Here is a 56,586-nt window from a genome sequence, read left to right as displayed (position 1 = left end):
CACTGCTGGGGCGGAAGGCGCCGCGGCGGGAGGGGACTGCGTCGGAGCAGCAGCACGCTTCACCGGCGCGGGGGCCGACTTCGCGGGAGCCGGCGCGGAGGTCGCGGGCGCAGCGGAGGGGGTCGCGGGCGCAGGGGCGGCTGGTCCAGGCGCGGCCGGCGTGGATGCGGCGGGCGCGGCCGCAGCCGGCGTGGACGCGACGGGCGTGGGCGCCGCGCCGTCGAGCCGCTGCTCGATCCGCTCGACGCGCGCGATCGTGCCGACCTCGGGGTCGCCCGACTCGGGCACGAGCAGCCGCGCCGCCATGAGCTCGAGGTGGAGCCTGGGGCTCGTGGCGCCCGCCATGTCGGTGAGCGACTTCGCGACGATGTCGGCCGCGCGCGAGAGCTCCGCTCCGCCGAAGCCGCGCGCTTGCGCGACGAGCGTCTCGAGCTCCTCGGCGGGCACGCCGTGCAGGATCGCCGCCGGGTCCTTCGCGGCGCGCGCGACGATGAGGTCGCGGAGCCGCTCGAGGAGGTCCTCGACGAAGCGGCGCGGGTCCTGGCCCGACTGCACGACGCGATCGATCGACGCGAACAGGCTCGCCGCATCCGTCGCCGAGAGCGCCGCGACGATCTCGTCGAGCAGCTCGCCGTGCGTGAAGCCCAGCAGGGCGACCGCGTGCGCGTAGGTGACCGGCCCGTCGGAGCCCGCGATGAGCTGGTCGAGCAGGCTCAGGGTGTCGCGCGCGGATCCGCCGCCGGCGCGCACCACGAGGGGCAGCACGCCGGGGTCGGCGTCGACGCCCTCCTCGGCGCACAGCTGCTGCACGTACTCGAGCATCGGCGCGGGCGCGATGAGGCGGAACGGATAGTGGTGCGTGCGCGAGCGGATCGTGCCGATGACCTTCTCGGGCTCGGTCGTCGCGAAGATGAACTTGATGTGCTCGGGCGGCTCCTCGACGATCTTCAGCAGCGCGTTGAAGCCGCCGGAGGTCACCATGTGAGCCTCGTCGATGATGAAGACCTTGAAGCGGTCGCGGCTGGGCGCGAAGGTCGCGCGCTCGCGCAGATCGCGGGCGTCGTCGACGCCGCCGTGGCTCGCCGCGTCGATCTCGACGACGTCGAGCGAGCCGCCGCCGTCGCGGCCGAGCTCGACGCACGAGTCGCACTTCCCGCACGGCTCGGGGGTCGGCCCCTCGGCGCAGTTGAGGCAGCGCGCGAGGATGCGCGCGCTCGTCGTCTTGCCGCAGCCGCGCGGGCCGGAGAAGAGGTAGGCGTGGTTGACGCGGTCGGCGCGCAGCGCGGTGCGCAGCGGATCGGTCACGTGCGCCTGCCCGATGAGCTCGGAGAACGACTCCGGCCGATAGCGGCGGTAGAGGGCGGCGACCATGGGATCCAGGCTACTTCCCGCCGGTGACTCGCCGAGCCGAGGCGGTCGGCATCCGTGCCCGGACACGAAGGACTCCCCGCGCACCCGCCAGAGCCCGGTTGCCCTTGCTTCGTCTCCGACCTGGGGGAGTTGGCCTGGATGGCGCCACGCGGGGAGCCGCATCCATCGTAGCGCGATCGACCGGCGGCGCTTCGACACGCTCTGCCGCCTGCGGCGACGGAGCGGTTCAGCGAGCGGGGCGGCTGTAGCGTGTGCCGCATGCATCCGCTCGCCGCATCGGACAGCCCCTTCGACCTGTTCGCCGGCCTGCCGCTGCATCCGCTCGCGGTGCACGTGCCCGTCGTGCTGCTGCCGCTCGGCGCGCTGGGCCTGCTCGTGCTCATCGTCGTCCCGCGCTGGCGCGCCTCGCTCGCCTGGCCGGTCGTCGGCATCCTCGGCGTCGCGGCGGTCGGCGCGCTCGTCGCGAAGCTCTCGGGCGAGGCCCTCGCCGAGCGCGTCGGCTCCCCCGGCCAGCACGAGCAGCTGGGCAACTGGCTGCTCGCGACCTCGGCTGTGCTCTTCGTCGCCGCCCTCGCGTGGTGGCTGTGGCAGCGCCGCAGCGCTCGCACCCGCCGCTCGACGGGCGTCATGGGCGTGCTCGCCGGCATGCTGCTCGGCACGCTCGCGCTCGGCGCGGTCATCATCGCGGTGCTCACCGGGCACTCCGGCGCGACCTCCGTGTGGGGCGACCGCGTCGCCGCTACCCCGGCTCAGTCGCCATCCTCGCCCTCCCCGGACGCATCCGACGACGAGGGCGAGGGCGACGACATCTCGATCGCCGAGGTCGCGAGCCACGACGACTCCGCGTCGTGCTGGGTCGCGATCGAGGGCACCGTCTACGACGTCACCTCGTGGGTGGCGCGGCATCCGGGCGGGCCCGACCGTATCCTCGCCATCTGCGGCACGGATGCGTCGGAGGACTTCGGCGAGCAGCACGGCGGGCAGGCGCTCCCGACCGAGCAGCTGAGCCAGTTCGCGATCGGGGAGCTCGCGGAGCGCTGAGCCGAGCGCTCGCGCATCTGCGCGCGGAGTGCCGGCACTCTGCGATCTTCGCGCTCCAGGACCGCGGAGTGCCGACACTCTGCGCTCGGGCGGCGCGGGCGCGGGGGCGGCGGGCGGCGGGCCGCGGCTACTCGACTGGCGTTCGGGGGTCGACGAGCGCGGCGACCTGCCGCGCGATCTCGAGCTCCTCGTTCGTCGGCACGACCCACACCTCGATCGGCGAGCCGTCGGCCGAGATGCGGCGCTCGCCGCGGCCGGCGTTCCGCTCGGGGTCGAGCACGATGCCGAGGCCCTCGAGCCCCGCGAGCGCGACCTCGCGCACCCTCGTGGCGTTCTCGCCGATGCCCGCGGTGAACGCGATCGCGTCGGTGTGGCCGAGGTGCGCGAGGTAGGCGCCGACGGTGCCGCGCAACCGGTGGCCGACGATCTCGAGCGCCTCGACCGCGCGCGGGATGCCGGCGTCGGCCGCCTGCAGCACGTCGCGCATGTCGCCGGTGCCGGTGAGGCCGAGCAGGCCGGAGCGCTTGTTGAGCAGGGTGTCGATCTCGTCCACCGAGAGCCCGGCGACCCGGTGCAGGTGGAAGATGACGCCGGGATCGATGTCGCCGGAGCGCGTGCCCATCACGAGCCCGGCGAGCGGCGTCATGCCCATCGACGTCTCGACGCTGCGCCCGCCCCGCACCGCGGTCGCCGACGCGCCGTTGCCGAGGTGCAGCACGATCGTGTTGACCTCGTCGAGCGGGCGCTCGAGCAGCTCGGCCATGCGGCGCGCGACGAACTGGTGGCTCGTGCCGTGGAAGCCGTACTTCCGCACGCGGTGCTCGGCGGCGATGCGCTGCTCGATCGCGTAGCGGTGCGCTGCCGGCGGGATCGTGAGGTGGAAGGCGGTGTCGAAGACCGCCACGTGCGGGTAGCCCGCGAACGTCGCCCGCGCCGAGCGGATGCCCTGCAGGTTGGCCGGGTTGTGGAGCGGCGCGAGCGGGGCGAGGTCGTCGATCTGCTGCGCGACGTCGTCGTCGATGCGCACCGCGCGGTCGAAGCGCGCGCCGCCCTGCACGACGCGGTGCCCGATGCCGAGCAGCCGCGCGGCATCGAGGTCGGGCCCGTGCACCGTGAACTGGTGCAGCACCCATCCGAACGCCTTCTCGTGATCGGGGATCATGCGCCGCTCGACGACGGCATCGCGGCCCGGCACCTCGTGCTTCGCGTCGCTCGACGTCTCGCCGATGCGCTCGATGAGCCCGCTCGCGAGCGCCGCCCCGGAGTCGACGTCGACGAGCTGGTACTTGAGGCTCGACGAGCCGGCGTTGATGACGAACACCGAGCGGGTCATGCGCTCGCCTCCGGGGCCGCGCCCTGCGCATCCGCACCCTGTGCATCAGCACCCTGCGCATCAGCACCCTGCGCCTCCGCCCCTTGGGCCTGGATCGCGGTGATCGCGATGGTGTTGACGATGTCGCTCACGAGCGCGCCGCGGGAGAGGTCGTTCACGGGCTTGTTGAGGCCCTGCAGCACCGGTCCGATCGCGAGCGCGCCCGCGGAGCGCTGCACCGCCTTGTAGGTGTTGTTGCCGGTGTTGAGGTCGGGGAAGACGAACACCGTCGCCCGCCCGGCCACCGCGCTGCCGGGCATCTTCTTGCTCGCGACCGCCGCATCCGCCGCCGCGTCGTACTGGATCGGTCCCTCGACCGGCAGCTCCGGCGCGCGCTCGCGCACGAGCGCCGTGGCCTGCCGCACGCGATCGACCTCTGCACCCGTGCCCGACTCCCCCGTCGAGTAGGAGAGCATCGCGACGCGCGGCTCGATGCCGAAGTCGCGCGCCGTCTGCGCCGACGAGACGGCGATGTCGGCGAGCTCCTCGACGGTCGGCTCTGGGATGACGGCGCAGTCGCCGTAGACGAGCACGCGGTCGGCGAGCGCCATGAGGAACACGCTCGAGACGACCGAGACGCCGGGCTTCGTCTTGATCGTCTCGAACGACGGCTTGATGGTGTGCGCGGTCGTGTGCGCCGCGCCCGACACCATCCCGTCGGCGTCGCCCACGTGCACCATGAGGGTGCCGAAGTAGCTGACGTCGAGCAGCCGCTCCATCGCCTGCTCGATCGTCACGCCCTTGTGGGCGCGCAGCCGCTGGTACTCCGCCGCGTACTTCGGCCGCAGCTCGGCGTCGTCGGTCGCGACGATGCGCGCGTCGGCGAGGTCGAGCCCGAGCCGCGCCGCGCGCTGGCGGATGGACGTCTCGTCGCCCAGGATCGTGAGCCGCGCGATGCCGCGCGCGAGCACGGTCGACGCGGCCTGGAGGATGCGGTCGTCGTCGCCCTCGGGGAGCACGATGTGACGGACGTCGGCGCGCGCTCGCTCGACGAGGCTGTGCTCGAAGATGAGCGGCGTGACGACGTCGGTCGTCGCGACCTCGAGCCGCTCGAGGAGCGCCTCAGCGTCGACGTGCTGCTCGAAGAGCGCGAGCGCCGCGTCGCGCTTGCGCTGCGTGCCGTCGATGAGCGAGCCGCGCGTGACGGCGATGCGCCGCGCGGTCTCGTACGTGCCGTGCGGGCTGCGGCCGATCGGCACGTCGAGGTCGAGGCCGTCGAGCAGCCGCTGCACCGCGGGGTGCAGGTCGAAGCCGCCGTTGAGCACGATGCCGGCGATCGAGGGGAACGTGCCCGACTGCTGCGCGAGCAGGGTGCCGACGAGCACGTCGGAGCGGTCGCCGGGCGTGACGAGGATGCCGCCCTCGATGAGCCGGTCGAGCACGTTCTCCATCGACATGCCGGCTACGACGGTGCCGAGCGACTCGCGCGCGAGCAGCTCGGCGTCGCCGCGCACGAGCTCCGCCTCGGTCGCGCGGAAGAGCGTGCCGACGCTCGGCGCGCTCAGCAGCGCATCCTCCGGGATCGACCACACGGGCACGCCCGTCGGCACGGCGTCGGCGATCGCGGCGGGGATGCCGTCGATCGCGGATGCGTCCGCTCGGTTGACGATGACGCCCGCGAGGGATGCGTGGGAGGCGGCGAGCTCGGCCGTCGTGACCTCCGCGAGCTGCCGCAGCTCGTCGGCGGAGCGGGGAGCGTCGGTCTCGGGGTGGTGTCCGCCGAGCACGAGGAGCACCGAGGCACCGAGGTTCGCGGCCACGCGCGCATTGAAGCCGAGCTCGGTGGGGCTGCCGACGTCGGTGTAGTCGGAGCCGACGATCACGATCGCGTCGAAGCGCTCGTCGATGCGGTGGAAGCGGTCGACGATCGTCGCGAGCGCCGCGTCGGCGTCGTCGTGCACCGCCGCGTAGGTCGTGCCGATCGCCTCCTCGTACGAGAGGTCGACGGCGTCGTGCGCGAGCAGCAGCTCGAGCACGGCGTCGCGCTCGGCGGACGACCTGGCGATGGGGCGGAACACCCCGACGCGCTCGACGCGCCGGCTCAGGGCTTCGACGAGCCCGAGGGCGACGATCGACTTGCCGGCGTGGCCTTCGGGCGATGCGATGACGATGCGGGTCGGCACCGGCCCAGGCTAGCGCCACGCGACTGAAGGTCACGAAACGGTAACGCTTGTGCCCCAACCTGCTGCAAACCTTTGGACAGGCTTAGGTTTAACCGCATCCGCCCCAATGAAGGGGGCTTCGTCCTGAACGAAGGATCACTCTGTGAGCACACTCAACTCGAAGCGTGTGCGCCTTCGCCGCGGCATCGCACTCACCACCGCCCTCGCGCTCAGCGCGGGGGCGTCGGTGCTTGGTGCAGCCGCAGCGAGCGCCGCGCCTCAACCACCATCGATCGACACGAGCGGCTTCGAGAGCGGCCGCTACATCGTGGTCCTGAAGGACGACTCGATGGCGACCTACCGCGGCGGCCTGCAGGGCCTCGCACGCACGGCGCCCGTCGGCACCCGGAGCATCGACGTCGATTCTCCGGCCGCCAACGCGTACGCCGCGCACCTCGAGTCGACGCAGTCGCAGGTCGCGAGCTCGATCGGCGCCGAGATCGACGCGAGCCTGACGGTGACGATGAACGGCTTCGTCGCCGACCTCAGCACCGAGCAGGCGCTCGAGCTCGCGCGCGACGGCCGCGTCTCGCAGATCTTCCCGGACGAGCTGCTGCAGATCACGCAGAGCCCGGCGAACGAGTACCTCGAGCTCGAGAACCTCTGGAACCAGGTCGGCGGCCAGGGGGAGGCGGGCGCCGGTGTCGTCGTCGGCATCCTCGACACGGGCATCGCGCCCGAGAACCCGCTCTTCGCGGGCGACGCGCTCGGCACCACGCCCGGCGCCGAGCCCTATCTCGACGGCGACACCATCGTCTTCGAGAAGGGCGACGGCACGACGTTCACCGGCTTCTGCGAGGAGGGCGAGCAGTTCTCGGCTGACGACTGCTCGACGAAGATCATCTCCGCGCGCTACTACGTCGACGGCTTCGGCCAGGCCGACCTCGGCGACGCATCGGTCGGCGAGTACGTCTCGCCGCGCGACGGCGACGGCCACGGCTCGCACACCGCCTCGACGGCGGCCGGCAACGCCGACGTGCCGATCAGCTCGGCCGGCGGCGCCGACCTCGGCACGATGAGCGGTGTCGCGCCCGAGGCGCGCATCGCCGCGTACAAGGTCTGCTGGACTGGACCCGACCCCTCGGTGACCACCGACGACGGCTGCGCGACGAGCGACTCGATCCAGGCGATCGAGCAGGCGACGATCGACGGCGTCGACGTCATCAACTACTCGATCGGCGGCGGCGCTGCCACGTCGGTGGCGACGCCGACGGACATCGCGTTCCTCGGGGCTGCCGCGGCCGGCGTCTTCGTCTCGGCCTCCGCGGGCAACGCCGGCCCCGGCGCATCGACGCTCGACCACGCCTCGCCCTGGTACACCACGGTGGCGGCCACGACCGTCCCGAACTACGAGGCGACCATCATCCTGCCCGGCGACGAGCGCATCCCCGGTGCCTCGATCACCGTGCCGATGGGTGACGGCGCCGACTCGGTGACGGGCGAGTTCATCTACGCGGGCGACATCCCCGCCGCAGGCCAGCAGGCCGCGCGTGCGGCGCTCTGCCTCCCCGGCACGCTCGACGCCGAGCGCGCCGCGGGCATGATCGTGCTCTGCGACCGCGGCGAGAACGCGCGCGCCGAGAAGTCGCAGGTCGTCGCGGACGCCGGTGGCATCGCGAGCGTGCTCGTGAACGTGACGCCGGGCTCGATCGACCTCGACGATCACGCGGTGCCGACGGTGCACGCTGACGCGCAGTACCGCGACGAGCTGCTCGCTGCAGCGCGCACGCCCGGCACGGTCATCACGCTCGAGGACGGCAACAGCTCGGGCATCGAGACGCCCGCTCCTGTCGTCGCCGGATTCTCGTCGCGCGGCCCTGCCCTCGCCGACGGCGGTGACGTCCTGAAGCCGGACATCGCTGCCCCGGGCGTCGGCATCATCGCCGCGACCGCGAACCCGGAGGACGGCGAGCCGACCTTCTCGTTCCTCTCCGGCACGTCGATGGCCGCTCCGCACGTCGCCGGCCTCGCGGCGATCTACCTCGGCGCGAAGCCGCTGGCGACGCCCGCCGAGGTCAAGTCGGCGCTCATGACGACGGCGACCGACGTGGTCACCGCCGACGGCGCCGTCTCGACCGACCCGTGGGCGCAGGGCGCCGGCTTCGTGAACACGCAGTCGATGCTCGACCCGGGCCTGATCTACCAGAACGGCACCACCGACTGGTTCGGGTACCTGCGTGGCCTCGGCTACGTGCTCCCCGACGAGTGGGTGGGCAGCCCGATCGACCCGAGCGACGTGAACATCGCGTCGATCGCGATCGGCGCCCTCGCCGGCTCGCAGACGGTGACCCGCACGGTCACCGCGCTCGAGCCCGGCGAGTACACGGCATCGGTCTCCGGTGTGCCGGGCGTCGACGTGACGGTCTCGCCGTCCACGCTGTCGTTCGCCGAGGCAGGCGACACCGCGACGTTCGAGGTGACGTTCGACGTCACCACGGCGCCGCTGTCGACCTGGTCGTCGGGCTTCCTCACCTGGAACAGCTCAGAGCACGCCGTCCGCTCGCCGCTCGCGGTGCAGCCGGTCGCAGTCGCCGCTCCGGAGTGGGTCGAGGGCACCGGCACGGTCGGCGAGACGCCCATCACGGTCGTCTCGGGCATCGACGGGTCGATCCCGCTCGCGGCGAACGGCCTCGCGCCGTTCTCGCAGCTGGCGTCCGACACCTACGAGCAGGGCGACGGGGAGTTCTACCCCTTCTCGATCCCTGCCGGCGAGCTCGTGCACTACTTCTCGCTCGACGTCGCGGATGACACGGCCGACTTCGACCTGTACGTGCTGCGCCTCAACGCAGCCGGGCAGTTCGTCGAGCAGTTCACGGCTGGGACCGGCTCGGCGGACGAGGAGCTCCTCCTCGAGTCGCCGACGCCCGGGGACTACGTGGCACTCGTCGACGCGTACGCGACCGGTGAGCAGGGCGCGACTGCGTTCTCGCTCGACCACGTCGGCGTCAGCGCGGGACAGCAGCAGGGCTCGTTCCGCACGGAGCCGGCGGCGATCGCGGGCGAGCGCGGCGAGTCGGCGACCTACACCGCCAAGTGGAACGGCCTCGCGGTCGACTCCCAGTACCTCGGCGTCGTCGGCTACGGCGGCACCGACGTGCGCACGATCGTCCGCGTGACGACCGGTGATGTGACCATGCCGACGCCCGACCGCCTCGCCGGCGAGGACCGCTTCGAGACGGCTGTCGCCATCTCGCAGCAGGGCTACCCGGAGGGCGCGGACACGGTCTACGTCGCGAGCGGCGTGCTGTTCCCCGATGGTCTCGCGGCGGCTCCCGCGGCAGCGTCGGACGACGCTCCGCTGCTGCTGACGCGACCGGATGTGCTGCCTGCATCGATCGCCGAGGAGATCGAGCGCCTGTCGCCCGAGCTCGTCGTGATCGTCGGCGGCGAGCCCTCGGTGAGCCCGGCGGTCGCCGCCGAGCTCGAGGGGCTTGCGACCGAGGTCGTCCGCATCGGCGGCGTCGACCGCTTCGAGACGAGCCGTCTCATCGCGCAGTACGCCTTCGAGGGCTCGGAGAGCGCCTTCATCGCCACCGGCCGCAACTTCCCCGACGCACTGTCGGCGGGCGCGGCAGCCGGTTCGATGAACGCTCCGATCCTGCTCGTGGACGGCAAGGCGAACGACGCCGACGCGGGCACGCTCGCTGAGCTCGACCGCCTCGGTGCGGGGAACGTGTACCTCCTCGGAGACCAGGCCTCGATGTCGAACGGCATCGAGCTGGACTTCGACAACGAGGGCCTCGTCGTCCACCGCTTCGCCGGCTCCGACCGCTTCCAGACGGCGGTGCTCGTGAACCAGGCGATCTTCCAGGGCCCCGTGCCCCGGATGTTCATCGCGAGCGGCATGAAGTTCCCGGATGCCCTGAGCGCCTCGGCGCTCGCGGCCGCCGAGGGCTCGCCGCTGTACCTGGCCACGTCGAGCTGCATCAACTCGTCGATCGTGACGGAGAGCCTGCAGCTGGGTCAGCCGCCGGTGACCCTGCTCGGCGACGAGGCGACGCTCTCGGCCGAGGTCGCGGAGTACGCCATCTGCCCGTAGCGGGTGGATGAACGGAGGGGGCGGGGACCGAGGTCCTCGCCCCCTCTCGCGTGTCCGGTAGGATCGCAGGGTTGGCCGCTCGCGGCCTCCTGGAGGATTCGCCTAGTGGCCTATGGCGCACGCTTGGAAAGCGTGTTGGGTGCAAGCCCTCAGGGGTTCGAATCCCCTATCCTCCGCCGATCGATGCCCGCCGGGGCCGCCGTCGTGCATCCTCCTTCGCGCAGCCCGGCCCTGTAGATTGAGGGCTCGGCCAGTACGACTCGTCACGTTGGAGCAGCATGCGCCAGAGCAGTCCTCGCCCGCGATCGCGCGGCGTGAGCGCAGCACGATGAGCGGCCGCATCCTCGTCGTCGATGACGACCGCGACATCCGCGACCTCGTCGCGATCAAGCTGGAGTCCGCAGGGCACGACGTCGTCACGAGGGCGGACGGGGCGCAAGCGCTCGAGGCCGGCATGGAGGGCGGCTGGGACGTCATCGTGCTCGACGTCATGATGCCTGGCATGTCGGGCATCGACGTGCTCCGCGCGCTGCGTGACCGCGGCGTCGAGACCCCCGTGATCCTGCTGACCGCGCGCGGGCAGGAGAAGGACATCGAGGCCGGCTTCGCCGCCGGTGCCGACCACTACGTCACGAAGCCCTTCAGCCCGCGGGCCCTGCTCGCGCGGGTCACCGCCGCGCTGGGATGAACGAGCTGCTGCCGCCGGAGCTGCTGCGGATGCTGCTCCTGGCAGCCGCGCTCGCGACGCTCGCGATGCTCGTCACCCTCCTCGTGCAGCGCACGACTCGCCGCGGCCGCGAGCGGCGGCGCGCCGAGCTGGACGCCGTCCACCGTTGGCTCGTGCTCGAGTCCACGATTGCCGAGGACGACGAGCTTCCACGGCTCCTGGCGCGAGTGCGCGCCCTGAGCGGTGCCGAGCGTGCCCACATCAGTCGGACCGTCTTCATGATGCTGCAGGACGTCACGGGCGAGGCCGCCGATCGCTTGCGGCAGGTCGCAGCCGCCTCGGGTCTCGCGCCGATCGCGATGGCGGCTGCGCGCCGCCGGAGCGCGGTGTCCCGTGCCGATGGTGCAGAAGCCCTCGGGCGGCTCGCGCCGGAGGGTGCGCTCGAGCTGCTGCTCGGGCTCTCGGAGGATCGCGACCCGGAGGTGCGCACGGTCGCCGTGCGCGCGCTCGGCGGGTTCGAGGAGCCCGCCGCGGTCGCGCGCGTCGTGCAAGCCCTCGCGTCGGGCAGCGGTGTGCCGTCGACCGTCGCCGCGACGGCCCTGCTGCAGCAGGGGCAGGCCGCGAGCGACCACGTGCGGCTCGCGCTGCGCGACCCGGATGCCGGCATCCGCCGTGGAGCAGCTCGCGTCGCCGGCCTGCTGCAGGTGCCGGGGGCGGGCGACGAGCTCGTCGCGCTGCTCCAGGACGACCACGAGTCGGTGCGGCTCGCCGCGATGCGCTCGCTCGAGCGCCTGCCGGTGCGCGAGGCGATCGAGCCGCTCGTCGCGATCGCGATCGCGGGTGGCACGACCGGTGAGGCGGCGGCGCGCACGATCGCCGCGATGCCGCTCGCCTGGAGCGCGCCGACCCTCGAGGCCCTCGACGACGCAGAGCCCGGCGTGCGCCGCGCGGCGGGCCTCCGGCGACGGGAGGCGACGGCATGAGCTGGCTCCACGACGCGCTCGAGGCGATCTTCGCGGTGCTCGCCTGGCCGTCGGCGGTCTACTTCGTCATCGCGAACACCTCGATGCTCGTGCTCATCCTCGTCGCCTCGCGCCACTTCGCGCGCTACCTGCGTCGCAGCGAGCATCGCGGAGAGGACGCGATGGCCGGCTCGCCCGTGAGCCTCGGCGTCACCGTCATCGTCCCGGCCTACAACGAGGGCGCCGTCATCCTCACGAGCGTGCGCTCGATGCTCGACCTGCGCTACCCGGATCACGAGGTGATCGTCGTCAACGACGGCAGCGCCGACGAGACGATGCAGCTGCTCAAGCAGGAGTTCGGCCTCGTGGAGGACGACCGCGACCTGCCGGGGCGGATCCCGGTGCGCGGTCGACTGCGCGGCGTCTGGCGCGCGCCGGAGGGCGCGGTGCCGCTCGTCGTCGTCGACAAGGAGAACTCGGGCCGCTCAGACTCCGTGAACGCCGGTCTCGACCTCGCGAGCAAGGAGCTCGTGGTCATGGTCGACGCCGACTCGATCCTCGAGCCGGATGCGCTCCTGTCGGTGTCGAAGCCGTTCGCCGACGACCCGGACCGCGTCGTCGCCACGGGCGGCGTCGTCCGCATCGTCAACAACTCGCGCGTGCTGGGCGGTCGCATCGTCGAGCTCCGGATGCCGAAGCAGCTCATCACGCGCATCCAGGTGGTCGAGTACTTGCGCGCGTTCCTGCTGGGCCGCACGGCGTGGTCGGACCTGGGCGCGCTCATCCTCATCTCCGGCGCCTTCGGCATGTTCCGCCGCGACGTGCTCGTCGAGCTCGGCGGCCTCGACCCCGACTCGATCGGCGAGGACTTCGAGCTCGTCATGCGCATCCAGCGCTGGATCCGCGACGGCCGTCGCGACGCGCGGGTGCGCTTCGTCGCCGAGCCGGTGAGCTGGACCGAGGCGCCCTCGACGCTCAAGGTGCTCGCGCGCCAGCGCCGCCGCTGGCACCGCGGGCTGTGGGAGGTGCTGTGGAAGTTCCGCGGCATGCTGCTCAACCCGCGCTACGGCCGGGTGGGCATGCTCGCGCTCCCCTACTACTGGCTCTTCGAGCTGCTCGCTCCGCTCATCGAGCTCGTGGGCATCGTCATCGTCGTGCTCGGCCTGCTCGTGGGCGCGGTCGACCCGGGTGCCGCGCTCCTCCTGCTGCTCGTCTCCTACGGCTACGGGACGATCGTCACCCTCGCTGCGGTCGTCGTCGAGGAAGCGAGCTTCCACCGCTACGAGCGCTGGCGGGATCTCGCGGCCGTCCTCTGGGCGGTGCTCGCCGAGAGCCTCGGCTACCGTCAGCTGACCGCGATCTGGCGCATCCAGGGCTGGTGGGCGGCGCTCACCGGGCGCAAGCAAGTCTGGGGCGAGATGACGCGCACCGGCTTCGCCGGTGCGACGCCGAGCAGCTCAAGCGCGCCGGGGCAAGCGGAACGAAGCGACTGAGCCGACGCCCAGCTCGCTCGAGAAGTCGATCGAGCCGCCGTGGCCGTGCACGATCATGCGGCAGATCCACAGCCCGAGGCCTGCGCCCGGCAGCTGCGACGCCCGCGCCGAGCTCGAGCGGTAGAAGCGCTCGAAGACGCGAGCGACCTCATCGGGCCGCACGCCGGGTCCGTCGTCGTGGACCGAGACCACCGCCTCCTGCCCATCGATCTCGACCCGCACCTCGACGTCGCCGTCGTCGTGCGTGTACTTGATGCCGTTGGAGATCAGGTTCTCGATGACCTGGCTCAGCCGCCGGGGGTCGCCCTCGACCATCGCGACGGGCCCGTCGACGAGCCGCAGCGAGACGCGCTTGCGCCGCCCGCGGGGCTCGAGCAGGGCGACGGCGTCGGTGGCGAGCGCGCGGAGGTCGACCTCGGTCGCCTGCAGCTTCACCTCGCCGCGGCTCATCTCGCCGACCACGAGCAGGTCTTCGACGAGCGCGCGCAATCGGTTCGAGTTGCGCTGCGCGGTCTCGAGCCACGCGCGGAGGTCGTCGGGCAGGTCCTCGTCGAGCGCGATCTCCAGGTAGCCGGCGATCGACGTGAGCGGCGTGCGCAGCTCGTGCGAGACGAGCGCGACGAAGTCGTCGCGGTCCTCGAGCATGCGCATGTAGTTCGTGACGTCGTCGATCGAGGCGATCGAGCCGCGGAACTCGCCGTCGAGCATGATCGGCCGGGACGACATCCGCACGGCGACGGGATCGCTGCCGGGCCGGTCGATCCAGCAGTCGACGTTGTCGAACGCCTCGCCGCGCGCGGCGCGCACGAGCGGGGTGCGCGAGTGACGGATGCGTCGTCGCGTGTCGATCTCGAGGAACCGGGCGCCGTCGAGCATCGTCGTGAGGGATCCTCCCGCGATCGCGGGATGGTCGCGCATCGTCGGATTGACGCGCTCGATGCGCCCCTCGGTGTCGAGCAGCATGAGCCCGATGCGCGCGGTCTCGAACACCGCGTCGATGAGCGTCGCGTCGGCCGCGGCCTTCCGGGCGATCTCGGTGCGCTCGCGCTCTCGCTCGAGCAGCGTGCGCTGCTGCCGCTCGAGGAGGCGAGAGTAGTAGTGCGCAGACCACGCCGCGGCCATGAGCGAGGCCGGGATGAGCACGGTGCCGACCGCGTTCGCCGTGAGCAGCGTGCCCGTCGTGCCGGCCAGGTGCACCCCGAGGATCGCCGCGATCACCGCGCTCACGGCTGCGACGATCGCGATGCCCCGCCTGCCCGCGACGATGCCGATCCAGAAGGCGGGCAGCACGGCGAGGAGCGCGAGCGTGGGCGGCGCACTGGCGTCGACGAGCAGCACCGCGATCGCGACGAGGTCGAGCATCGGCACGACGGATCTCGCCCGTCCGCTCCCGGCGGGCAGCCGCGTCGCGATCAGCGCGATGATGGTCGCGATGGCGAGGATGCCGACGGCCGTCCACTCCCACGGATTCGACCACACCCCTGGATCGGCGATCCCCATGACGAGGAGGACCGTCGCGGCGAGCAGGGCGTAGGGCACCTGCAGCTTGCGGGTCTGCGGCGAGAGCGCGCCGTCGGAGCGCTCTCCCGGCTCCAGCGCGCTCACCGGCGCCGGTTGCCGAGGACGCCGCGCACGATCTCGCGGAGGATGGTCTGGCCGGTGCGCGAGCCGATGAAGTCGGTGACCGGACTGCCGCTGCGGTCGCTCGAGCGCCCCCGCGAGCGACCGCGCTGCGATGCCGCCTCGCGCTCGAGTCGCGCGGCCTCCGCCTCTGCCTCGGCGAGCTCGCGCGCACGCTGCTCGGCCTCCTCGGCGCCGCGCAGCCGCGCCTGGAGGATCTCGCGCGCCGACTCGCGGTCGACGGTGGTGCCGTAGCGCCCGAGGAGGCTCGACGACTCGACCGCCCGCCGCAGCGCGGCTTCCGGACTCGGGTCCATCGATCCCTGCGGGGCGCGCATCCGCGTCCAGGCGACGGGCGTCGGCGCGCCGCGCTCGCCCATGACGGTCACGACGGCCTCGCCGATGCCGAGGCTCGTGAGCACCGCTTCGAGGTCGTAGCCGCTCGTCGGGTAGGTGCGCACCGCGGCGCGCAGTGCCTTCGCGTCGTCCGGCGTGTGCGCGCGCAGCTGGTGCTGGATGCGCGAGCCGAGCTGGGCGAGCACGTCGGCGGGCAAGTCCTTCGGCGACTGGGTCACGAAGACGATGCCCACGCCCTTCGAGCGGATGAGCCGGACGGTCTGGACGATGGCCGCGAGGAAGTCCTTCGACGCATCCCGGAACAGCAGGTGCGCCTCGTCGAAGAAGAACACGAGCTTCGGCTTGTCGAGGTCGCCGACCTCGGGGAGCTCCTCGAAGAGGTCGGCGAGCAGCCACATGAGGAAGGTCGAGAACAGCGCGGGCTGGCTCGCGACGTCGGGCAGCTCGAGGAGGCTGATCACTCCGCTGCCGTCGGCGCTCGTGCGCAGCAGGTCCTGCGGGTCGAACTCCGGCTCGCCGAAGAAGACATCGGCGCCCTGCTCGCTGAAGGCGGTGAGCTCGCGCAGGATGACGCCCGCCGTCTGGGTCGAGACGCCGCCGAGCCTCCGCAGCTCCGGCTTGCCGTCGCCGGTGAGCCACAGCAGCAGCTCGCGCAGGTCCTCGAGGTCGAGCAGCGGCAGCTGCTGCTCGTCGGCGTACGCGAACACGATCGCGAGGCTCGACTCCTGGGTCGCGTTGAGGCCGAGCACCTTGGCGAGCAGCGTCGGTCCGAACGAGAGCACGGTCGCGCGGATCGGCACACCGATCCCCCGCCCGCCGAGCGAGAAGCACTCGACCGGGAACGCACGCGGCTCCCACGACTGGCCGATGCCGGCGGTGCGCGCGAGCAGGGTGCTGTCGAGCTGGCCGGGCGTCGCGACGCCCGAGAGGTCGCCCTTGATGTCGGCGGCGAAGACGGGCACGCCCGCCGAGGAGAGCTGCTCGGCGAGCAGCTGCAGCGTCTTGGTCTTGCCGGTGCCGGTGGCTCCGGCGATGAGTCCGTGCCGATTGAGCATCGCGAGCGGGATGCGCACCCGGGCTTCCGGATCCGGGTCGCCGTTGACGAGCGTGCCGAGCTCGAGCGCGGGGCCGTCGAACGCGTAGCCCGCGCGCACGGCGTCGACCGCGCCCTCATCGAGCGGCGCCGCGGTCGACGCGACGGTCTCCGGACTCGCCGCCGCCGCTGCGCGCTGCCGCTCCGCCTCGAACGCGGCGATGCGCGCCTCCGCCTCGGCTTGCGCCTTCCGCGCCGCCTCGAGTGCCGCCTGCGCCTGCGCCAGCTCGTCGCTCATGGAGCCATCCTTGCACGCAGGCCTCTGCGCTCCCCGCCCTCGGCCGCGAGACGATTCACTCGATCGGCGGCACCTCGTGCGGTCGCACGACGAGCCACAGGGACAGCGTTGCGAGCACGCCGCACGCGAGCATGATCACGCCCATCGGCACGGCGCTCTCGACGCGGAAGAGGCCGACGATCGGGCTGACGAGTCCGGCGATCGACATGTTGAGCGCCCCGAGCAGCGACGCGGCGGTGCCTGCCTCCCGGCTGTGGTTCGCGAGCGCGAGCGTCTGCACGCACGGCATCGAGAGCCCGAACGCGAAGGCGAACAGCGCGAGCGGCGGCACGAGGCCCGGCACTCCCGCCCCTGCGACGTCGAGCACGACGATGAGCGTCGCGCCCACGATGAGCAGAGCGGTCGACACCGCGAGCACCCACTGCGCGCCCCAGCGGTTCGCGGCCACACCCGCCGACTGCGTGCCGCACAGCACGGCGACCGAGCAGATCGCGAAGACGAGCCCGAACTGGCCGGGCGTGAAGCCGTAGACCTCCTGCAGCAGCAACGACGAGGTCGAGAGGTACGCGAACATGCCGCCGAAGATGCTCGCGCCGATGACGGCGACGCCGACGAACACGCGGTCGGTCAGCACCGCGCGGTACTGCTGCCGCAGCGGCACCCGGGTACCCGGCTGCCGCTGGTGCGCGGGCAGCGTCTCGCGCAGCACGAGCAGCTGCAGGCCGATCACGGCCACCGCGTAGGCGGCGAGCACCCAGAACAGTCCTCGCCACTCCATGACCCCCATGAGCCACGAGCCGATGACGGGGGCCGCGATCGGGGCGATGCCGATGACGAGCGCGAGCCGCGACAGCGCCGTCGTGAGCCGCCGTCCGCCGAAGAGGTCGCGCACCATCGCGATCGCGACCGCCGTGCCGGCGGCGGCGCCGAACCCCTGCACAACACGCAGCGCGAGGAGCGTCGCGATGTCGGGCGCGATCGCGACACCGACGCTCGCGACCGCGTGCACGCTCGTCGCGACGAGCAGCGGCCCCCGCCGGCCGACGCGGTCGGAGAGCGGACCGACGACGAGCTGGCCGAGCGCGAAGCCCAGGGTCGTTGCCGACAGGGTCAGCTGCACCATCGCATCCGTCGTCGCGAAGGTGTCCTTCACGGCCGGGAACGCCGGGAGGTAGAGGTCGATCGTGAAGGGTCCGAGCCCGGCGAGCAGGCCGAGCACGAGCAGCACCCGGAAGCGCCGGCCCCGCGACATCGACTCGCCGGGCGCCCCCGTCACGCGGCGGGCAGCGCCAGCGGCACCTCGTCGCGCGGCGCGATGCGCTCCTCGCCCGTGGCGGCGTCGTGCTCGAAGACGACTCGTCCGTCGATCAGGACGGTGCGGGGGCGGGCCATCGGGTCCATCCAATCGCCACCCCACACCACGAGGTCGGCGCGCTTGCCGACCTCGATCGAGCCGACCTCGTGCGCGACGCCGAGCGCCTTCGCGGGGTTGATCGTGATCGCGCGCAGGGCGGTCTCGCGGTCGAGCCCCTCACGCACGGCGAGGGATGCCTGGTGCACGAGGAAGGAGATGGGGATCACCGGGTGGTCGGTGATGATCGAGAGCTCGACGCCGGCCTTCGCGAGCTTGCCGGGGTTCGCGATCGATCGCTTCCGCAGCTCCATCTTCGACTTCGTCGTGAAGAGCGGGCCGATGAGCACGGGCACGCCGCGCTCGGCGAGCAGGTCGGCGACGACGTGCGCCTCGGTGCCGTGGTCGATGATGAGGTCGTAGCCGAACTCGGCCTGCAGGCGCAGGGCCGTGACGATGTCGTCGGCGCGGTGGGCGTGCTGGCGCCACGGGATCTCGCGGCGGAGCACCTTGCCGAGCGCCTCCATCGTGAGGTCGACCTCGGCGGTCGCGCCGGCGTCGACGTCGTTGTGCTTGCGCTGGTAGTTCTGGGCGGCGACGAAGGCGTCGCGGATGATCTTCGCGGTGCCGAGCCTCGTCGAGGGCGTCTGCTTCTTGTCGCCGTACACGCGCTTGGGGTTCTCCCCCAGTGCGCTCTTGAGGCCGGCCGGCTCGCGCAGCACCATGTGGTCGACGATGCGGCCGTGCGTGTGGAGCGTCGTGGCCTGGCCGCCGATGGGGTTGCCGGAGCCCGGGTTGACGTTCACGGTCGTCACGCCGCCCGCGAGCGCGAGGTCGAAGCCCTCGTCGAAGGGGTCGATCGCGTCGATCGTGCGCACGCCCGCGGTGTTCGGGTTCGTCATCTCGTTCGTGTCGCTCCCCGTCGGCCCGTCGCCCTCGGGGTGCACGCCGAGGTGCACGTGCGCGTCGACGAGACCGGGCGTCACCTGCGCGCCGGCCGCGTCGATGACGGTCGCTCCCTCGGGCACCGAGACGTCGGCACCGAGCTCGGCGATCCGACCGTCGCGCACGAGCACCGTGCCCTCGAACTCCTGGCCCTCGACGGGCACGACCTGGGCGTTGACGATGGCGAGCAGCATGCGGTTCCTCTTCAGATCGGGATCGTCCCCCAGCCTACGCCTGATTAGCCGAACGAACGACCTGTGCTCATGGCCACCCTCGGAGCATTGCTCCCGGTCGCCTCGGCGCGCCCGGCACGAGCCATGCCGTCGCGACTGCGCGAGCCCGCCGCGAGTCCTGACGCGGCGCGGCTCAGTCGTCGGCGAGCTCCTCGAGCCGCGTCAAGCAGTCCTGCCATCCCTGCTGGAAGTCCTCGACCTCGTCGATCGGCGCGGTCTGCCGCACGACGATCCGCACGCCGCCCTCGACCTCGGCGAAGTCGACCGTCACGAGCTCCTCGCGCGCGCCCTGGTCGTCGCCCGAGAGCCAGATCCACGACTGCGCGATGCGCTCGCCCTCGTCGAGCTGCAGGTAGCGCCCCTGCACGCCGAAGCCGCCGTCGCCCGTCTGGATCCGGTACGAGCCGCCCTCCCGGCCGTCGATCTCGTAGCGGGTGTCGTCGAACATCGGCCACCACCAGCGCTCGAGGCCGGCGGCCGTCGTCCACAGCGGCCACAGCGCATCCGTCGTCATCTCGACGAAGCCGATGACCTCCGCGTGCTCGACGTCGTCGGGGATCCGCAGCTGCTCGCTCATGCCGCCACGCTAGCCGTGCTCGCGCTGGGCCCGCACTATCGTGGTGCCGACCGGCGACCGTGCGCCGCAGACGAGAGCGATCGCCGTGACCCTCCCGACCGCCGAAGGCCTCAGCCGCTCCGAGCGCCTCGACCGGCTGCCCTTCACTCGCGCCCACGGCCGACTGCTCGGCACGAGCGGCATCGGCTGGGCGCTCGACGCGATGGACGTCGGCCTGATCTCGTTCGTCATCGCGGCGCTCGCCCAGCAGTGGAGCCTCACGGCGACCGAGTCGAGCTGGATCGCGTCGATCGGCTTCGTCGGCATGGCGATCGGCGCGACGGTCGGCGGCCTGCTCGCCGACCGGATCGGCCGCCGCAGCGTCTTCGCGCTCACACTGCTCGTCTACGGGCTGGCGACCGGCGCCTCGGCGCTCGTGGGCTCGCTCGCGGCCCTGCTCGTGCTGCGCTTCGTCGTCGGGCTCGGCCTGGGCGCCGAGCTGCCGGTCGCCTCGACGCTCATCAGCGAGTTCGCGCCCAAGCGCATCCGCGGTCGCGTCGTCGTCTGGCTCGAGGCGTTCTGGGCGCTCGGCTGGATCGCCGCCGCGGTCATCGGCACCTTCGTCGTCGGCGCCTCCGACGACGGCTGGCGGTGGGGGCTCGCGATCGGCATGGCGCCGGCGATCTTCTCGATCGTCGTGCGCTTAGGGCTGCCCGAGTCGGTGCGCTTCCTCGAGCAGAAGCGGCGCATCCCGGAGGCCGAGCGCACGGTGCGGCGCTTCGAGCGGGCGGCGGGGGTCGCCGCGCCGCTCGAGGACGGGACGACGGATGCGTCGGCACCGTCTGAACGGACGACTCCGGATGCCCCGGTCGCCGACGCCGATCGCGTATCGATCTGGTCGCCCGCGCTCCGCCGCCGCACGATCGCACTGTGGGCGGTGTGGTTCTGCATCAACTTCTCGTACTACGGCGCGTTCATCTGGATCCCGTCGCTGCTCGTCGAGGCCGGCTTCCCGCTCGTGCGCTCGTTCGGGTTCACGCTCATCATCACGCTCGCGCAGCTGCCCGGCTACGCGACGGCAGCGTTCCTCATCGAGCGCTGGGGACGACGGCCGACGCTCACGGCCTTCCTCGCCGGCTCGGCGCTCGCCGCCGCGTGGTTCGGCACCGCGTCGACGGAGGGCATGATCATCGCCGCCGGCTGCGCCCTCTCGTTCTGCAACCTCGGCGCGTGGGGCGCGCTCTACGCGATCGGGCCGGAGCTCTACCCGACCAACGTGCGCGGCACCGGCACGGGCGCCGCGGCGGGCTTCGGCCGCATCGCCTCGATCATCGCGCCGCTCGCGGTGCCGCCGCTGCTCGGCCTCGGCGGTCCGCTGCTGCTGTTCGCGGTGTTCGCGGCGGCGTTCGCGATCGCCGCGGTCGCCGCGTGGACGCTCCCCGAGCGGCGCGGCGCCGCGCTCGAGTAGCCGCGACCCGCCGCAGCCCCAGCGTGCGCCGTGCACAACGCAAGCCCGCGCGGCGATTCACGCGGTCGAGCGGCCGACGACTCGGCGCGAGCCGCTGCATCACGGCCGCGAGCTTGCGTTGTGCTCGGGTGGGCGGGCAGCGGGCAGTGGGGTCGGGAGCCGGTCAGGCGAGGCGGCCGAGCGCCTGCTGCAGGTCGGCGACGAGGTCGTCGGCGTCCTCGAGACCGACCGAGAGCCGCAGCAGGTCCTCCGGCACGGCGAGCTCGGTGCCCTTGACGGATGCGTGGGTCATCTCGGAGGGGAAGCAGACGAGCGACTCGATGCCGCCGAGCGACTCGGCGAGCTGGAAGACCTCGGTGTGCCGCACGAGCTCGAGCGCCGCGGCCTTCCCGCCCGCGAGCTGCAGCGACACCATGCCGCCGAAGCCGCGCATCTGCCGAGCCGCGAGCTCGTGCTGCGGGTGATCGGCGAGGCCCGGGTAGTGCACCGCGGTGACGGCCGGGTGCCCGACGAGCGACTCCGCGACGAGCTGCGCGTTCTGGCAGTGCCGCTCGACGCGCACGGCGAGCGTCTTGAGCGAGCGGCTCGTCAGCCACGCGTCGAACGGGCTGTTGACCGCACCGACCGCGAACTGCTGGAAGCCGATGCGCTCGGCGAGCAACGCATCCGCCGTCACGACCGCGCCGCCGACGAGGTCGGAGTGCCCGCCGATGTACTTCGTCGTCGAGTGCACGACGACGTCGGCGCCGAGCCCGAGCGGCTGCTGCAGGTAGGGCGTCGCGAACGTGTTGTCAGCGACGACGATCGCGCCGGCCGCGTGGCCGAGCTCGGCGAGCCCCGCGATGTCGGCGACCTTCATGAGCGGGTTCGAGGGGGTCTCGACCCACAGGATCTTCGTGTTGGGCCGCAGCCCCGCGCGCACGGCGTCGAGGTCGGATGCGTCGGCGGTCGAGATCTCCACGCCCCAGCGGGAGTGGATCTGCGAGACGAGCCGATGCGTGCCGCCGTAGACGTCGTTGCCCATGAGCACGTGGTCGCCCGGCTGCAGCACGGCGCGCAGGATCGCGTCCTCCGCGGCGAGCCCGGAGCCGAACGCGAACGCGTGCGAGCCGCCCTCGAGGCTCGCGAGCTGCTGCTGCAGCGCGTCGCGCGAGGGATTGCCGCCGCGGGAGTACTCGTAGCCGTCGCGGAAGCCCCCCACGCCGTCCTGCACGAACGTCGAGGTCATGAAGATCGGCGGGATGACGGCACCGGTGCGCGGGTCGAAGGGCTGGCCGTCGTGGATGGCCCGGGTCGAGAAGCCGTGGGATGCGTGGTGGTCGTTGTTCATGTCAGACGTCCTTCGCGAGGTGGGCGAGCAGGTCGGTGCGGGTGACGACGCCGGCGGGCTTCGCGGCGTCGAGCACGAGAAGGGCGTCGGCGTCCTGCAGGGCCGCGCGGAGTGCATCCACCGATTCCGTGATGCCGATCTGCGGCATCCGCGGGCCGAGGTGCAGCGACACCTCGTCGGCGAGGCTCGCGCGCTCGGCGACGACCGCGTCGAGGAGCGTGCTCTCGTCGACGGCGCCCGCGACCTCGCCGAGCACGACGGGCGGCTCGGCGCGGAGCACGGGCAGCTGGTGCACGCCGAGCTCGCGCATCCGCTCGATGGCGTCGAGCACGGTGTCGCTCGGTCGTACGTGCGCGAGCGTCGACGGCTCAGCCCCCATGCCTGCGAGCACGTCGCGCACCGACGGCCCGCCGTCTGCGTCCGCGAAGCCGTGGGACCGCATCCACGAGTCGGAGTAGAGCTTCTGCAGGTAGCCGCGGCCGGAGTCGGGCAGCAGCACGACGACGACCGCGTCGGCGGGGAGCCCGCGTGCGACGCGCAGTGCAGCCGCGACCGCCATGCCGCTCGAGCCCCCGGCGAGGAGGCCCTCCTCGCGGGCCAGGCGGCGGGCCATCGCGAACGACTCGGCGTCGCCGATGGCGATCACCTCGTCGACGACGCTCGGGTCGTAGTTGCCGGGCCACATGTCCTCGCCCACGCCCTCGACGAGGTAGGGCCGGCCGGTGCCGCCGGAGTAGATCGAGCCCTCGGGGTCGGCCCCGATGATGCGGACGGCGCCGTCGGATGCGCGCTTGAGGAAGCGCGCGGTGCCGGTGATCGTGCCGCCCGTGCCGACGCCGGTGACGAAGTGCGTGACGCGGCCGTCGGTGTCGCGCCAGATCTCGGGGCCGGTGGAGGCCTCGTGCGCGGCCGGCGCGGCGGGGTTGAAGAACTGGTTGGGCTGGAAGGCGCCCTCGATCTCCTCCGTGAGCCGGTTCGCGACGCCGTAGTACGACTCGGGGCTGTCGGGCGCGACCGAGGTCGGCGTCACGACGACCTCGGCGCCGTAGGCGCGCAGCGTCGCGCGCTTGTCCTCCGCGACCTTGTCGGGGCACACGAAGACGCAGCGGTAGCCCTTCTGCTGAGCGACGAGCGCGAGGCCGACGCCGGTGTTGCCGCTCGTCGGCTCGACGATCGTGCCGCCGGGCCGCAGCAGGCCCTTCGCCTCGGCGTCCTCGATCATCGCCCGCGCGATGCGGTCCTTGACCGAGCCGCCGGGGTTCAGGAACTCGACCTTCGCGAGCACGGTCGCGGCGATGCCCTCGGTGACCCTCGAGAGGCGCACGAGCGGGGTGTTCCCGATCGTCTCGAGGACGGACTCGGCGTAGTGCATGTGCTCCTCCAGGTCGGCGCTCCAGCCTAGCGAGCGCGGCCACGGCGGCATGCGGGCGGCCTCGAGCGCAGCGCAGCGGGCGACCCTCGAGGGAGCCGCCCGCCGCGGTCGCTCAGCCCTCGGTGAGGGGCGCGAGATCCGGGTTGTCGGCGTACGCCTCCGCCGCGTTCTCCTGCGTGACGATCACCGGCTCGAGCAGGTTCGAGGGCACCTCGATCGCGCCGTTGTCCGACGTCGCGGTCGTCTCCGGCTCCTCACCGGCCTGCAGCGCCTGCACCATCTCGATCGTCGCGGCGACGAGCGCGCGCGTGTCCTTGTAGATGGTGGAGTACTGCGTGCCCGCGACGATCGCGCGCACCGACTCGACCTCCGAGTCCTGGCCCGTCACGACCGGCACCTCGCGGCCGTCGTTCTGCACCGAGGTGAGGATGGCGCGCGCGAGGTTGTCGTTCGGCGAGAGCACGCCGTGCAGCTCCTGCCCCTGATAGGAGCTCTGCAGGATCGTGTCCATGCGGTTCTGCGCGTTCTCGGCCGCCCAATCCTCGGTCGAGGTCTGCTGCACGGTCGTCTGGCCCGAGACGACCGTGAGCGTGCCGTCGTCGATGCGCGGCTGCAGCACGCTCATCGCGCCGTCGAAGAACACCGCCGAGTTCGAGTCGTCGGGCGAGCCCGAGAAGAGCTCGATGTTCCAGGCCTCCTGGTCGCCGTAGCGCTCCTCGAGGCCCTGCAGCAGCGACTCCGCCTGCAGCTCGCCGACGTGGAAGTTGTCGAACGCGACGTAGTAGTCGACGAGCTCGCTGTTCTGGATGAGCCGGTCGTAGGCGATGACGGTGATGCCGGCCGCGTCGGCAGCCTGCAGCTGCGTCGCGAGCTGGTTCGTGTCGGCCGCACCGATCACGATCACCTCGGCCCCGCCGTCGATCATCGTCTGGATCTGCTGCTGCTGGTCGCCGACCGAGTTCGACGAGCCCGCGTACTGCACGTTGCCGTCGAAGCCCGCCTCGTCGAGGCCGTTCGTGAACAGGTCGCCCGCGAGCACCCAGTTCTCGCTCGTGCGGTCGGGCAGGGCGACGCCGATCGTGGCGTCGGCGGCGAAGCCCTCGGCGGCGGCGCCCTCGCTCGGGTCGGCGCTGCTGCCCGACGACGTGTCGCCCCGGCCGCAGCCGGTCAGCGCGACGCTGACGGCGACGATGCCGACCAGCGCCACGGTGGTGGTCTTCCTCATGGTTGCTCCTTCAGTGCGGATGGGTCGGGTCGGTCAAGCGGGATCGGCCGCGCGGCTGCCGCGCATCCCGCGCTGCAGGAGGCCGATGATCGAGAAGCGCCCCTGGCGCTTGTTGAGCACGTCGATCGCGACGGCGATGAGCAGCACGAGGCCCTTGATCACCTGGATCCAGTCGGATCCCGTGCCGATCGCGAAGAGGCCGTTCGAGAGCACCGCCATGACGAGGCCGCCGATGATGCTGCCCGCGACGGTGCCGATGCCGCCCGCGACCGCGGCGCCGCCGATGAAGACGGCCGCGATCGCGTCGAGCTCCCAGCCGGTGCCGTCGGCGGGGCCCGCCGCTTGCGAGCGCGCGATCCACAGCATGCCCGCGACGGCGGCGAGCACCGACATGTTGGCCATCACGAAGAAGTCGACCCAGCGCGTGCGCACGCCCGAGAGCTCGGCCGCCCGGCGGTTGCCGCCGACCGCGTAGATGTGGCGGCCGAGGGTCGTGCGCTGCGTGAGGAAGCCGTAGGCGAGCACGAAGATCGCGAGCAGGATGCCCGAGTGCGGGAAGCTCGTGCCCGGCCGCCCGCTCGCGAACAGCAGCGTCGCCGCGACGATGACGCCCGCGACGAGCACGAGCCGCGTGACGAGCACCCACATCGGCGCGACCTCGGCGCCGACGCTCCGGCGGCGGGCGCGGCGGCGCAGCTCGAGCACGACGACCGCGACGATCGCGATGAGGCCGAGCAGCAGCGTCGGGTTGTTGTAGCCCGTGTCCGGGCCGATCTCGGGCAGGTAGCCCGCGAGGAGCGCGACGAACTCCGAGTCGACGCCGATGCCGCGCGACTGGCCGACGAGCTGGTTGAGGCCGCGGAACATGAGCATGCCGGCGAGCGTGACGATGAAGGCCGGCACGCCGACGAAGGCGACCCAGAAGCCCTGCCACGCGCCGATCGCGAGCCCGAGCCCGAGGCCGAGCAGGATGCTCGACCACCACGGGATGCCCCAATCGGTCATCGAGATGGCGACGACGACGCTCACGAACGCCGCGACCGAGCCGACCGAGAGGTCGATGTGGCCGGCGATGATCACCATCACCATGCCGATCGCGAGGATCAGGATGTACGACTGCGACTGCACGAGGTTGATGACGTTGCCCGACGAGAGCGTCGTGCCGCCCGTCGCGAACTGGAACGCGAGCACGATCACGATGAGCGCGCCCAGGATGCCGAACTCCTTCAGCGATCCCTTCTTGCCGAACAGCATGCTCGCCTCGGCCAGGAACCCGCGTCGCGGCATCGCCCCATCGCTCATCCGTCAGTCACCCTTCGTCGGCGCCATGCGGCGCATGAGCATCTCCTGGTCGGCCTGGGACGCACGCAGCTCGCCCGTGATGCGGCCCTCGAAGATGGTGTAGATCCGGTCGGCGAGCCCGAGCAGCTCCGGCAGCTCGGAGGAGATGAGGATGACGCCCTTCCCCTGATCGGCGAGCTGGCGGATGATCTGGTAGATCTCGCTCTTCGCGCCCACGTCGATCCCGCGCGTGGGCTCGTCGAGGATGAGCAGGTCGGGATCGGTGAACATCCACTTCGACAGCACGACCTTCTGCTGGTTGCCGCCCGAGAGCGTGTCGACGCCCTGCTCGACGTCGGGCGCCTTGATGCGCAGCGCCGTGAGGTACTCCTCCGCCGCGTGCAGCTCGCGGATCGGGTCGACGACGCCGGCGGTCGAGACCTTGTCGAGCTTCGCCGAGACGACCGAGCGCTTGATCGTGTCGAGCAGGTTGAGTCCGAGCGCCTTCCGGTCCTCGCTCACGTAGGCGATGCCGTGCTCGATCGCCTCGGGCACCGAGCGCACCTTGATCTCCTCGCCGTCCTTGAAGACCGTGCCGCCGAGCCACGTGCCGTACTGGCGGCCGAAGATGCTCATCGCGAGCTCGGTGCGGCCGGCGCCCATGAGGCCCGCGAAGCCGACGATCTCGCCGCGCCGCACGGTGAAGCTCGAGCCCTTCGCGACGAGCCGCTCGGCCGAGAGCGGATGCTGCACCGTCCAGTCGCGCACCTCGAAGAAGACGTCGCCGGCCGTGCCCGAGCGCTCCGGGAAGCGGTGCCCGAGCGTGCGCCCGACCATGCCGCGGATGATGCGGTCCTCGTCGACCGCGCCGTGCTCGATGTCGAGCGTCTCGACGACCCGGCCGTCGCGGATGATCGTGATGGCGTCGGCGACCTGCTCGATCTCGCCGAGCTTGTGCGAGATCATGATCGATGTCACGCCCTTGCCCTTGAGCCCCACGATGAGGTCGAGCAGGTGCTGCGAGTCGGCCTCGTTGAGCGCGGCGGTCGGCTCGTCGAGGATGAGCAGCTTCACCTCCTTCTCGAGCGCCTTCGCGATCTCGACGAGCTGCTGCTTGCCGACACCGATGTGCTTGATGGGCGTCTCGGGGTCCTCGTCGAGGCCGACGCGGGCGAGCAGCTCGGTCGCGCGCACGTGCACGGCGTCCCAGTCGATCGCGACGCCCTTCCGCGGTTCGTTGCCGAGGAAGATGTTCTCGGCGATCGAGAGCTCCGGCACGAGCGCGAGCTCCTGGTGGATGATGACGATGCCCGCGCGCTCGGAGTCGTTGATGCGGCCGAAGGCGACGGGCTCGCTCTGGTAGACGATCTCGCCGTCGAAGGTGCCGTGCGGGTAGACGCCAGAGAGCACCTTCATGAGGGTCGACTTGCCCGCGCCGTTCTCGCCGCAGATGGCGTGGATGCGTCCCTTCCGCACCTCGAGGCTCACGTCCTCGAGCGCGCGGACGCCGGGGAACTCCTTCGTGATGCCCCGCATCTCCAGGATCACCGGGTCCGCCACCGTCGGCTCCTTCCCCCGACCCCGCCGCCCTCGGCGGGATCGCCGATCAACCTACGCGCGCGACCCGTTGACGTCAACCATTGAACGCATCCGCATCTCTCGCGATCTACCGATGAACGCATCGTCGACCGCGCTGCGCCCCGCGAGGGTCACCGCCCCGAGCGCTTCCGCACGACGCCCGAGCGTCGTGCGCTCGATGCGCGTCGTGGTGGTGAGCGGGTGGAGCGCGAAGCGCCGGAAGCTCTCGCGCACGGGACCCAGCAGCAGCTCGCCGACTTCGGCGATCGGGCCGCCGACCACGACGAGGGACGGCGCGAGCAGGCTCGCCGCCGTCGCGACCGCCCGGCCGATCGCGACCCCGGCGTCGTCGATGACGCGGCGGGTGGCGGGGTCGCCGTCGATCGCCCGCCGCACGATGTCGGCGGTCGTGATGGGTGTGCCGAGCGCGGTCGAGAGCGATTGCGCCATCGCGCGCGCCGAGGCGAGCGTCTCGAGGCAGCCGCGGTTGCCGCACACGCACAGCGCGCCGTTCGGCTCGACCTGCACGTGGCCGAGCTCTCCCGCGATGCCGATCGCGCTGCGGTGCAGCCGCCCGCCGAGCACGAGCCCCGCGCCGATGCCGGTGCCGACCTTGACGAACACGAGGTCGTCGACCTGGCCGTGCGGGCCGAACGCGCGCTCGGCGATCGCGCCGAGATCCGCGTCGTTGACGAGCTCGACGGGCATGCCGAACGCCTCGGCCACATCGCTCGCGGCGACCCCCTCCCACTCGGGCAGGATCGTCTGGCCGAGCACCGTGCCGGTGCGCGAGTCGATCGGGCCCGGCACGCCCGCGCAGATCGCAGCGACGCCAGCGCGACGCAGGCCCGCTGCATCCAGCAGCTCGTCGAGCCGGCCGACGGCAGCCGCGATGCTCTCCTCCGCGCGATGGCCCGGCGGAAGCGGGATCTCGTCCTCGACGAGCTCGCCGGGGCCGTCGACCGCGATCGCGATGCGCACGTGCTGCCGGCCGAAGTCGACGCCGACGACCGTCGGGCCGCCCGCCTGCTCGAGCGTCACGAGGCTCGCGCGCCGCCCGAGCCGCACCGTCGGCGACGTCGAGACGGCGCCGCGCTCGCGCAGGTCGCGGACGATGTTCGACACCGTCGCGTTCGCGAGCCCTGTGCGCTCGGCGAGCTCGGACTGGGTCGCGGGCGCGCTGCGGAGCGCTTGCACGAGCCGCGCCTCGTTCGCGGCCCGGAGCGCCCCCTGGGAGCCGGGGCGGGCTCGCTTCGCCATGCGGCCCATCGTGTCCAGCCGCTCGGTTGCTGTCAAGGAATGAACGCATCGGCCCGCGTGAGCGGTGCGGCAGGATGGCCGCATGGACGCCCGCCGCGAGCTCATCATCGAGCGCGTGCTGCGCTGCGTCGAGCTCGTGCCGCGCGGCCGCGTCGCCTCCTACGGCGCCATCGCGGCGATCTGCGGCATCGGCCCGCGGCAGGTGGGCTCGATCATGCGGCACTACGGCTCGGGCGTGCCGTGGTGGCGCATCACGAGCCACGCGGGCGACATCGGCGGCGACCACGGCCCGCGTGCCATGCCGATCTGGGAGCAGGAGGGCATCCGCCTCAAGCCCAACGGGCTGGGTTGCCGCTACGCGGACTACGCCGCCGACATGGAGGAGCTCGAGCGGCGGTGGCGGGAGGCGATCGCCGACCTGCCGGACCCGGACGCGGTCGACCTCGACGCATCCGCCTGAGCACTCCTAGCTTCGACCGGTGCGCTACCGCCCCAGGGGTGCGGGAATGCCGCCCCCGGTCGGGCGCACGTGCACCCGTCGGCGAGCGGCGCCCGGCTACGCGTGCGTCGACTGCTGCGCGAAGAGCGTCGCGTAGGTGCCGCCCGCCTCGAGCAGCGCCTCGTGCGTGCCCCGCTCGACGATGCGGCCGCGATCGATGACGAAGATGACGTCGGCGTGCCGGATGGTCGAGAGCCGGTGGGCGATCGCGAGCGTCGTGCGGCCTCGCGCGGCCTCGTCGAGCGCCGCTTGCACGACGCGCTCCGAGACGGTGTCGAGCGCGCTCGTCGCCTCGTCGAGCACGAGCACCGCCGGGTCCTTGAGCAGCACGCGCGCGATCGCGATGCGCTGCTTCTCGCCGCCCGAGAGCCGGTAGCCGCGCTCGCCGACGATCGTGCCGTAGCCGTCGGGGAAGCGGTGGATCGTGTCGTAGATGCTCGCCGCGCGCGTCGCGGCGTCGAGCTCCTCCTCGGTCGCGTCGGGCTTGGCGTAGCGGAGGTTCTCGGCGATGGATGCGTGGAAGAGGTAGGGCTCCTGGCTCACGATGCCGATGTTGTCGGTGAGCACTGCCGGGTCGATCTCGCGCACGTCCGTGCCGGCGAAGCGCACCGCTCCCCCGGTGACCTCGTGGAGCCGGGGCAGCAGGTAGCCGATCGTCGTCTTGCCGGCGCCCGAGGGGCCGACGAATGCGGCGAACGTGCCGGGCTCGAGCGTGAACGAGATGCCGTCGAGCGTGTTGGGCTCATCCGCCTTCGCGTCGGGGTAGCGGAAGCGCACGTCGTCGAACTGCACCTCGCCGAGCCGCGCGGGCGCGATCGGCTTGGGCGTCGCGGGCGGCGTGATGGCCGGCTGCAGGTCGAGGTACTCGAAGATGCGCGCGAAGAGCGCGCCGGAGGTCTGCAGGTCGAGGCCGACGCGCAGCAGGCCCATGAGCGGCATGAGCAGTCGAGCCTGCACGGTCGTGAACGCGACGAGCGTGCCCGCGGTGATGCCGGTGTCGCCCCCGACGATGAGGTAGCCGGCGAGCACGTAGACGACCGCGGGCAGCACCGAGATGAAGATCGACACGAGCGCGAAGAACGTCTGGCCGCTCATCGTCAGGCGCACCTGCAGCCCGACCTGCCGGTCGTTCTCGTCCCGGTAGCGGCGCGACTCGTCGCGCTGGCGGCCGAACGCCTTCGCGAGCAGGATGCCCGAGACCGAGAGCGCCTCCTGCGTGATCGCGGTCATCTCGCTCAGCGACTCCTGCGTCTGCGTCGCGATGCGCGCGCGCACCTGCCCGACGCGGCGCTGCAGCAGCACGAGCACCGGGGTGAGCAGCACCGCCATGATCGTCAGCTGCCACGACAGGATGAGCATCGTCACGAGGCTCGCGATGACGGTGACGGTGTTGCCGACGACCGACGAGACGGTGTTCGAGAGCACGCTCGCGACGCCCCCGACGTCGTTCTGCAGCCGCGACTGGATGACGCCGGTCTTCGTGCGCGTGAAGAACGCGAGCTCCATGCTCTGCAGCTTGTCGAACAGCGACACCCGCAGCTGCCCCATCACCCGGTTTCCCACCTTCGAGGTGATGAGCGTCTGCCAGATGCCGAGCAGGCTCGACGAGACCCACAGCGCCACCATGATGCCGACGAGGATCCACAGCAGCCGCAGGTCGGGCCCCGAGCCGTCGAGCGGGAAGAGCGCCTCGTCGAAGACGCGCTGCGTCAGCAGCGGCGGGAACACCGCGATCGTGGCGACGACGAGCACGAGCACGATCGTCAGCACGATCTGCGCGCGGTGGGGCTCGAAGAGGGCGAGGATGCGTCGGCCGAGGTTCGGCACGCGGGGCGCGTCTGCGTTCGCGGCGCGCTGGGCGGCCTCGTCGCGCATCGCCACGCGTCCGCCGCCACCCCGCATCATGGACATGGCACCAACGCTATCGGCGCTCGCTGACGGCTCGGGCCGTGCCCGCTCGCGAGCTCGGACCCACGCGCGCAGGCGCACCCCGCTCTCCTCGAGCGCCCCGCAGGGCCCGCACCGCCCTTGGGCCCACGCCGCGCACCCCGAGCAGCTCCGCCTCGGTCAGCGCGGCGGCCTGCGCGAGCGTCGTGATGCCGCGCTCGGCGAGCATCCCCATGCACGACGAAGGGCCGCACCCTCGCGGATGCGGCCCTTCGTGCTGGAGCGGGGAACGCTACTTGAGCGTCACCGTCGCGCCGGCCTCCTCGAGGTCGGCCTTCGCCTTCTCGGCGTCCTCCTTCTTCGCGCCCTCGAGCACGTTGGCGGGAGCACCGTCGACGAGCGCCTTGGCCTCGCCGAGGCCGAGCGACGTGAGCGCACGGACGACCTTGATGACCTGGATCTTCGCCGAGCCGGCAGCCTCGAGGACGACGTCGAAGGAATCCTTCTCCTCGGCCTCCTCCTCGGCGCCAGCGCCACCCGCGGCGGGGGCCGCGGCGACCGCGACCGGAGCCGCAGCGGTGACCTCGAAGGTCTCCTCGAAGGCCTTCACGAACTCGCTGAGCTCGATGAGGGTGAGCTCCTTGAACTGCTCGAGCAGCTCGTCAGTCGACAGCTTTGCCATCGTCTTCTCCTTGTTTCTGGAACTGACCGGGCCTTACTCGGCCGCGGACTCCTGCTTGACCCGCAGCGCGTCGACCGCGCGAGCGGCCTGGGCGAGCGGGGCGTTGAACATGTACGCAGCGCCGAACAGCGAGGCCTTGAAGGCACCGGCCAGCTTGGCCAGCAGCACCTCCCGCGACTCGAGATCGGCGAGCTTGTTGACGTCGTCGGTCGAGAGCGGGTTCCCGTCGAAGAAACCGTTCTTGACCACGAGCGCCGGGTTCGCCTTGGCGAAGGCACGCAGCTCCTTCGCGACGGCGACCGGGTCGCCGTGCACGAATGCGATCGCCGACGGGCCGACGAGCGAGTCGTCGAACGCGTCGATGCCAGCCTTGTTGGCAGCGATCTTGGTGAGCGTGTTCTTCACCACGGCGTACGTCGCGTGCTCACTGATCGATCGGCGCAGCGTCTTCAGCTGGCCGACGGTGAGACCGCGGTACTCGGTCAGCAGAACGGCGTTCGAGGTCTCGAAGAGGTTCGAGAGCTCGGCGACCGCAGCTTCCTTGTTCGCCATGGTGCTCCTTGCGTCATTGCTGGCTGCCCTGGCCCGAACATGCAGATGAGCTCCGGCGCACGCGCACGGAGCTCGGTCCTCGACGGGACTTCACACCTGCGCGGGACGACGCTCCTCGAGCGAGCCTTCGGTTGCCGCACACCCTTGCGGGCACGCGCCAACGACCAGCGGTCTTTGGTATGGGATCAGACTACGGCACGACGGATGCGTCACGCAAGCCCGCGACGTCGGCCGCCCCTGCGAGCGGCAGCCGCACGGTGAACACCGTGCGCCCCGGCCGGCTCTCGAGCGCGATCGTGCCCTGGTGCGCATCCACGAGCGCCTGCACGATCGCGAGCCCGAGCCCGGAGGAGCCGGTCTCGCGCGAGCGCGACCGGTCGCCGCGCGCGAAGCGCTCGAAGACCGTGCGCTGCTGCTCCTCGGGGATCCCGGGGCCGGCGTCGAGGATGTCGAGCACGGCCTCCCCCGGCTCGGTGCGCAGCGTGACGTCGATCGCAGTGCCGTCGGGCGTGTGGACCCGCGCGTTCGCGAGCAGGTTCGCCACCACTTGCTGCAGCCGCAGCGCATCGCCCGTGACCGCGACGGGCTCGTCGGGGAGCATGAGGGAGATCGGATGCGCGGGCCCGGCCGCCTGCGCATCGGCGACGGCCTCGACGACGAGCAGCGACAGGTCGACCTCGGCGCGCTGCAGCTCGCGGCCCTCGTCGAGCCGCGCGAGCAGCAGCAGGTCGTCGACGAGCGCCTGCATGCGGCGCGCGGCCGCCTCGATGCGCTCGAGCGACTCCTTGCTGTCGGGCCGCAGCTCGCCGTCGTGCTTGCGCGTGATCTCGGCGTAGCCCCGCACGGCCGCGAGCGGCGTGCGCAGCTCGTGCGACGCATCCGCGACGAACTGCCGCACGCGCCGCTCGCTCAGCGCCCGCGCGTCGAAGGCCTCCTGGATGTGCGCGAGCATGCGGTTCATCGACTCCTGCACGCGGTCGACCTCGGAAGCCGGGTCGTCGATGTGCACGCGGTTCGTCAGCTGCGCGTCGCCCGAGGCGAGGGGCAGCTGCGAGATGCGCTCGGCGGTCGAGATGACGGCCGTGAGCGGGCGCAGCGCGCGCCGGATGATCGAGTCGGCGAGCACGAGCACGAGCGCGAGCGCGGCGGCGGCCGCGACAGCGATGACGAACGCGAGCGCCGCGAGGGTCTGGTTCGCCTCCGCCATCGACAGGCCGACGATGACGCGCACCTGCCCGACCTGGGTCGCGACCGTGCGGTAGGAGCCGTAGCTCGGCAGGCTCGCGCTCGTGATGACGTCCGTCTCCGCCCCGAGCACCACGCGCTGATCGCGCTCCGAGAGCGCGAAGCGCTGCCCGAGCCGGTTCATGATGAAGTTGTCACCGAGCTCGCCAGACTGCTCCTCGATCGCGAGCAGGGCCCCGGTGGGCGTCGCGCTCGGGTCGACCGTCGGCCGCTCGCCGGTCGAGAGCGCGCGGGCGACGGACACGCTCGTGCGCTCCGAGAACTCGCGCAGCTGCTCGTCGATGCGCGTCTCGAGCACGACGCGCATCGTCATGACGCTCGCGATCGCGACCGCGGCCGTGAGCAGCGCGAAGAGCGCGACGACCACGACCAGCAGCCGCCGTCGCAGCGACCACGACGACGGGTTCTGGATGCGTCTGCCCAGCTGAGCCACGGACGCGGGCGCCGACTGGCTCACCTCGAGCTGGCCTCCGTCACTCGGCGGCGCGCAGCTGGTAGCCGACGCCGCGCACCGTGTGGATCATGGGCGGGCCGAGGGTGTCGATCTTCTTGCGGAGGTAGGAGATGTAGAGCTCGACGACGCTCGCGCGGCCGCCGAAGTCGTAGGACCACACGCGGTCGAGGATCTGCGCCTTCGAGAGCACGCGGCGCGGGTTGCGCATGAGGTAGCGCAGCAGCTCGAACTCGGTCGCGGTGAGGTCGATCTGCTTGCCGCCGCGGCGCACCTCGTAGGAGTCCTCGTCCATCATGAGGTCGCCGACCCAGAGCACGCTCGACTCCTCGGCAGCCGTCGCGGTGCGGCGGATGAGGCCGCGGAGGCGCGCGACGACCTCCTCGAGGCCGAAGGGCTTCGTCACGTAGTCGTCGCCGCCGGCCGTGAGCCCCGCGACGCGGTCGTCGAGCGAGTCCTTCGCGGTGAGGAAGAGCACGGGCACGTCGAAGCCGGCCGAGCGCAGGCGCTGCAACACGGTGAGCCCGTCGATGTCGGGGAGCATGATGTCGAGCACGACGGCGTCGGGGCGGAACTCGCGCACCGCCTGCAGAGCCTGCTGGCCGTTGGCGGCGGTCTTGACGTCCCAGCCCTCATACTTGAGGCCCATCGCGACGAGGTCGGCGAGGCTCTGCTCGTCGTCGACGACCACGATGCGGATGGGTGAGCCGTCCTGGCGGGTGAGGCGGGGCTGCGCCCGCAGCTTCTGCTGAGCGGTGTCGGTCATGACAACCATTGCGCCACATCCCCCTGTGCATCGGTGTCCCATAGCCTATGCACGCCCTGTGCGTCGCCTTTCCCGACCCGACGCATCCCGAGCAGGCCCGCACCGGCGCGCGGGACGTCGCGCCGGGCGCGAGGTGGAAGGATGGAGGGGTGGATCTGCAGCTCGACATCTTCGGCGACGAGGCCCGCCTCGCGTCGCACACGAGCCGCATCCTCGCCTACTCGAGCGACCGCATCGCGTGGCTCCGCGCGCGCTCGGGCGGCGTCACCGCGACCGATGCGGCGCGGCTCAGCACGCAGCGCTCGATCACCGCCGTCGCGCGCGAGAAGACGAGCCTGCGCGGCTTCAGCGGCAACGCGTTCACCGATCACGGCCGCGCGCGCGAGCCCCACATCGCGCGCTGGGTGCACGACCACTTCTCGCTCCTGCCCTCGGATGCGCTCTTCCACGCCGCGCCGGATCGTCGCCACCTCGCGACCCCCGACTGCGTGAGCGACGATGGCGCGGTGCTCGCCGAGATCAAGACGACCTCGCGGCCGTTCGAGAAGATCCCGAAGAGCTACTTGCGGCAGATCTGGTGGCAGCAGTACGTGCTCGGCGCCGACCGCACGCTGTTCGTGTGGGAGCACCACGTCGACTTCGTGCCCGTCGGGCCGCCCCGGCACCAGTGGGTCGAGCGCGACGAGGACGAGATCGCGATGCTCGTCGATCGCGCCGACCAGCTGCTGCAGCTGCTGGCGCGCTGATGCTGCTCGCGCGCTGATGCTCCTCGCCATCCACGGGCTCGGGTCGGACTCGAGCGCGATGCGCGACTACCTCGGGGGCGCCGTGCCGCCGGGCGTGCGCGTGCTGGCGCCCGACCTGCGGGCGCACGGCGCGAATCCGCTCATCGGCGAGCCGGCCGACTTCGCGCTCGAAGCGCTCGCCGCGGAGGTGGGCGACGAGCTCGAGCGAGGCGGCGACGGCTCGCCCGTGACGATCGTGGGCGTCTCGCTCGGCGCGGCGCTCGCGGCGATGATCGCCCGCTCCGGCCGCTTCCCGCTCGACCGGGTCGCGCTCGTGCGGCCTGCGTTCACGCACGAGCCGCTGCCCGCCAACCTCGCCGTCTTCCCCGTCATCGGCCGACTGCTCGAGTCGCACCGGCCACGGCGGGCGCTCGCCGAGCTCCACCGCTCCGGTGCGTGGCGCGCGATCGCGCACGAGTCGCTCGCGCACGCGCGCGGGCTCGAGGCGCAGCTCACCCAGCCGCGCGCCGCCGAGCGACGGATCCGCCTGCTCGAGATCCCGCGGAACGCCGCCTACCGCCCCGGTGAGCTGCGCATCCCGGCCCCCACGGTCGTGCTCGCGAGCGAGCGCGACCCCGTGCATCCGCTGCACGTCGCCGAGGCGTGGCGCGACGAGCTCGGCACCCGGATGCTCGTCTCGCCCGCGCGCGACGACGGCGAGGCCGCGATGCACGCGTGGTTCCGCGAGCAGCTCGGGAGCTTCCTCGTCGGCATCCGCTGATCAGCCGAGCACCCTGTCGCAACCCGCTGCGGACCTCGGGGCCTGGAGACGGGCTCCCGCGCCGGCGTCGTGGCGGCGACCCGCGAGGGTCGCCGCTCGAGGGCTCCAGCGCGCGTGCACCGCCGTCACCGCGATGAGCCAGAGCACGCCGATGCCGGCGGCGACGAACTCGAGCGTCGAGCCGACGTCGGTGTTGCCGCCCGCGAGCGAGAGCAGGCCGCCGGTCGCGGCGATGATGCCGACGGCGAGGCCGGCGACGATCGAGAGCCGCGCGACCCAGCGGTCGTCGGCGGTCGCGAACTGCAGCATCGCGGTGCAGCCCGCCACGAAGGCGAGCACGGCGGCGACGATGTGCGCCCAGTCGCGCAGCTCGGCCTCGGGCCCGAGGAGCGTCGGGCAGCCCGGCGAGCACGGCACGGCGGCCGCGAACCCGAACAGCGCGCCCGCCACGACGAGCGATGCGGCGGGCGCCCAGCGGCGCAGCACCGGGAGCCGGGTGCGCACGTCGCGCACGACGACCGCGACGAGCAGGATGCCGGCCACGACGAGGCCGAAGCCGATCTGGAACTGCCCGGCGGAGTGCATGTACTGGGCGCCGAGCTCGGAGATGTAGAGGAACCGCTCGTACATCGCGCGCGCGTCGCCGATCACGACGGCGCCCGCGACGAGGCTCGCCACGGCGAGCATCGCGACGACGGCGTCCAGGCGGCGGTGCGGCGGCACGATCCCGACTGTAGCGCCGTCACTCGACGTCATCCGGACATCCGCTCGTCACACGGGTGGAGTACCGTCGAGGCGACCTGGAGGGGGCAGTCATGCGAGCAGTGCTGGTGCGGGAGTTCGGCCCGACCGACGGCGTGGAGATCGGAGAGGTGGATGCCCCGGTCAAGCTCGGCACCGAGGTGATCGTCGACGTGCACGCCGCGGGCATGAACCCGATCGACTTCAAGACCGTGCTCGGCAAGGGCGCGGCGAAGGCGGTCGAGCCGCTGCTGCCGTGGGTGCCGGGCGGCGACGTCGCTGGCATCGTCGCCCAGGCGCCGTACGAGGCGCACGACCTGCAGCCGGGCGACGCGGTCTACGGCATCGCGAACCACTGGCGCACGCGCGGCACGTACGCCGAGCAGGTCGTGGTGCCGAGCCTCGCGCTCGCGCCCAAGCCCGAGTCGCTGAGCTTCGAGGAAGCCGCGGCGGTGCCGTGCGCGGCGCTCACCGCGTGGGACGCGGTCGTGCGCATCGCGAAGGCGCGCGCCGGGCAGCGCATCCTCATCCACGCCGGCGCGGGCGGCGTCGGCCACTTCGCCGTGCAGTTCGCGAAGTACTTCGGCGCGACCGTCGCGACGACCGTCTCGACCCGCAACGTCGACTTCGCGCGCTCGCTCGGCGCCGACGAGGTCGTCGACTACACGCAGGCGCGGTTCGAGGACGCGCTGCAGAAGGTCGACGTCGTCGTCGATCTCGTCGGCAACGTCGCCGACGACACCGGCACCCGCTCGCTCGACGTGCTCAAGCACGGCGGCCTCTACCTCAACGTGCCCACCGGCTCGTGGCCCGAGTACGCCTCCGCGGCCGCCGAGCGGGGCCTGCGCGCCTCGGCGGTCAAGGTCGAGTCCGACGGCTCCAACCTCGGCATCATCGGACGCCTCATCGACGCGGGCGACGTGCGCGTCGAGGTGCAGCACGCCTACCCCCTCGAGCGCGTGCACGAGGCGTTCGCCGAGCTGCAGCGCGGGCACGTGCGCGGCAAGCTCGTGCTCACGGTGCGCTGATCCGCCGAACCGGCTCGCGACGGTGCAAGATGGTCGGATGAGCGACGCGACGAAGCCGCTGCTGGAGGTCTCCGGCCTCAAGGTGGAGTTCACGACCCAGGACGGCACGGTCACGGCCGTGCACGAGGCGAGCCTGTCGCTCGCCGCGGGCGAGACGCTCGCGATCGTGGGCGAGTCGGGCTCCGGCAAGTCGACCACCGCGATGGCGATCATCGGCCTGCTGCAGGGCAATGGCCGCCTGAGCGCCGGCAGCGTCAAGCTCGACGGCCAGGAGCTCGTCGGCGCGAGCGAGTCGACGATGCGCGGCATCCGCGGCCGCCGCATCGGCCTCGTGCCGCAGGATCCGATGTCGAACCTCAACCCGGTCGCCCGCATCGGCTCGCAGGTCGCCGAGACGCTCCTCGCGCACGGCCTCGCGAACCGCAAGGACGTCGGCCAGAAGGTCGTCGAGACGCTCGAGGCCGCGGGCCTCCCCGACGCGGCGGAGCGCGCGAAGTCCTACCCGCACGAGTTCTCCGGCGGCATGCGCCAGCGCGCGCTCATCGCGATCGGGCTCGCGTGCCGGCCGGCGCTGCTCATCGCCGACGAGCCCACGAGCGCCCTCGACGTCACGGTGCAGCGCACGATCCTCGATCAGATCGGGCAGATGACGCAAGAGCTCGGCACCGCCGTGCTCCTCATCACGCACGACCTCGGCCTCGCGGCGGAGCGCGCGCAGCGCGTCGTCGTGATGCACCGCGGCCGCGTCGTCGAGCAGGGCCCCGCGCGACAGATCCTCGAGTCGCCCCAGCACCCCTACACGCAGTCGCTCGTGAGGGCGGCGCCGTCGGTCGCGATGGCGCGGCTGCGCCCCGAGGACCTCATCGCGCAGGGCGGGGCGGATGCGTCGGAGACGCCCGACGTCATCGTCGAGTTCGAGAGCGTCACGAAGGAGTTCCGCGTGCGCGGCCGGCGCGAGCCGTTCAAGGCCGTCGACGACGTGTCGCTCTCGATGCCGCGCGGGAAGACGGTCTCGATCGTCGGCGAGTCGGGCTCTGGCAAGACCACGACGGCCCGGATGCTGCTGAAGGCCTTCGAGCCGACGAGCGGCACGATCCGCTTCGAGGGCAAGGACGTCTTCTCGCTCTCGCGCGATGAGCAGAAGCAGTTCCGCCAGCGCGTGCAGCCGGTGTTCCAGGACCCGTACTCGTCGCTCAACCCGATGTTCACGATCGAGAGGATCATCGAGGAGCCGCTGTCGTTCTACGGCAAGGGCTCGAAGCGCGAGCGCGAGCAGCGGGTGCGCGAGCTGCTCGACCAGGTGGCGCTGCCGACCGACATGGCGCGGCGCTATCCCTCGGAGCTCTCCGGCGGCCAGCGGCAGCGCGTCGCGATCGCGCGCGCCCTCGCGCTCTCCCCCGACGTCATCGTCTGCGACGAGCCGGTCTCGGCGCTCGACGTGCTCGTGCAGGACCAGATCCTGCGGCTGCTCGGCGACCTGCAGCAGGAGCTCGGGCTCAGCTACCTCTTCATCTCCCACGACCTCGCGGTCGTGCGACTGATCAGCGACTACGTCGCGGTCATGCAGAACGGCCGGCTCGTCGAGGCGGCGACGAGCGAGGAGATCTTCACCAACCCGCGCGACCCGTACACGCGGAAGCTGCTCGCCTCGATCCCCGGCAACGAGCTGAAGATCGCGAGCTGACCCCCAGCCTTCCGTGGAACTTCCCCGAACCGCGCGGATCCGGGCGTGGGACCCGCGGTTCGGGGAAGTTCGACGTTCGGCGGGGTAGGCCGGGCGGGGCGCTGCGGCGGGCGCTCAGCGCTTGCGCGTGCGGGGGTCCATCGCCTCGCGCAGCGCCTCGCCGAGCAGCGTGAAGCCGAGCGCGGTGATCATGATGCAGATGCCGGGCAGGAAGGCGAGGTGCGGGGCGATCGCGAGCTCCGCTTGCGCGTAGGTGAGCATGCGACCCCACTCCGCCACCTCGGGGCGGCCGCCGCCGAGCCCGAGGAACGACAGCGCAGCGGCGTCGATGACCGCGGTCGCGAGCGTCAGCGTCGCCTGCACGATGACCGGCCCGACCGAGTTCGGCAGCAGGTGCGACATCGTGATGCGGCCCGTGCCGAGCCCGAGCGTGCGCGCCGCGAGCACGTAGTCCGACTCGCGCTGCTGCAGCATCGACGAGCGCAGCAGTCGGGCGAAGATCGGCACTTGCGCGACCCCGATCGCGATCATCACCGCGAACGGCGTGCGGCCGAGGATCGCCGCGATCGACACGGCGAGCAGGAGGTGCGGGACCGAGAGCAGGATGTCGACCACCCGCATGATCACCGTGTCGACCCATCCGCCGAACGCGCCCGCGAGGGCGCCGAGCACCATGCCGCCGAGCAGGCCGAAGAACGTCGAGACGACGCCGATGAGCAGCGACGCCTGCGCTCCCCAGATGAGCTTCGAGAGCACGTCGCCGCCGAAGCGGTCGATGCCGAGCGGGAACTCCGGGATCTCGCCGATGCCGGGCAGCGCCGACGGCCGCAGGTGCTCGCGCCCTGGGGTCGCGAGCTCCGGGTAGGGCGCGAGCAGCGGCGCCAGCACGGAGATCAGGATGAAGAGCCCGACCACGACGGCGCCGATCCACGCTGCGGGGTTCTTGCGGAGCCGTCGGAGCACGTCGCCCCAGAAGCTGCCCGAGCGGCGCACGTGCGTCTGGTCGCCACCCTCCGGCGTGGGGAGCGTCGGGATGGCTTCTGCGGCGCTCACTGGATCCTCACTCGGGGGTCGATGAAGGAGTAGGAGATGTCGACCAGCAGGTTGACGATCGCGTACGCGAAGGCGATGAAGAGCACGAAGCCCTGCAGCACGGGGAAGTCGCGCGCGAAGATGGCGTCGGCGAGGAACTTGCCGATGCCAGGGAAGGCGAAGACCGTCTCGGTGAGCACCGCTCCGGAGATGAGGAGACCGGTCTGCAGGCCCACCGTCGTGACGACCGGCAGCATGGCGTTGCGCAGCACGAAGCGGTTGCGGATCGTCTGCTGCGCGATGCCCTTCGCGCGACCGGTGCGCACGTAGTCGGCGTTGACCACCTCGAGCACCGACGCACGCGTGATCCGCACGATGATCGCGAGCGGGATGGTCGCGAGCGCGATCGCCGGCAGGAGCAAGTGCATGATCGCGTTGAGGGATGCGTCGAGCTCGCCCGTCAGCAGGCCGTCGAGCACGTAGAAGCCCGTCACGTGCGTCGCATCCACTCCCCTGTCCTGGCGCCCCGTCGAGGGCAGCCAGCCGAGCTGGACCGCGAAGATCCACTTGAGGATGAACGCGAGGAAGAACACCGGGATGGTGATGCCGATGAGGCTGCCGGCGACCGAGATGTGGTCGATCAGGCGACCGTGGTTGCGGGCGGCCCAGTAGCCCAGCGGGACGCCGATGCCGACCGCGATGATGAGCGCCATGATCGCGAGCTCGAGCGTCGCGGGGAAGCGGTTCGCGAACTCCTCCAGCACCGGTCGGCGGGTCTCGATCGCGTTGCCGAAGTCGCCCTGCAGGAGGCGGCCGAGCCACGTGATGTACTGCTCGGGCAGCGGCCGGTTGAAGCCGTAGGCCTCGTTGATGCGCTCGATCGCCTCGGGCGTCGCGCGCTCGCCGAGCAGCGCGGCCGCGGGGCCGCCGGGCAGCGCCCGTACCCAGAAGAACAGCAGCACGGTCAGCCCGAACAGGGTCGGGATCAGCAGCAGCAGGCGTCTGCCGATGGTTCGCAGCACGTCGTCTCTCCGTCGGGGCCGGGATGGTGTTGGCCGGTCGACCGATCAGCCGGTCGAGCCGGTCGTGCCGGATGCCGCGGGCCGAGTGGACCCGCGGCATCCGGATTGACCTGGTGAGGCTACTCGCTCAGCTCGATCATGTTGTACACCTCGTCGTTGACGGGGCTCGCCGGGTAGCTCGTGACCCGCGGGTCGAACGCGAGCGACGGCGCGGGGTGCGCCAGCGGCACGCCGGGGATGAACTGCGCGATCTGCTCGTTGATCTCCTCGTAGCGCGCTCCCGCCTCCTCGAGATCGGGGATCTGCCTGGCCTCGGCGAGCGCCTGGAACAGCTCGGGGTTGTCGAAGCCCCACTCGTTGCCCTGCGATCCGAAGAACACGCCGACGAAGTTGTCGGTGTCGTTGTAGTCGCCGGTCCAGCCGAGCAGGTGGATGCCGTGGTCGGCCGAGCCCTGGATGCGGTCGAGGTAGTCGACCCACTCGTCGGCGACCGGGGTCACGGTGATCCCGGCCTGCTCGAGCTGACCCGAGAGCGCGACGAAGATCTCTTCGGGGTTCGGCATGTACGGGCGGGAGATGTTCACCGGGTAGTTGAACGTGAGCTCGAGCCCGTCTGCGTAGCCCGCCTCGGCCAGCAGCTCTTGCGCGCGTGCCGGGTCGTAGTCGTACGTCGTGACGTCCTCGTTGTAGCCGTTGACGACCGGCGGGATGAACTGCGTCGCGACCTCGGTGCCGTCTGGGAGGACCTGCGTGACGAGCGCGTCGCGGTCGATCGCGTGCGCGATCGCCTGGCGCACGAGCGGGTCCTGCAGCTCGGGCACCTGCTGGTTGAAGGCGAGGTAGAGCACCGTGAACGGGTCGCGCTGCATGACGTTGAAGCCGGCCTCCTCGAGCGCGGCGGTGTCCGCGGGCGCGACGAGATCGTAGCCGTCGATGTCGCCGGCCTCGAGCGCCTGGCGTCGAGCGGTCGGGTCATCGATCACGCGGAAGACGATCTCCTGCACCTGGCCCTGCTCGCCCCAGTAGTCCGGGTAGGCCTGCAGCACGACGGACTCGCCGGGCGACCACGACTCGAACACGAAGGGGCCGGTACCGGTCGGGTGGGCCTCGGCGTACTCGCTGTACGTCGGAGCCTCCTCCGAGCCGCCCACCTCGTCCGCGGCGTACTCCTCGAGCGCCGTGGGGCTCTGCATCGCGAGCGCCGGCAGCGACAGCGCGGGGATGAAGCCCGAGAACGGGCGCGTGAGGTTGACGGTCGCGGTCAGCTCGTCGTCGGCGGAGCAGGACTCGTAGAGCGCGTTCTCGTCGCCGGCGAAGCCGCCGAAGAGGGAGCCGTAGTAGTACGAGAGGCTCTCCGTCGCGGCGAGGCCGGTCCAGTTGTACCAGCGGTCGAAGTTGGCGCAGACCGCCTCGGCGTTGAACTCGGTGCCGTCGTGGAACGTGACGTCCGGCTTCAGCTCGAAGGTGGTCGACAGGCCGTCCTCGCTCGTCTCCCACGACTCCGCGAGCAGCGGTGCCGGGTCGGCCGTGCCCGGCTCGACGCCGATGAGGCCTTCGAAGATGTTGCGCGAGATGCGGAACGACTCCCCATCGTTCGCGAACGCCGGATCGAGGCCCGAGGGCTCGCCCGACGTGCCGAAGACGAACGTCGAGTCGACGTCGCTCGCCGGCGCGGCGCTGTCGGTGGTGCCGGAGTCGCGCTGGGACTGCACGCAGCCGGTGAGCGCGAGCGTCATCGCCGCGCCGCCCGCGAGGCCTGCGAGGAGGCGCCGCTTTGCGGATCGATTCACGATCTTGGACCTTTCGTGGAAGGGGCTGATCGCAGTGCTCGCGGCTCTGCTGCGAGCATGCGTAGGGCCAACCTAGCCGCTGGACGACGCGAACGATGTCACGGCGCGATCACGATTGTGGGACGACGCGCTTTCGCGCCTCCGCCGCGACGCCAGCGCCGGTGCCCGCCTCGGGCGCCGGATACGACGAGAGCCCCGCCGAAGCGGGGCTCTCGCACGAGACGGATCTCAGATGGACGTGACGTCCACCGGGATGCCGGGGCCGAAGGTCGTCGAGACCGTGGCCTTCTGGATGTAGCGGCCCTTGGAGGACGACGGCTTGAGGCGGACGACCTCCTCGAGCGCGGCGCTGATGTTGTCGTTCAGCTGCTCCTCGGAGAACGAGGCCTTGCCGACGATGAAGTGCACGTTGGCGTGCTTGTCGACGCGGAACTCGATGCGGCCGCCCTTGATGTCGGTCACGGCCTGCGCGACGTTCGGGGTGACCGTGCCGGTCTTCGGGTTCGGCATGAGGCCGCGGGGGCCGAGCACCTTGCCGAGTCGGCCGACCTTGCCCATGAGCTCGGGGCTCGCGACGGCGGCGTCGAAGTTCGTCCAGCCGGCGGCCACCTTCTCGATGAGCTCGTCCGAGCCCACCTCGTCGGCGCCTGCGGCGATGGCGGCCTCGGCGGCCGGGCCCTGCGCGAAGACGATGACGCGAGCGGTCTTGCCGGTGCCGTGAGGAAGAGAAACGGTACCGCGGACCATCTGGTCAGCCTTGCGGGGGTCGACGCCGAGCTTGAGCGCGACCTCGACGGTCGAGTCGGTCTTGGTCGAGCCGGTCTCGCGAGCGAGCGCGACGGCCTCGGCGGGGGTGTACTGCTTGCCAGCCTCGATCTTCTCGGCTGCGGCCCGGTAGGCCTTGGACTTCTGTGCCATGTGGATCTCCTGTTCAGGGTTCGCGGTGCGCGCCTGGCCGGCGCTCCCACTGGTGAGCCGATCGGCTCGGGTGTCGAGGTCAGCCCTCGACGGTGATGCCCATGGAGCGGGCGGTGCCGGCGACGATCTTCTTCGCGCCCTCGATGTCGTTCGCGTTGAGGTCGGCGAGCTTCTGCTGCGCGATCTCCTCGACCTGCGCCATCGTCAGCTTGCCCACCTTCGTGGTGTGCGGGACGCCGGAGCCCTTCTTGACGCCTGCGGCCTTCTTGATGAGCTCTGCGGCCGGCGGGGTCTTGAGCACGAAGTCGAACGAGCGGTCCTCGTAGACGGTGATCTCGACCGGGATGACGTTGCCGCGCTGGTTCTCCGTCGCGGCGTTGTACGCCTTGCAGAACTCCATGATGTTGACGCCGTGCTGACCGAGCGCCGGACCGACCGGCGGTGCGGGGTTGGCGGCGCCGGCCTGGATCTGCAGCTTGATCAGACCCGTGACCTTCTTCTTGGGTGCCATGTCTCTTCCTTCTTGGTGTGTCGCGGTTGTGCGGGCACGCTCGGAGCCCGGGACCGCATCCAGCCCTCTTGAGAGGGACTAGAGCTTGCTGACCTGGCCGAAGCCGAGCTCGACCGGAGTCTCGCGCTCGAACAGGCTGACGAGCACGGTGAGCTTGCGGCTCGCCGGCTGGATCTCGCTGATGGTGCCGGGGAAGCCCGCGAACGAGCCCTCGGTGATCGTGATGGTCTCGCCGACCTCGAAGTCGACCTCGACCGTGACCTGGTTGGGCTGCTGCGAGGGCGCCGTCTTCTGCTGCTCGGCGAGCTGCTCGTCGGCGATCGGCTTGAGCATCGTGAACGCCTCGTCGAAGCGCAGCGGGGCCGGGTTGTGGGCGTTGCCCACGAAGCCCGTGACGCCGGGCGTGTGGCGCACGACCGACCAGGTGTCCTCGTTCAGGTCCATGCGGACGAGCACGTAGCCGGGCACGCGCACGCGGTTGACGCGCTTGGCCTGGCCGTTCTTCGTCTCGAGCACGTCCTCCGTCGGCACCTGGATCTCGTAGATGCCGTCGACCTGCATGTTCTCGGCGCGCGAGGCGATGTTGGCCTTGACCTTCTTCTCGTAGCCGGCGTACGAGTGGATGACGTACCACTTGCCGGGCTTGAGGCGCATCTCGCGCTTGAAGTCCTCGTAGGGGTCGGTCGCGGGCTCCTCGAGCTTGCCCTCGTCCGGGACGAGGTCGTCGAGCGCCTTGTTCAGCTCGATGTCGAGGTCGTTGACGTCAGACACAGTCCATCTTCTCCTTCACGTTCCGCGTCGGGCTCAAGCGAGGCCGAACAGCGGGATGTCGCCGAAGACCCAGCCCACGAGCGAGCCGAACAGCAGGTCGAGACCCGACACCAGGAGCATCATGAACACCACGAACACCAGCACGACGAGCGTGTAGCGGATCAGCTCCTTGCGCGTCGGCGTGACGACCTTGCGGAGCTCGACCAGGACTTCCTTGAGGAAGGTCCACAGGCGCAGGAACGGGTTGCGAGAGCGGCCCTCGCGCGTGCGGGGTGCCTCCTCGATCGCGTTCTCAGCCACGGTGACCCTTCGATTCGTTCGGCCCGGCTGCTGCCGAGGCCAGTCAAGCGCCGAACCGGCGCCTTCTGCAGGGCGGACAGGACTCGAACCTGCAACCTGCGGTTTTGGAGACCGCTGCGCTACCAATTGCGCCACCGCCCTGGGCGGGTGGAGAGCCACGCTGTCAGCACCGGCCTGGGCGTGCGACATCATGGCGGTTGTCAACCACCGAGGGAACAGCATACGTGGGCCTGGCACCCGCTGTCCACTTCACCGAGTGTCGCGCCGGGGCGGCCCTCGTGGCACCCCTCGCGGATGTCCGTCCTCGTAGGCTGGAGCCGTGAACCGCATCGCCGCGCGCATCGCCGCCATCAACGAGTCCGCGACCCTCAAGGTCGACGCGAAGGCCAAGGCGCTCAAGGCCGCCGGCCGCGACGTCATCAGCTACGCCGCGGGCGAGCCCGACTTCGCCACGCCGCCGAACATCGTCGAGGCGGCGCAGCGCGCGCTCGCCGACCCGAAGAACTACCGCTACACCCCCGCCCCTGGCCTGCCAGAGCTGCGCGAGGCGATCGCGGCGAAGACGAAGCGCGACTCGGGCCTCGAGGTCGAGCCGAGCCAGACGCTCGTCACGAACGGCGGCAAGCAGTCGGTCTACCAGGCGTTCCAGACGATCCTCGACCCGGGCGACGAGGTGCTCGTGCCGACGCCCTACTGGACCACCTACCCCGAGGCGATCGCGCTCACCGGCGCGCGTCAGGTGGACGTCTTCGCGGGCGCGGAGCAGGGCTACCTCGTCACGGTCGACCAGCTCGAGGGCGCGCGCACCGAGCGCACGAAGGCGCTGCTCATGGTGAGCCCCTCGAACCCGACCGGCGCCGTCTACCCGTCCGAGCGCATCCGCGAGATCGCCGAGTGGGCCGAGAGCAACGGCCTGTGGGTCGTGAGCGACGAGATCTACCAGAACCTCGTCTACGACGGCGAGCGCGCCGTGTCGGTCGTCGAGGCGGTGCCGGCGCTCGCCGACCGCACGATCCTCGTCAACGGCGTCGCGAAGACCTACGCCATGACCGGCTGGCGCGTGGGCTGGATGGTCGGGCCCGCCGACGTCATCAAGGCGGCCGGCAACCTGCAGTCGCACCTGACGAGCAACGTCAACAACGTCGCGCAGCGCGGCGCCCTCGAGGCGCTCACCGGCCCGCAGGACGCGGTCGCCGACATGCTCGCCGCCTTCGACCGGCGCCGCCGCACGATCGTCGAGGAGCTCTCGCGCATCCCGGGGTTCTCGGTGCCGACGCCGAAGGGGGCGTTCTACGTCTATGCGGATGTGTCGGCGCTGCTGGGCAGGGAGTGGGGCGGCGTGCGCGCCGAGACCTCGCTCGAGCTCGCCGACCTCATGCTCGAGCAGGCCGAGGTCGCCGCGGTGCCGGGCGAGGCGTTCGGCCCCTCCGGCTACCTGCGCTTCTCCTACGCGCTCGGCGACGACGCCCTGCTCGAGGGCGTCCAGCGGCTGCAGCGCCTCTTCGCCGCGTAGCGCAGCGGCGTAGCCCAGTGGACCTCGAGCGCGTCGACCCCGAGCTGCGCGAGGCCGTCACCGCGCTCCCCGGGGTCGACCTGCGCCGCCCCATCGGCCGCTGGCTCGGCCGCGCCGCGCCGCGACTCATGCGCTGGCCGCGCGAGCCGGGCGTGCGCATCCGTCGCGATCGCCTCGGCGGCGTGCGCGTGCGCACCTACGCGCCGCCGTGCATCCGCTCGGACGCGGTGCTGCTGTGGATGCACGGCGGCGGCATGATCATCGGCGCGCCGCACATGGACGATCGCCTCTGCTCAGCGATCGCCGCGCGCGTCGGGATCGCGGTCGTGAGCGTCGACTACCGGCTCGCGCCCGAGCATCCCTTCCCCGCGCCGCTCGACGACTGCGAGCGCGTGTTCGCGGCGCTCGCGGCGCAGGGCCGCGAGCGCATCGCCGTCGGCGGGCAGAGCGCGGGCGCGGGCCTCGCCGCCTCGCTCGCGCAGCGCCTGCTCGACGTCGGCGGCGCGCAGCCGGTCGCGCAGCTGCTCTTCTGCCCGATGCTCGACGACCGCACCGCCGCGCGCACCGAGCTCGACGTCGAGCGGCACTTCGTGTGGGACAACCGCTCGAACCGGCTCGGCTGGCGCGCGCTCCTCGCGCGGGAGCCCGGCGCCGAGGCGGTGCCCCAGCACGCCGTGCCCGCGCGCCGGGACGACCTGCGGGGGCTGCCGCCCGCGTGGATCGGTGTCGGCGACCTCGACCTCTTCCACGAGGAGGACGTCGACTACGCGAAGCGGCTGCGCGCCGCTGGCGTCGACGTGCAGCTCGACGTCGTGCCGGGCGCGCCGCACGGGCTCGACGCGATCGCGGGCGGCTCGCGGCTCGCGGCCGAGCACCGGCGCTCGGCGATCGACTGGCTGGCTCGCACGCTGGGCTGAGGCGCCCCGCCCCACCGATCGGTGGATGCAGCCGGCCGCGGCCCGCGCGAACCTGGTGCCATGACCACCGCACCCGCCGTCGTCGCCGACGGCCTCACGAAGCGCTACGGCGCGCGCACCGTCGTCGACGACGTCTCCTTCCGCATCGAACCGGGCGAGACCTTCGCGCTCCTCGGCCCCAACGGCGCCGGCAAGTCGACGACGGTCGAGATGCTCGAGGGCTTCCGCACGCCGACGAGCGGCTCCGCGAGCGTGCTCGGGGTCGACCCGAGGCACGCCGACCGCGCGTGGCGCAGCCGCATCGGCGTCGTGCTGCAGTCGACCGGCCAGGCCGACGCGCTGACGGTGCGCGAGATCCTCACACACTTCGCGCGCGTCTTCCCCTCCGCCCGCGACGTCGACGAGACGATCGCCGCCGTCGGGCTCGCCGAGCACGCGAAGCGTCGGGTCGGCAAGCTCTCGGGCGGCCAGCAGCGCCGCGTCGACGTCGCCCTCGGCATCATCGGCCGCCCGGAGGTGCTCTTCCTCGACGAGCCGACCACCGGTTTCGACCCGCAGGCGCGGCGCGCCTTCTGGGAGCTCATCCGCGACGTCGCGGCCGACGGCACGACCATCCTGCTCACGACCCACTACCTCGACGAGGCGGAGCAGCTCGCCGACCGCGCGGGCATCATCGCGCGCGGGCGGCTGCTCGCGATCGACCGCACCGATCGCATCGGCGGCGCCGAGGCGCGCACGCCGATCGTGCGGTGGTCGGATGCGTCGGGTCACCACGAGGTGCGCACCCACGAGCCCGCGTCCGTCGTGCGGCGGCTGCGAGGGGAGCCGAGCGACCTCGAGGTCGTGCGCCCCTCGCTCGAGGACGTCTACCTCTCCCTCATCGGCGACGACGCCGACGACCAGCCCGAGGAGGCTGCAGCATGACCGCCATCACCCCGCTCGCCGCGCGCGTCGCCACGGCTCGCACCGGCCTCCGCCCCGGGCACACCCTGCGCTGCGCCGCCGATCGCGTGCGCATCGAGCTGCTGCAGTACGTCCGGCGCAGCGACGCGCTCGTCTTCACGTTCCTGTTCCCCGTGCTGCTGTTCGCGATCTTCGCGAGCGCGTTCGGCTCGCTGCCCCCGCTGCTCGAGCTCGAGGGGCAGCAGGTGACGCAGGCGCACTACTACCTGCCGGCGATGCTCGCCGCGGGCGTGTTCCTCTCGGGCGTGCAGAACCTCGGCATCGAGATCGCGGTCGAGCGCAACGACGGCACGCTGCAGCGGCTCGCCGCGACGCCGCTGCCCGTGCTCTCCTACTTCCTCGGCAAGCTCGGCCAGCTGCTCGTCACCTCGCTCGCGCAAGCGGCGCTCCTGCTCGCCGTCGCGGTCGGCGCGTTCGGCATCGAGCTCCCGACCGAGCCGGGGCGCTGGTTGACGATCGCGTGGGTCTTCTTCGGCGCGCTCGTGTGCTTCGCGGTGCTGGGCGTCGCGGTCGCGCAGATACCCCGCACCGTGAGCAGCGCATCCGCCGTCGTCATCCCGCTCGCGCTCGTCCTGCAGTTCATCTCGGGCATCTACCTCGCCTTCCCGATGCTGCCGGAGTGGCTGCAGACGATCGCGAACCTCTTCCCGCTCGCGTGGGTCGGGCACGGGATGCGCTTCGCGCTGCTGCCCGAGATCGCGCACCACCTCGAGGTGGGCGAGGCGTGGAACCTGCAGGGCGTCGCGATGGCCCTCGGTATCTGGGCCGTGGTCGGTACCGTGGTGGCGGCGCTGACGTTCCGCTGGATCAAGCGGGGCTGACCGGAGGACGACATGACGGCGAGCGAGCCGGCGCGCGCCGGGGGCGAGAGCGCTCCCGGCGCCGCTCGCGTGCGCGCGACGGCGATCGAGGACCCGCGGATGTGGGATGCGTTCGTCGGCATCGGGGTCGCCGTGCTGCTCGTCGTCGCGGGCTTCGCGGGCGACCTGCCGTCGATCGCGCTCGGCGCCGCGGGCGTGCTGACGATCGGTGCTGCCTATCCCGTCGCGCGGAGGGCGCTGCTCGCGGAGCGGCCGAGCACGGCCTTCCAGGTCGCCGCGATCGTCGGCACCGCGGTCGCGGCCTTCGCGTACCCGCCGCTCGCCGGCGCGCAGGCGCTCGCCGCCCCGCTCTTGTGGGTCTCGTCGTGCGACAGCATCCGCCGCGCCGTGATCGCGAACCTCGGGCTCTTCGGCGCCGTGCTGGGCGCGTTCCTGCTCGCCGGCGGCGACACCTGGCTGCTCGCGACGACGCAGTCGCTGAGCTTCGCGTTCAGCATGGTGATCGGCCTGTGGATCTCGGGGCTCGCACGGGCGACCGAGGAGCGCGACCGGCTCATCGCCCAGCTCGAGGCCGCGCAGGCCTCGATCGCTCGCTTGAGCGGGGAGCACGCGACGGCCGCCGAGCGCGCGCGCATCGCCCGCGACCTGCATGACACGATCGCGCAGGATCTCGCCGCCATCGCGATGCTCGCGCAGCGCCGCGGTGCCGACGCGGCGACGCTCGCCGCGGTCGAGGAGCTCGCGCAGGGGGCGCTCGCCGAGGTGCGCGGGCTCGTCGCGGCGAACGCGCCCGTCGGGCTCGACGACGGCCTGCCGGTCGCGCTCGAGCGGCTCGGCGAGCGCTTCGCGGCCGAGACCGGCATCGCGGTGCGGGTCGAGGCCGTCGCGGTCGAGCTGCCGGTCGACGCGCAGGCGGCGCTGCTGCGCACCGCGCAGGAGTCGCTCGCGAACGTGCGCAAGCACGCCCGCGCGGCGAGCGTCGGCGTGACCCTCACGGCGGATGCGTCGGGCGTGCGGCTCGAGGTCGCCGACGACGGGCGCGGGTTCGACCGCGCCGCGGTGCGGCGGGGGCTCGGGCTGCAGGGGCTCGACGAGCGGATGTCGCTCGCGGGCGGCAGCCTCGAGATCGACACCTCGCCTGCCGGCACGCGCGTGGTCGCCCGGCTCGGGGCGGGAGCGCCGTGATCCGCGTCGCGGTCGCCGACGACCACCCCGTCGTGCGCGGCGGGCTCGCGGCGCTGCTCGCCGAGGCGCCCGACATCGAGGTCATCGGGCAAGCGGCCGACGGCGAGGCGCTCATCGCGCTCGCGCGGCAGGAGCGCCCGGACGTCGTGCTCACGGACCTCCGCATGCCGGGAGTCGGCGGCGCCGAGGCGACCCGGCGCATCCTCGCCGAGCTGCCGGAGACGCGCGTGCTCGTGCTCACGACCTACGACTCCGACGCCGACATCCTCGCCGCGACGGAGGCGGGCGCGACGGGCTACCTGCTCAAGGCGGCGCCGCCGCTCGAGATCTTCGCCGCCGTGCGCGCGGTCGCTCGCGGCGAGCGCGCGATGGCGCCGACCGTCGCGCGAGCGCTCGCCGACCGGCAGCGCGGCCCGGCGCTCGCGCTCTCGGCGCGCGAGCGGGAGGTGCTCGAGCGCATGAAGGCGGGCGCGACGAACGCGGCGATCGGTCGGGCGCTGTTCATCGGCGAGGCGACCGTGAAGACGCACGTGCAGTCGATCTTCGCGAAGCTCGGCGTGCGCGATCGCACCTCGGCGGTCGCGGTCGCGATCGAGCGCGGCCTGCTCTGACGGCCGCGGGCGGGGTCAGCCCAGCGGGACGAAGTGCTCCTCGCCGCCCTGCTCCTCGAAGAGCGTGAGCGTGAGATCGGCGGGGCCCTCGAGGCGCGCGTTCCGCGAGCGCCACGGCGTCTCGACGGGCTCGGCGATCACCGTCGCTCCGGCCGCCTCGAGCCGGCGCGTGACGCCCTCGGCGTCGTCGACCTCGAACGCGACGCGGATGCGCGGGCTCTCCCTGCCGCTTGCCTCGATGCCATCGATCATGCGCTTCTGCGCGGGGTTCGCGAGCTCGAGCGTCGCGCGGCCGGCGTCGAGGATCGCGACGCGCGCCTCGCCGTCGCCCTCGAACGCCGCGAGCTCGGGCAGGCCGAGCGCATCGCGGTAGAACGCGAGCGCGGCCTCGAAGTCCTCCGCCTCGACGACGAGGCGCAGCTGCACGGGTGCGGTCATGCGAGCGGCAACCGCGGCCGCGGCGCGCGCATTCCCGCGCCGGCCGCAGTCCCTGACCGCTCGACGGGGTGGCTGCGCGTCCGGGCCGGCGCATCCGGTCGGCCACGCACGGAACCGGTCGACGGATGCGCGCGAGCGGGCTCGCCTAGACCTGCAGGCCGACGAGCACGGGCTCCGGCACGAGGTGAACGCCCCACTGGTTCTCGACGCGCGCCTGCACGAAGCGCGCGAGCTCGGCGATCTCCTCGCCCGTCGCGCCGCCGCGGTTCGTGAGCGCGAGAGTGTGCTTCGACGAGATGGCGGCGCGCGAGCCCGGGAGCGAGAAGCCGCGGCCGATGCCCGAGTGCTCGATGAGCCACGCCGCCGAGAGCTTCACGCGCGGCACGGGCCGCTCGAGCGGCGGCACCGCGTCGTCCGCGCCGAGCGGCAGCACCACCGACTGCGGCGCTGGTGCGACCGACCAGCGCGGCGCGTCGTCCGGCAGCCCGACGGCGAACCGCGCCGACACGATGGGGTTGGTGAAGAAGGAGCCTGCGCTCACCGAGTCGGGGTCGTCCGAGAGCACCATGCCCTTCGACGATCGCAGGGCGAGCACGGATGCGCGCACGTCGGTGAGCGGCACGCGCGTGCCGAGGTCGACGCCGAGCGCCGACGCGAGCTGCTGGTACGCGATCGGCTGGCTGCGCCCGTCGGCCGAGCGCCGCAGGCGCAGGTCGACCGAGAGCACGACACCCCGCAGCTCGCCCTGCTTGATGGCCGAGTCGCGGTAGCCGAGCCGCAGCTCGGCCGCGGGCACGAAGCGGGTCTCGAGGGTCTCGGCGCTGTCTTCGCTCGCACGGTCTTCGCTCGAACGGTCTTCGCTCGCACAGAGCAGCTCGAGCCCGACGAGCGTCGACGAGAGCTCCTGGCCGTAGGCGCCGATGTTCTGGATCGGCGCCGCGCCGGTCGAGCCCGGCACGCCGCTGAGCGCCTCGATGCCCGCGAGCCCCGCCTCGACGGTGCGCTCGACGAGCTCGTCCCACGGCTCGCCCGCCTCGACGCGCAGCACGACCGAGTCGTCGGCCGGCGGCTCCTCCCCCGCCGGGCGGTGCGGCGGCGGAGCGGCGGGCAGGGTGCGGATGCCTCGGGTCGCGACCCGCAGGACCGTCCCGTCGAACGGCTCGGACGACGCGACCGTGTTCGAGCCGCCGCCCAGCAGCAGCAGCGGCTCGTGGTCGTCGGCGAGCGCCTCGGCGTAGGCCTCCGCGACCTCCTCGCGCGTCGTCGCCTCGATCCAGCGGGCGACCTCGCCGCCGACGCGCATGGTCGTCGCGTCGGCGAGGCGGTGCGGGCCGCTCATCCCTCGGTCTTCACGACGACCTGCGCCTTGCCGAGCACGGCCTGCTCGGCGCTCGTCACGGTGAGGTCGATGCGCGCCGTGCCCTCGCCGAGCTGCCCGACCTTCGCGACGACGTGCAGCGCCGCGCCGGTCTCCGGGTCGACGACGACGGGGCGCGTGAACCGCACCTGATAGTCGAGCACGCGCGCCGGCCCCGCCCAGTCGACGACCGGCTGCACCGCGACGCCCATCGTGAGCATGCCGTGCGCGAGCACGCCGGGCAGCCCGACGGTTGCAGCGACGTCGTCGCGGTAGTGGATGGGGTTGAAGTCGCCGGACGCGCCGGCGTAGCGCACGAGCGACTCGCGCGAGAGGACGATGTCGCGCTCCGCGACGACCTGGCCCACCTCGAGGCCGGCGAGCGCGCTCACGCCGCCTCCCCCGCGACCACGAGCGACGACGTCGCCGTCACCACGTGCTCGCCCGACGCATCCGTCACGCGCGTCTCGCACGTGACCATGTCGTTCCCGCCGAGCGAGCGCACGCGCGTGACGGTCAGCTGCCCCGTGAGCTCGTCGCCGGCGACGATCGCGCGCGTGGCCGTGAAGCGCTGGTCGCCATGCACGATGCGCTCGAGCACGATGCCGGCGGCCGGGTCGTCGAGCAGCTGGTTCCAGGTGAGCTGCTGGATGACGATGGGGAACGTCGGCGGTGCGATGACATCGGCGTGCCCGGCGGCGCGAGCGGCCTCGACGTCGTGGTGGAGAGGGTGCTCGGCCTGCACCGCGCGCGCGAACTCGCGCACCTTCTCGCGGCCGACGAGGTAGGGCTGCGTGGGCGGGTACTGCCTGCCCTGGATCTCGGGGTTGACTGGCACGCAGCCAGTCTACGGAGCGGGCGGTTCAGGCAGCGGTGCGATCCGCCCAGAGGGCGGCGATGTGGCGGGCGTCGGTGCCGCAGCAGCCGCCGATGATCGCGAGGTTCGGCAGCTGCGCGCGCAGCTCGTCGTGCCCGCGGCGCAGCTCGCCGATGTCGCCGGCGTCGATCGTGGTCGCGCGATCGAGCTCGGCGTGCGTGCGGGTGGAGGCGTTGTAGCGCACGCTCACGATGCGCCGCCGCCACGCCCCGTCGTCGAGGCCTCGGAGGATGTGCTGCGGATGCGCGCAGTTGAGCATGTAGTGGACGGTGTCGGTCTCGGCGTCGACGATCTCGATCGCCTCGCGAAGCGGCATGCCGCCGCGGAGCCGCCCGTCGGCCTCGACGGTGAAGCCGATCACGACGGGGAGCCCGTGGTAGAACGCGGCGCGGGCGAGGCCGACCGCCTCCCCCGGGTCAGAGAGCGTGAAGGCGGTGACGAGGTCGACGCCGCCCTCGGCGAAGGCGTCGATCTGCCGCTCGTGGTACATCTGCGCGTCGTCGGGATCGATCGGCGGGATGTCTGCGTAGGCGTCGGCGCGCGGCCCCATCGCGCCGCTGATGAGCACGTCGGCGATGTCGTCGTAGCGCTCCTCGCGGAGCCGCAGGAGGTGGTGCACGGCCTGCACGTTCACGTCGTAGAGCTCTCGGCGCGAGTCGCCGAGCCGCGCGCCCCAATCGGCGCTCGCGCGCCACGTGGGCGTCTCGAGCACGAGGCCGGTGCCGTGCTCGCGCGCGATGGCCGCGTAGCCGTCGAAGTACTCCTCGAGCAGCGCGCGGCCGCGCTCGGTCCGCACGAGCGGGTAGGCGGCGAACTCGGGCAGCTCCTCGCCGCGGTTGTGGATGAGGTCGGTCTCGAGCCCGCCGTCGGTGACGAAGGGCCGCGCGGCGGTCGGCCACGAGACCTGCGTGCGGACGGGCACCTCGTGCCGGTGCTTCGACGGCTTGGCCGTGAGCGAGGACGACATCGTCCGTCGCGCGATCGTGGACATCAGCGTCCTCCTCGGTGTCGAGGCAGGCTGCGCGGCCTGTCGTGGCAGGCACGCTACTCCCGACCGGGACGCGCGTCCATGCCCCGATTCGCGGATGCGCGGGAAGGGAGCAGGGGATCGGGCGTGAGCCCGATCCCCTGCATCTCCGGCGGTAGCGAGGGCGGGGTTCGAACCCGCGACCTCACGATTATGAGTCGTGCGCTCTCACCAACTGAGCTACCCCGCCAGGACGCCCACCCGAGCTCGAAGCGTCGAGCGAACGCGAGCCCCGGGCGAGGATTGAACTCGCGACCCCTTCCTTACCATGGAAGTGCTCTACCACTGAGCTACCGGGGCGCTGCCGTGCGACGGCAACCGGACGATCATAGCACCGCGCCAGGGACCGGTTCGACCTCACCGGCGCGTCGCGGCGGCGATCTCGGCGGCGCACGCGCGCAGCGCGTCGAGCACGTGGCGCACCACGGCGCGCTCGGCGATGTCGGGCCGCGCGAGCGCGCTGATGACCCGTCCGACG

General features: G+C 72.1%; 49 protein-coding genes, 4 tRNA genes, 1 other RNA gene and 1 pseudogene (2 of these 55 only partly in view). 18 read left to right on the top strand and 37 right to left on the bottom strand.

Going from position 1 to position 56,586, the window contains the following annotated elements:
* Positions 1 to 1,371 carry the 5' portion of a DNA polymerase III subunit gamma and tau gene (locus ACP7BI_RS01440; protein WP_425843182.1) on the bottom strand. It extends 936 nt beyond the left edge of the window, so only the first 1,371 of its 2,307 coding nucleotides appear in the window; the start codon lies at positions 1,369 to 1,371; the stop codon falls past the left edge of the window.
* 64 nt (positions 1,372 to 1,435) lie between these two features.
* An RNA gene (ffs, locus tag ACP7BI_RS01435) (signal recognition particle sRNA small type) lies at positions 1,436 to 1,532 on the bottom strand.
* A 97-nt stretch (positions 1,533 to 1,629) separates the two neighbouring features.
* Between ffs and ACP7BI_RS01430 the strand changes: the two genes are divergently transcribed.
* Positions 1,630 to 2,412, top strand: a complete 783-nt coding sequence (locus ACP7BI_RS01430; RefSeq protein ID WP_425843180.1) for a cytochrome b5 domain-containing protein — start codon at positions 1,630 to 1,632, stop codon at positions 2,410 to 2,412.
* 127 nt (positions 2,413 to 2,539) lie between these two features.
* On the opposite strand, the gene ACP7BI_RS01425 is transcribed toward ACP7BI_RS01430, so the two are convergent.
* Both ACP7BI_RS01425 and pta read right to left on the bottom strand, forming a co-directional pair.
* Entirely contained in the window at positions 2,540 to 3,745 is a 1,206-nt protein-coding gene (locus ACP7BI_RS01425; protein ID WP_425843178.1) for an acetate/propionate family kinase, read from the bottom strand.
* Positions 3,742 to 5,907, bottom strand: coding sequence for a phosphate acetyltransferase (gene pta, locus ACP7BI_RS01420; protein WP_425843176.1), 2,166 nt, complete (start codon positions 5,905 to 5,907; stop codon positions 3,742 to 3,744). The genes ACP7BI_RS01425 and pta overlap by 4 nt, the downstream gene beginning before the upstream one ends.
* 142 nt (positions 5,908 to 6,049) lie before the next feature.
* Between pta and ACP7BI_RS01415 the strand changes: the two genes are divergently transcribed.
* The 5 genes from ACP7BI_RS01415 (at position 6,050) to ACP7BI_RS01395 (ending at position 13,107) form a co-directional block, all read left to right on the top strand.
* Positions 6,050 to 9,985, top strand: a complete 3,936-nt coding sequence (locus ACP7BI_RS01415; protein WP_425843174.1) for a cell wall-binding repeat-containing protein — start codon at positions 6,050 to 6,052, stop codon at positions 9,983 to 9,985.
* A gap of 91 nt (positions 9,986 to 10,076) precedes the next feature.
* Positions 10,077 to 10,161 (top strand) — tRNA-Ser (locus ACP7BI_RS01410).
* Positions 10,162 to 10,313: 152 nt separating this feature from the next.
* Positions 10,314 to 10,673 carry a response regulator transcription factor gene (locus tag ACP7BI_RS01405; protein ID WP_021009813.1) on the top strand — a complete coding sequence of 120 codons (360 nt, stop codon included), beginning with the start codon at positions 10,314 to 10,316 and terminating at the stop codon, positions 10,671 to 10,673.
* On the top strand, positions 10,670 to 11,635 hold the full coding sequence (locus ACP7BI_RS01400; protein ID WP_425843172.1) for a HEAT repeat domain-containing protein: 966 nt from the start codon (positions 10,670 to 10,672) through the stop codon (positions 11,633 to 11,635). The genes ACP7BI_RS01405 and ACP7BI_RS01400 overlap by 4 nt, the downstream gene beginning before the upstream one ends.
* Positions 11,632 to 13,107: a glycosyltransferase family 2 protein gene (locus ACP7BI_RS01395; protein WP_425843170.1), complete on the top strand. Its 1,476-nt coding sequence runs from the start codon at positions 11,632 to 11,634 to the stop codon at positions 13,105 to 13,107. Before ACP7BI_RS01400 ends, ACP7BI_RS01395 begins: the two co-directional genes overlap by 4 nt.
* On the opposite strand, the gene ACP7BI_RS01390 is transcribed toward ACP7BI_RS01395, so the two are convergent.
* The 5 genes from ACP7BI_RS01390 to ACP7BI_RS01370 all read right to left on the bottom strand — a co-directional run bounded on the left by ACP7BI_RS01390 (position 13,072) and on the right by ACP7BI_RS01370 (position 19,521).
* The gene (locus ACP7BI_RS01390) at positions 13,072 to 14,712 is read right to left on the bottom strand and encodes a sensor histidine kinase (protein ID WP_425843168.1); all 1,641 of its coding nucleotides are present in this window, start codon (positions 14,710 to 14,712) and stop codon (positions 13,072 to 13,074) included. The two genes, ACP7BI_RS01395 and ACP7BI_RS01390, sit on opposite strands and share 36 nt — an antisense overlap.
* On the bottom strand, positions 14,709 to 16,415 hold the full coding sequence (locus ACP7BI_RS01385) for a helicase HerA-like domain-containing protein (protein WP_425843166.1): 1,707 nt from the start codon (positions 16,413 to 16,415) through the stop codon (positions 14,709 to 14,711). The genes ACP7BI_RS01390 and ACP7BI_RS01385 overlap by 4 nt, the downstream gene beginning before the upstream one ends.
* Before the next feature lie 55 nt (positions 16,416 to 16,470).
* Positions 16,471 to 17,691 carry a multidrug effflux MFS transporter gene (locus ACP7BI_RS01380; RefSeq protein WP_425843164.1) on the bottom strand — a complete coding sequence of 407 codons (1,221 nt, stop codon included), beginning with the start codon at positions 17,689 to 17,691 and terminating at the stop codon, positions 16,471 to 16,473.
* Positions 17,688 to 18,905: an amidohydrolase gene (locus ACP7BI_RS01375; protein WP_425843162.1), complete on the bottom strand. Its 1,218-nt coding sequence runs from the start codon at positions 18,903 to 18,905 to the stop codon at positions 17,688 to 17,690. The genes ACP7BI_RS01380 and ACP7BI_RS01375 overlap by 4 nt, the downstream gene beginning before the upstream one ends.
* Positions 18,906 to 19,077: 172 nt before the next feature.
* Entirely contained in the window at positions 19,078 to 19,521 is a 444-nt protein-coding gene (locus tag ACP7BI_RS01370; RefSeq protein WP_425843160.1) for an SRPBCC family protein, read from the bottom strand.
* A gap of 85 nt (positions 19,522 to 19,606) precedes the next feature.
* Between ACP7BI_RS01370 and ACP7BI_RS01365 the strand changes: the two genes are divergently transcribed.
* The gene (locus tag ACP7BI_RS01365; protein WP_425843158.1) at positions 19,607 to 20,968 is read left to right on the top strand and encodes an MFS transporter; all 1,362 of its coding nucleotides are present in this window, start codon (positions 19,607 to 19,609) and stop codon (positions 20,966 to 20,968) included.
* A gap of 163 nt (positions 20,969 to 21,131) precedes the next feature.
* Here ACP7BI_RS01365 and ACP7BI_RS01360 read toward each other — a convergent pair whose 3' ends face one another.
* From ACP7BI_RS01360 to ACP7BI_RS01335, 6 genes are all read right to left on the bottom strand, one after another.
* Complete coding sequence (locus tag ACP7BI_RS01360; RefSeq protein WP_425843156.1) at positions 21,132 to 22,298, bottom strand: cystathionine gamma-synthase; 1,167 nt, start codon at positions 22,296 to 22,298, stop codon at positions 21,132 to 21,134.
* Between the two features lies 1 nt (position 22,299).
* On the bottom strand, positions 22,300 to 23,670 hold the full coding sequence (locus ACP7BI_RS01355; protein WP_425843154.1) for a cystathionine beta-synthase: 1,371 nt from the start codon (positions 23,668 to 23,670) through the stop codon (positions 22,300 to 22,302).
* Positions 23,671 to 23,782: 112 nt separating this feature from the next.
* Complete coding sequence (locus tag ACP7BI_RS01350; RefSeq protein WP_425843152.1) at positions 23,783 to 24,895, bottom strand: substrate-binding domain-containing protein; 1,113 nt, start codon at positions 24,893 to 24,895, stop codon at positions 23,783 to 23,785.
* A 33-nt stretch (positions 24,896 to 24,928) separates the two neighbouring features.
* Positions 24,929 to 26,164: a multiple monosaccharide ABC transporter permease gene (gene mmsB / locus ACP7BI_RS01345; RefSeq protein WP_425843544.1), complete on the bottom strand. Its 1,236-nt coding sequence runs from the start codon at positions 26,162 to 26,164 to the stop codon at positions 24,929 to 24,931.
* Positions 26,165 to 26,200: 36 nt separating this feature from the next.
* The gene (mmsA, locus tag ACP7BI_RS01340; protein WP_425843543.1) at positions 26,201 to 27,712 is read right to left on the bottom strand and encodes a multiple monosaccharide ABC transporter ATP-binding protein; all 1,512 of its coding nucleotides are present in this window, start codon (positions 27,710 to 27,712) and stop codon (positions 26,201 to 26,203) included.
* A 75-nt stretch (positions 27,713 to 27,787) separates the two neighbouring features.
* Positions 27,788 to 29,014 carry an ROK family transcriptional regulator gene (locus ACP7BI_RS01335; RefSeq protein WP_425843150.1) on the bottom strand — a complete coding sequence of 409 codons (1,227 nt, stop codon included), beginning with the start codon at positions 29,012 to 29,014 and terminating at the stop codon, positions 27,788 to 27,790.
* Between the two features lie 82 nt (positions 29,015 to 29,096).
* On the opposite strand from ACP7BI_RS01335, the gene ACP7BI_RS01330 reads away from it, so the two are divergent.
* Positions 29,097 to 29,474, top strand: a complete 378-nt coding sequence (locus tag ACP7BI_RS01330; RefSeq protein ID WP_425843148.1) for an MGMT family protein — start codon at positions 29,097 to 29,099, stop codon at positions 29,472 to 29,474.
* 96 nt (positions 29,475 to 29,570) lie between these two features.
* Here the strand turns inward: ACP7BI_RS01330 and ACP7BI_RS01325 are convergent, their stop codons facing one another.
* From ACP7BI_RS01325 to ACP7BI_RS01305, 5 genes are all read right to left on the bottom strand, one after another.
* The gene (locus ACP7BI_RS01325) at positions 29,571 to 31,424 is read right to left on the bottom strand and encodes an ABC transporter ATP-binding protein (RefSeq protein ID WP_425843146.1); all 1,854 of its coding nucleotides are present in this window, start codon (positions 31,422 to 31,424) and stop codon (positions 29,571 to 29,573) included.
* A 268-nt stretch (positions 31,425 to 31,692) separates the two neighbouring features.
* A complete protein-coding gene (rplL, locus tag ACP7BI_RS01320) occupies positions 31,693 to 32,082 on the bottom strand; it encodes a 50S ribosomal protein L7/L12 (RefSeq protein WP_211447767.1) in 390 nt (129 codons plus the stop codon).
* Between the two features lie 33 nt (positions 32,083 to 32,115).
* The gene (rplJ, locus tag ACP7BI_RS01315) at positions 32,116 to 32,634 is read right to left on the bottom strand and encodes a 50S ribosomal protein L10 (RefSeq protein ID WP_021009793.1); all 519 of its coding nucleotides are present in this window, start codon (positions 32,632 to 32,634) and stop codon (positions 32,116 to 32,118) included.
* A gap of 190 nt (positions 32,635 to 32,824) precedes the next feature.
* Positions 32,825 to 34,312, bottom strand: a complete 1,488-nt coding sequence (locus ACP7BI_RS01310; protein WP_425843143.1) for a sensor histidine kinase — start codon at positions 34,310 to 34,312, stop codon at positions 32,825 to 32,827.
* A 40-nt stretch (positions 34,313 to 34,352) separates the two neighbouring features.
* Entirely contained in the window at positions 34,353 to 35,096 is a 744-nt protein-coding gene (locus tag ACP7BI_RS01305) for a response regulator transcription factor (protein ID WP_026372621.1), read from the bottom strand.
* 149 nt (positions 35,097 to 35,245) lie between these two features.
* On the opposite strand from ACP7BI_RS01305, the gene ACP7BI_RS01300 reads away from it, so the two are divergent.
* Both ACP7BI_RS01300 and ACP7BI_RS01295 read left to right on the top strand, forming a co-directional pair.
* Positions 35,246 to 35,842 (top strand): YqaJ viral recombinase family protein, encoded by a 597-nt coding sequence (locus ACP7BI_RS01300; protein ID WP_425843140.1) that lies wholly within the window; start codon positions 35,246 to 35,248, stop codon positions 35,840 to 35,842.
* Positions 35,843 to 35,858: 16 nt separating this feature from the next.
* Entirely contained in the window at positions 35,859 to 36,602 is a 744-nt protein-coding gene (locus tag ACP7BI_RS01295) for an alpha/beta fold hydrolase (RefSeq protein ID WP_425843138.1), read from the top strand.
* Here the strand turns inward: ACP7BI_RS01295 and ACP7BI_RS01290 are convergent, their stop codons facing one another.
* Positions 36,603 to 37,325 carry a DUF998 domain-containing protein gene (locus ACP7BI_RS01290; protein ID WP_425843136.1) on the bottom strand — a complete coding sequence of 241 codons (723 nt, stop codon included), beginning with the start codon at positions 37,323 to 37,325 and terminating at the stop codon, positions 36,603 to 36,605.
* A 92-nt stretch (positions 37,326 to 37,417) separates the two neighbouring features.
* On the opposite strand from ACP7BI_RS01290, the gene ACP7BI_RS01285 reads away from it, so the two are divergent.
* Positions 37,418 to 38,371, top strand: coding sequence for an NADP-dependent oxidoreductase (locus ACP7BI_RS01285; protein WP_425843134.1), 954 nt, complete (start codon positions 37,418 to 37,420; stop codon positions 38,369 to 38,371).
* 37 nt (positions 38,372 to 38,408) lie between these two features.
* Positions 38,409 to 40,055: an ABC transporter ATP-binding protein gene (locus tag ACP7BI_RS01280; RefSeq protein WP_425843132.1), complete on the top strand. Its 1,647-nt coding sequence runs from the start codon at positions 38,409 to 38,411 to the stop codon at positions 40,053 to 40,055.
* A gap of 114 nt (positions 40,056 to 40,169) precedes the next feature.
* On the opposite strand, the gene ACP7BI_RS01275 is transcribed toward ACP7BI_RS01280, so the two are convergent.
* The 8 genes and pseudogenes from ACP7BI_RS01275 to ACP7BI_RS01240 form a co-directional block, all read right to left on the bottom strand.
* Positions 40,170 to 41,090, bottom strand: coding sequence for an ABC transporter permease (locus ACP7BI_RS01275; protein ID WP_425843542.1), 921 nt, complete (start codon positions 41,088 to 41,090; stop codon positions 40,170 to 40,172).
* A 14-nt stretch (positions 41,091 to 41,104) separates the two neighbouring features.
* Positions 41,105 to 42,109, bottom strand: a complete 1,005-nt coding sequence (locus ACP7BI_RS01270; protein ID WP_425843130.1) for an ABC transporter permease — start codon at positions 42,107 to 42,109, stop codon at positions 41,105 to 41,107.
* 119 nt (positions 42,110 to 42,228) lie between these two features.
* Complete coding sequence (locus ACP7BI_RS01265) at positions 42,229 to 43,845, bottom strand: ABC transporter substrate-binding protein (protein WP_425843541.1); 1,617 nt, start codon at positions 43,843 to 43,845, stop codon at positions 42,229 to 42,231.
* Between the two features lie 282 nt (positions 43,846 to 44,127).
* Positions 44,128 to 44,817 carry a 50S ribosomal protein L1 gene (gene rplA, locus ACP7BI_RS01260; RefSeq protein WP_425843128.1) on the bottom strand — a complete coding sequence of 230 codons (690 nt, stop codon included), beginning with the start codon at positions 44,815 to 44,817 and terminating at the stop codon, positions 44,128 to 44,130.
* Positions 44,818 to 44,896: 79 nt separating this feature from the next.
* Positions 44,897 to 45,328, bottom strand: coding sequence for a 50S ribosomal protein L11 (rplK, locus tag ACP7BI_RS01255; protein WP_211447743.1), 432 nt, complete (start codon positions 45,326 to 45,328; stop codon positions 44,897 to 44,899).
* Positions 45,329 to 45,406: 78 nt separating this feature from the next.
* A pseudogene (gene nusG, locus ACP7BI_RS01250) lies at positions 45,407 to 46,012 on the bottom strand (transcription termination/antitermination protein NusG); the annotation flags it as partial.
* Positions 46,013 to 46,132: 120 nt separating this feature from the next.
* A complete protein-coding gene (gene secE / locus ACP7BI_RS01245) occupies positions 46,133 to 46,399 on the bottom strand; it encodes a preprotein translocase subunit SecE (RefSeq protein ID WP_425843126.1) in 267 nt (88 codons plus the stop codon).
* A 68-nt stretch (positions 46,400 to 46,467) separates the two neighbouring features.
* Positions 46,468 to 46,540 (bottom strand) — tRNA-Trp (locus tag ACP7BI_RS01240).
* Positions 46,541 to 46,718: 178 nt separating this feature from the next.
* On the opposite strand from ACP7BI_RS01240, the gene ACP7BI_RS01235 reads away from it, so the two are divergent.
* The 6 genes from ACP7BI_RS01235 to ACP7BI_RS01210 are packed head-to-tail and all read left to right on the top strand — an operon-like array spanning position 46,719 to position 52,409.
* Positions 46,719 to 47,912: a pyridoxal phosphate-dependent aminotransferase gene (locus ACP7BI_RS01235; RefSeq protein WP_425843124.1), complete on the top strand. Its 1,194-nt coding sequence runs from the start codon at positions 46,719 to 46,721 to the stop codon at positions 47,910 to 47,912.
* A gap of 17 nt (positions 47,913 to 47,929) precedes the next feature.
* Positions 47,930 to 48,829: an alpha/beta hydrolase gene (locus ACP7BI_RS01230; protein WP_425843122.1), complete on the top strand. Its 900-nt coding sequence runs from the start codon at positions 47,930 to 47,932 to the stop codon at positions 48,827 to 48,829.
* 60 nt (positions 48,830 to 48,889) lie between these two features.
* The gene (locus ACP7BI_RS01225; protein WP_425843120.1) at positions 48,890 to 49,753 is read left to right on the top strand and encodes an ABC transporter ATP-binding protein; all 864 of its coding nucleotides are present in this window, start codon (positions 48,890 to 48,892) and stop codon (positions 49,751 to 49,753) included.
* Positions 49,750 to 50,613, top strand: coding sequence for an ABC transporter permease (locus tag ACP7BI_RS01220; RefSeq protein ID WP_425843118.1), 864 nt, complete (start codon positions 49,750 to 49,752; stop codon positions 50,611 to 50,613). The genes ACP7BI_RS01225 and ACP7BI_RS01220 overlap by 4 nt, the downstream gene beginning before the upstream one ends.
* A 12-nt stretch (positions 50,614 to 50,625) precedes the next feature.
* Positions 50,626 to 51,798 (top strand): sensor histidine kinase, encoded by a 1,173-nt coding sequence (locus ACP7BI_RS01215; protein ID WP_425843116.1) that lies wholly within the window; start codon positions 50,626 to 50,628, stop codon positions 51,796 to 51,798.
* Positions 51,795 to 52,409: a response regulator gene (locus tag ACP7BI_RS01210; RefSeq protein ID WP_425843114.1), complete on the top strand. Its 615-nt coding sequence runs from the start codon at positions 51,795 to 51,797 to the stop codon at positions 52,407 to 52,409. The genes ACP7BI_RS01215 and ACP7BI_RS01210 overlap by 4 nt, the downstream gene beginning before the upstream one ends.
* A 15-nt stretch (positions 52,410 to 52,424) precedes the next feature.
* Here the strand turns inward: ACP7BI_RS01210 and ACP7BI_RS01205 are convergent, their stop codons facing one another.
* The 8 genes from ACP7BI_RS01205 to ACP7BI_RS01170 all read right to left on the bottom strand — a co-directional run.
* Positions 52,425 to 52,847: a VOC family protein gene (locus ACP7BI_RS01205; protein WP_425843112.1), complete on the bottom strand. Its 423-nt coding sequence runs from the start codon at positions 52,845 to 52,847 to the stop codon at positions 52,425 to 52,427.
* Positions 52,848 to 52,992: 145 nt separating this feature from the next.
* A complete protein-coding gene (locus ACP7BI_RS01200) occupies positions 52,993 to 54,186 on the bottom strand; it encodes a UDP-N-acetylmuramate dehydrogenase (protein WP_425843110.1) in 1,194 nt (397 codons plus the stop codon).
* The gene (locus ACP7BI_RS01195) at positions 54,183 to 54,596 is read right to left on the bottom strand and encodes a MaoC/PaaZ C-terminal domain-containing protein (protein WP_425843108.1); all 414 of its coding nucleotides are present in this window, start codon (positions 54,594 to 54,596) and stop codon (positions 54,183 to 54,185) included. The genes ACP7BI_RS01200 and ACP7BI_RS01195 overlap by 4 nt, the downstream gene beginning before the upstream one ends.
* Positions 54,593 to 55,042, bottom strand: coding sequence for an FAS1-like dehydratase domain-containing protein (locus ACP7BI_RS01190; protein WP_425843106.1), 450 nt, complete (start codon positions 55,040 to 55,042; stop codon positions 54,593 to 54,595). The genes ACP7BI_RS01195 and ACP7BI_RS01190 overlap by 4 nt, the downstream gene beginning before the upstream one ends.
* Before the next feature lie 25 nt (positions 55,043 to 55,067).
* Positions 55,068 to 56,072 carry a homocysteine S-methyltransferase family protein gene (locus ACP7BI_RS01185; protein ID WP_425843104.1) on the bottom strand — a complete coding sequence of 335 codons (1,005 nt, stop codon included), beginning with the start codon at positions 56,070 to 56,072 and terminating at the stop codon, positions 55,068 to 55,070.
* Positions 56,073 to 56,224: 152 nt separating this feature from the next.
* Positions 56,225 to 56,298: transfer RNA gene (locus tag ACP7BI_RS01180), tRNA-Met, on the bottom strand.
* 38 nt (positions 56,299 to 56,336) lie between these two features.
* Positions 56,337 to 56,408, bottom strand: a tRNA-Thr gene (locus tag ACP7BI_RS01175).
* 57 nt (positions 56,409 to 56,465) lie between these two features.
* Positions 56,466 to 56,586: the 3' end of a LysR family transcriptional regulator gene (locus ACP7BI_RS01170; protein WP_425843102.1), read on the bottom strand. Its footprint extends 785 nt past the window's final position; only the last 121 of its 906 coding nucleotides appear in the window; its start codon lies off the right edge, out of view; its stop codon occupies positions 56,466 to 56,468.

Origin of the sequence: Agrococcus sp. TSP3-2-1, from assembly GCF_049897585.1 — a bacterium.
In the GTDB taxonomy this organism is placed as follows: domain Bacteria; phylum Actinomycetota; class Actinomycetes; order Actinomycetales; family Microbacteriaceae; genus Agrococcus.
This window is presented reverse-complemented; position numbering and strand designations above follow the sequence as displayed.

Bases quoted from the DNA above. Each gene is read 5' to 3' on its own strand.
- ACP7BI_RS01350 (WP_425843152.1), bottom strand. From the start codon at position 24,895: ATGAGGAAGACCACCACCGTGGCGCTGGTCGGCATCGTCGCCGTCAGC.
- ACP7BI_RS01185 (WP_425843104.1), bottom strand. From the start codon at position 56,072: ATGTCCACGATCGCGCGACGGACGATGTCGTCCTCGCTCACGGCCAAG.
- ACP7BI_RS01205 (WP_425843112.1), bottom strand. From the start codon at position 52,847: ATGACCGCACCCGTGCAGCTGCGCCTCGTCGTCGAGGCGGAGGACTTC.
- ACP7BI_RS01280 (WP_425843132.1), top strand. From the start codon at position 38,409: ATGAGCGACGCGACGAAGCCGCTGCTGGAGGTCTCCGGCCTCAAGGTG.
- rplL (WP_211447767.1), bottom strand. From the start codon at position 32,082: ATGGCAAAGCTGTCGACTGACGAGCTGCTCGAGCAGTTCAAGGAGCTC.
- ACP7BI_RS01430 (WP_425843180.1), top strand. From the start codon at position 1,630: ATGCATCCGCTCGCCGCATCGGACAGCCCCTTCGACCTGTTCGCCGGC.
- ACP7BI_RS01360 (WP_425843156.1), bottom strand. From the start codon at position 22,298: ATGAACAACGACCACCACGCATCCCACGGCTTCTCGACCCGGGCCATC.
- rplK (WP_211447743.1), bottom strand. From the start codon at position 45,328: ATGGCACCCAAGAAGAAGGTCACGGGTCTGATCAAGCTGCAGATCCAG.
- ACP7BI_RS01215 (WP_425843116.1), top strand. From the start codon at position 50,626: ATGACGGCGAGCGAGCCGGCGCGCGCCGGGGGCGAGAGCGCTCCCGGC.
- ACP7BI_RS01395 (WP_425843170.1), top strand. From the start codon at position 11,632: ATGAGCTGGCTCCACGACGCGCTCGAGGCGATCTTCGCGGTGCTCGCC.
- ACP7BI_RS01200 (WP_425843110.1), bottom strand. From the start codon at position 54,186: ATGAGCGGCCCGCACCGCCTCGCCGACGCGACGACCATGCGCGTCGGC.
- ACP7BI_RS01405 (WP_021009813.1), top strand. From the start codon at position 10,314: ATGAGCGGCCGCATCCTCGTCGTCGATGACGACCGCGACATCCGCGAC.
- ACP7BI_RS01325 (WP_425843146.1), bottom strand. From the start codon at position 31,424: ATGTCCATGATGCGGGGTGGCGGCGGACGCGTGGCGATGCGCGACGAG.
- rplA (WP_425843128.1), bottom strand. From the start codon at position 44,817: ATGGCACAGAAGTCCAAGGCCTACCGGGCCGCAGCCGAGAAGATCGAG.
- ACP7BI_RS01285 (WP_425843134.1), top strand. From the start codon at position 37,418: ATGCGAGCAGTGCTGGTGCGGGAGTTCGGCCCGACCGACGGCGTGGAG.
- ACP7BI_RS01330 (WP_425843148.1), top strand. From the start codon at position 29,097: ATGGACGCCCGCCGCGAGCTCATCATCGAGCGCGTGCTGCGCTGCGTC.
- ACP7BI_RS01305 (WP_026372621.1), bottom strand. From the start codon at position 35,096: ATGACCGACACCGCTCAGCAGAAGCTGCGGGCGCAGCCCCGCCTCACC.
- ACP7BI_RS01355 (WP_425843154.1), bottom strand. From the start codon at position 23,670: ATGCACTACGCCGAGTCCGTCCTCGAGACGATCGGGAACACCCCGCTC.
- rplJ (WP_021009793.1), bottom strand. From the start codon at position 32,634: ATGGCGAACAAGGAAGCTGCGGTCGCCGAGCTCTCGAACCTCTTCGAG.
- mmsA (WP_425843543.1), bottom strand. From the start codon at position 27,712: ATGCGGGGCATCACGAAGGAGTTCCCCGGCGTCCGCGCGCTCGAGGAC.
- ACP7BI_RS01370 (WP_425843160.1), bottom strand. From the start codon at position 19,521: ATGAGCGAGCAGCTGCGGATCCCCGACGACGTCGAGCACGCGGAGGTC.
- ACP7BI_RS01375 (WP_425843162.1), bottom strand. From the start codon at position 18,905: ATGCTGCTCGCCATCGTCAACGCCCAGGTCGTGCCCGTCGAGGGCCAG.
- ACP7BI_RS01400 (WP_425843172.1), top strand. From the start codon at position 10,670: ATGAACGAGCTGCTGCCGCCGGAGCTGCTGCGGATGCTGCTCCTGGCA.
- ACP7BI_RS01265 (WP_425843541.1), bottom strand. From the start codon at position 43,845: ATGACGCTCGCGCTCACCGGCTGCGTGCAGTCCCAGCGCGACTCCGGC.
- ACP7BI_RS01225 (WP_425843120.1), top strand. From the start codon at position 48,890: ATGACCACCGCACCCGCCGTCGTCGCCGACGGCCTCACGAAGCGCTAC.
- ACP7BI_RS01220 (WP_425843118.1), top strand. From the start codon at position 49,750: ATGACCGCCATCACCCCGCTCGCCGCGCGCGTCGCCACGGCTCGCACC.
- ACP7BI_RS01425 (WP_425843178.1), bottom strand. From the start codon at position 3,745: ATGACCCGCTCGGTGTTCGTCATCAACGCCGGCTCGTCGAGCCTCAAG.
- ACP7BI_RS01295 (WP_425843138.1), top strand. From the start codon at position 35,859: ATGCTCCTCGCCATCCACGGGCTCGGGTCGGACTCGAGCGCGATGCGC.
- ACP7BI_RS01385 (WP_425843166.1), bottom strand. From the start codon at position 16,415: ATGAGCGACGAGCTGGCGCAGGCGCAGGCGGCACTCGAGGCGGCGCGG.
- ACP7BI_RS01335 (WP_425843150.1), bottom strand. From the start codon at position 29,014: ATGGCGAAGCGAGCCCGCCCCGGCTCCCAGGGGGCGCTCCGGGCCGCG.